The sequence below is a fragment of the Afifella aestuarii genome (assembly GCF_004023665.1).
Taxonomy (GTDB): Bacteria; Pseudomonadota; Alphaproteobacteria; order Rhizobiales; family Afifellaceae; genus Afifella; species Afifella aestuarii.
Genome location: NZ_SAUF01000002.1, coordinates 510,450 through 567,104, shown reverse-complemented (window position 1 = coordinate 567,104; position 56,655 = coordinate 510,450). Strand labels below are relative to the sequence as shown.

Annotated in this window: 53 protein-coding genes and 1 tRNA gene (2 of these 54 running past the window's edge); 27 read left to right on the top strand and 27 right to left on the bottom strand. The window is 64.5% G+C overall.

Annotated elements, in window-relative coordinates; translation table 11 throughout:
- A protein-coding gene (locus EO094_RS11010; protein ID WP_128292346.1) for a 3'(2'),5'-bisphosphate nucleotidase CysQ crosses the window boundary here: on the bottom strand, positions 1–13 show its 5' end (the start). The gene continues 839 nt to the left of window position 1, outside the view; only the first 13 of its 852 coding nucleotides appear in the window; it begins with the start codon at positions 11–13; the stop codon falls past the left edge of the window.
- 179 nt (positions 14–192) lie between these two features.
- On the opposite strand from EO094_RS11010, the gene EO094_RS11005 reads away from it, so the two are divergent.
- Positions 193–720 (top strand): hypothetical protein, encoded by a 528-nt coding sequence (locus EO094_RS11005; RefSeq protein WP_128292345.1) that lies wholly within the window; start codon positions 193–195, stop codon positions 718–720.
- Positions 721–781: 61 nt separating this feature from the next.
- On the opposite strand, the gene ubiA is transcribed toward EO094_RS11005, so the two are convergent.
- Positions 782–1,732: a 4-hydroxybenzoate octaprenyltransferase gene (ubiA, locus tag EO094_RS11000; RefSeq protein WP_128292344.1), complete on the bottom strand. Its 951-nt coding sequence runs from the start codon at positions 1,730–1,732 to the stop codon at positions 782–784.
- 117 nt (positions 1,733–1,849) lie between these two features.
- Between ubiA and purD the strand changes: the two genes are divergently transcribed.
- Both purD and EO094_RS10990 read left to right on the top strand, forming a co-directional pair.
- Positions 1,850–3,109 carry a phosphoribosylamine--glycine ligase gene (purD, locus tag EO094_RS10995; protein ID WP_128292343.1) on the top strand — a complete coding sequence of 420 codons (1,260 nt, stop codon included), beginning with the start codon at positions 1,850–1,852 and terminating at the stop codon, positions 3,107–3,109.
- A gap of 240 nt (positions 3,110–3,349) precedes the next feature.
- Positions 3,350–4,246 carry a patatin-like phospholipase family protein gene (locus EO094_RS10990; protein WP_128292342.1) on the top strand — a complete coding sequence of 299 codons (897 nt, stop codon included), beginning with the start codon at positions 3,350–3,352 and terminating at the stop codon, positions 4,244–4,246.
- A gap of 4 nt (positions 4,247–4,250) precedes the next feature.
- Here the strand turns inward: EO094_RS10990 and EO094_RS10985 are convergent, their stop codons facing one another.
- Entirely contained in the window at positions 4,251–4,703 is a 453-nt protein-coding gene (locus tag EO094_RS10985) for a nucleoside deaminase (protein ID WP_128292341.1), read from the bottom strand.
- A gap of 37 nt (positions 4,704–4,740) precedes the next feature.
- Between EO094_RS10985 and EO094_RS18930 the strand changes: the two genes are divergently transcribed.
- Positions 4,741–6,003: a pseudouridine synthase gene (locus EO094_RS18930; protein ID WP_342772736.1), complete on the top strand. Its 1,263-nt coding sequence runs from the start codon at positions 4,741–4,743 to the stop codon at positions 6,001–6,003.
- The gene (gene rsmD, locus EO094_RS10975; RefSeq protein WP_128292339.1) at positions 5,978–6,562 is read left to right on the top strand and encodes a 16S rRNA (guanine(966)-N(2))-methyltransferase RsmD; all 585 of its coding nucleotides are present in this window, start codon (positions 5,978–5,980) and stop codon (positions 6,560–6,562) included. The genes EO094_RS18930 and rsmD overlap by 26 nt, the downstream gene beginning before the upstream one ends.
- Before the next feature lie 9 nt (positions 6,563–6,571).
- Here rsmD and mutL read toward each other — a convergent pair whose 3' ends face one another.
- From mutL to EO094_RS10940, 7 genes are all read right to left on the bottom strand, one after another.
- On the bottom strand, positions 6,572–8,446 hold the full coding sequence (mutL, locus tag EO094_RS10970) for a DNA mismatch repair endonuclease MutL (protein ID WP_128292338.1): 1,875 nt from the start codon (positions 8,444–8,446) through the stop codon (positions 6,572–6,574).
- A gap of 80 nt (positions 8,447–8,526) precedes the next feature.
- Positions 8,527–9,180 (bottom strand): hypothetical protein, encoded by a 654-nt coding sequence (locus tag EO094_RS10965; protein WP_128292337.1) that lies wholly within the window; start codon positions 9,178–9,180, stop codon positions 8,527–8,529.
- 101 nt (positions 9,181–9,281) lie between these two features.
- Positions 9,282–9,767, bottom strand: coding sequence for a signal peptidase II (gene lspA / locus EO094_RS10960; protein ID WP_164879631.1), 486 nt, complete (start codon positions 9,765–9,767; stop codon positions 9,282–9,284).
- Between the two features lie 100 nt (positions 9,768–9,867).
- Complete coding sequence (gene ileS, locus EO094_RS10955; RefSeq protein WP_128292335.1) at positions 9,868–12,786, bottom strand: isoleucine--tRNA ligase; 2,919 nt, start codon at positions 12,784–12,786, stop codon at positions 9,868–9,870.
- A gap of 241 nt (positions 12,787–13,027) precedes the next feature.
- A complete protein-coding gene (locus tag EO094_RS10950; protein ID WP_164879630.1) occupies positions 13,028–13,888 on the bottom strand; it encodes a DUF2066 domain-containing protein in 861 nt (286 codons plus the stop codon).
- Between the two features lie 116 nt (positions 13,889–14,004).
- Positions 14,005–15,024, bottom strand: a complete 1,020-nt coding sequence (locus EO094_RS10945; protein ID WP_128292333.1) for a bifunctional riboflavin kinase/FAD synthetase — start codon at positions 15,022–15,024, stop codon at positions 14,005–14,007.
- A gap of 11 nt (positions 15,025–15,035) precedes the next feature.
- Entirely contained in the window at positions 15,036–15,926 is an 891-nt protein-coding gene (locus EO094_RS10940) for a TIGR01459 family HAD-type hydrolase (protein WP_128292332.1), read from the bottom strand.
- A 249-nt stretch (positions 15,927–16,175) separates the two neighbouring features.
- Here EO094_RS10940 and EO094_RS10935 point away from each other — a divergent pair, with 249 nt between their 5' ends.
- The 4 genes from EO094_RS10935 (at position 16,176) to EO094_RS10920 (ending at position 20,399) form a co-directional block, all read left to right on the top strand.
- A complete protein-coding gene (locus tag EO094_RS10935; protein ID WP_128292331.1) occupies positions 16,176–17,636 on the top strand; it encodes a M16 family metallopeptidase in 1,461 nt (486 codons plus the stop codon).
- A gap of 41 nt (positions 17,637–17,677) precedes the next feature.
- Positions 17,678–18,949 (top strand): M16 family metallopeptidase, encoded by a 1,272-nt coding sequence (locus tag EO094_RS10930; protein WP_246008467.1) that lies wholly within the window; start codon positions 17,678–17,680, stop codon positions 18,947–18,949.
- 176 nt (positions 18,950–19,125) lie between these two features.
- Entirely contained in the window at positions 19,126–19,710 is a 585-nt protein-coding gene (locus tag EO094_RS10925; RefSeq protein WP_128292329.1) for a hypothetical protein, read from the top strand.
- The gene (locus tag EO094_RS10920) at positions 19,707–20,399 is read left to right on the top strand and encodes an SDR family oxidoreductase (protein ID WP_128292328.1); all 693 of its coding nucleotides are present in this window, start codon (positions 19,707–19,709) and stop codon (positions 20,397–20,399) included. The genes EO094_RS10925 and EO094_RS10920 overlap by 4 nt, the downstream gene beginning before the upstream one ends.
- On the opposite strand, the gene EO094_RS10915 is transcribed toward EO094_RS10920, so the two are convergent.
- Together EO094_RS10915 and wrbA are read right to left on the bottom strand one after the other, a co-directional pair.
- The gene (locus tag EO094_RS10915; RefSeq protein WP_128292327.1) at positions 20,373–20,771 is read right to left on the bottom strand and encodes a DUF427 domain-containing protein; all 399 of its coding nucleotides are present in this window, start codon (positions 20,769–20,771) and stop codon (positions 20,373–20,375) included. The genes EO094_RS10920 and EO094_RS10915 overlap by 27 nt on opposite strands.
- A 161-nt stretch (positions 20,772–20,932) precedes the next feature.
- A complete protein-coding gene (wrbA, locus tag EO094_RS10910; RefSeq protein WP_128292326.1) occupies positions 20,933–21,532 on the bottom strand; it encodes an NAD(P)H:quinone oxidoreductase in 600 nt (199 codons plus the stop codon).
- A gap of 306 nt (positions 21,533–21,838) precedes the next feature.
- Between wrbA and groES the strand changes: the two genes are divergently transcribed.
- Together groES and groL are read left to right on the top strand one after the other, a co-directional pair.
- Positions 21,839–22,150, top strand: a complete 312-nt coding sequence (gene groES / locus EO094_RS10905; RefSeq protein WP_092809112.1) for a co-chaperone GroES — start codon at positions 21,839–21,841, stop codon at positions 22,148–22,150.
- A 53-nt stretch (positions 22,151–22,203) separates the two neighbouring features.
- Positions 22,204–23,850 carry a chaperonin GroEL gene (groL, locus tag EO094_RS10900; RefSeq protein WP_128292325.1) on the top strand — a complete coding sequence of 549 codons (1,647 nt, stop codon included), beginning with the start codon at positions 22,204–22,206 and terminating at the stop codon, positions 23,848–23,850.
- 120 nt (positions 23,851–23,970) lie between these two features.
- Here the strand turns inward: groL and EO094_RS10895 are convergent, their stop codons facing one another.
- The 5 genes from EO094_RS10895 to EO094_RS10875 all read right to left on the bottom strand — a co-directional run bounded on the left by EO094_RS10895 (position 23,971) and on the right by EO094_RS10875 (position 28,706).
- Complete coding sequence (locus EO094_RS10895) at positions 23,971–24,345, bottom strand: hypothetical protein (RefSeq protein ID WP_128292324.1); 375 nt, start codon at positions 24,343–24,345, stop codon at positions 23,971–23,973.
- A 69-nt stretch (positions 24,346–24,414) separates the two neighbouring features.
- Positions 24,415–25,164 (bottom strand): ATP phosphoribosyltransferase, encoded by a 750-nt coding sequence (gene hisG / locus EO094_RS10890; protein WP_128292323.1) that lies wholly within the window; start codon positions 25,162–25,164, stop codon positions 24,415–24,417.
- Positions 25,161–26,264: an ATP phosphoribosyltransferase regulatory subunit gene (locus EO094_RS10885; protein ID WP_128292322.1), complete on the bottom strand. Its 1,104-nt coding sequence runs from the start codon at positions 26,262–26,264 to the stop codon at positions 25,161–25,163. Before EO094_RS10885 ends, hisG begins: the two co-directional genes overlap by 4 nt.
- Before the next feature lie 73 nt (positions 26,265–26,337).
- A complete protein-coding gene (gene hisS, locus EO094_RS10880) occupies positions 26,338–27,915 on the bottom strand; it encodes a histidine--tRNA ligase (protein ID WP_425455874.1) in 1,578 nt (525 codons plus the stop codon).
- A gap of 125 nt (positions 27,916–28,040) precedes the next feature.
- Positions 28,041–28,706, bottom strand: a complete 666-nt coding sequence (locus EO094_RS10875) for a DNA-3-methyladenine glycosylase I (protein ID WP_128292321.1) — start codon at positions 28,704–28,706, stop codon at positions 28,041–28,043.
- Positions 28,707–29,112: 406 nt separating this feature from the next.
- On the opposite strand from EO094_RS10875, the gene EO094_RS18715 reads away from it, so the two are divergent.
- The 3 genes from EO094_RS18715 (at position 29,113) to EO094_RS10860 (ending at position 31,567) form a co-directional block, all read left to right on the top strand.
- A complete protein-coding gene (locus EO094_RS18715; protein WP_425455894.1) occupies positions 29,113–29,967 on the top strand; it encodes a L,D-transpeptidase in 855 nt (284 codons plus the stop codon).
- Positions 29,968–30,175: 208 nt separating this feature from the next.
- Positions 30,176–30,793 carry a L,D-transpeptidase gene (locus EO094_RS10865; protein WP_128292320.1) on the top strand — a complete coding sequence of 206 codons (618 nt, stop codon included), beginning with the start codon at positions 30,176–30,178 and terminating at the stop codon, positions 30,791–30,793.
- A gap of 144 nt (positions 30,794–30,937) precedes the next feature.
- Positions 30,938–31,567, top strand: coding sequence for a L,D-transpeptidase (locus tag EO094_RS10860; protein WP_128292319.1), 630 nt, complete (start codon positions 30,938–30,940; stop codon positions 31,565–31,567).
- 127 nt (positions 31,568–31,694) lie between these two features.
- Here the strand turns inward: EO094_RS10860 and EO094_RS10855 are convergent, their stop codons facing one another.
- Positions 31,695–32,759 (bottom strand): AI-2E family transporter, encoded by a 1,065-nt coding sequence (locus EO094_RS10855; RefSeq protein WP_164879629.1) that lies wholly within the window; start codon positions 32,757–32,759, stop codon positions 31,695–31,697.
- A gap of 160 nt (positions 32,760–32,919) precedes the next feature.
- On the opposite strand from EO094_RS10855, the gene EO094_RS10850 reads away from it, so the two are divergent.
- Positions 32,920–33,327 (top strand): helix-turn-helix domain-containing protein, encoded by a 408-nt coding sequence (locus tag EO094_RS10850; protein ID WP_128292317.1) that lies wholly within the window; start codon positions 32,920–32,922, stop codon positions 33,325–33,327.
- Positions 33,328–33,334: 7 nt separating this feature from the next.
- Here EO094_RS10850 and EO094_RS10845 read toward each other — a convergent pair whose 3' ends face one another.
- The 5 genes from EO094_RS10845 to EO094_RS10825 all read right to left on the bottom strand — a co-directional run bounded on the left by EO094_RS10845 (position 33,335) and on the right by EO094_RS10825 (position 38,901).
- Positions 33,335–34,132 (bottom strand): SDR family NAD(P)-dependent oxidoreductase, encoded by a 798-nt coding sequence (locus EO094_RS10845; RefSeq protein WP_128292316.1) that lies wholly within the window; start codon positions 34,130–34,132, stop codon positions 33,335–33,337.
- A 129-nt stretch (positions 34,133–34,261) separates the two neighbouring features.
- On the bottom strand, positions 34,262–34,789 hold the full coding sequence (locus tag EO094_RS10840; protein ID WP_128292315.1) for a hypothetical protein: 528 nt from the start codon (positions 34,787–34,789) through the stop codon (positions 34,262–34,264).
- A gap of 22 nt (positions 34,790–34,811) precedes the next feature.
- Positions 34,812–36,185: a heterodisulfide reductase-related iron-sulfur binding cluster gene (locus EO094_RS10835; protein ID WP_128292314.1), complete on the bottom strand. Its 1,374-nt coding sequence runs from the start codon at positions 36,183–36,185 to the stop codon at positions 34,812–34,814.
- A 2-nt stretch (positions 36,186–36,187) separates the two neighbouring features.
- On the bottom strand, positions 36,188–37,393 hold the full coding sequence (gene glcE, locus EO094_RS10830; RefSeq protein WP_128292313.1) for a glycolate oxidase subunit GlcE: 1,206 nt from the start codon (positions 37,391–37,393) through the stop codon (positions 36,188–36,190).
- Between the two features lie 14 nt (positions 37,394–37,407).
- On the bottom strand, positions 37,408–38,901 hold the full coding sequence (locus EO094_RS10825; protein ID WP_128292312.1) for an FAD-linked oxidase C-terminal domain-containing protein: 1,494 nt from the start codon (positions 38,899–38,901) through the stop codon (positions 37,408–37,410).
- A 195-nt stretch (positions 38,902–39,096) separates the two neighbouring features.
- Here EO094_RS10825 and EO094_RS10820 point away from each other — a divergent pair, with 195 nt between their 5' ends.
- The 4 genes from EO094_RS10820 (at position 39,097) to EO094_RS10805 (ending at position 42,774) form a co-directional block, all read left to right on the top strand.
- On the top strand, positions 39,097–39,534 hold the full coding sequence (locus EO094_RS10820; protein WP_128292311.1) for a c-type cytochrome: 438 nt from the start codon (positions 39,097–39,099) through the stop codon (positions 39,532–39,534).
- A 342-nt stretch (positions 39,535–39,876) separates the two neighbouring features.
- The gene (locus EO094_RS10815; protein WP_246008465.1) at positions 39,877–40,662 is read left to right on the top strand and encodes a (Fe-S)-binding protein; all 786 of its coding nucleotides are present in this window, start codon (positions 39,877–39,879) and stop codon (positions 40,660–40,662) included.
- Positions 40,659–42,077: a LutB/LldF family L-lactate oxidation iron-sulfur protein gene (locus EO094_RS10810; protein ID WP_128292309.1), complete on the top strand. Its 1,419-nt coding sequence runs from the start codon at positions 40,659–40,661 to the stop codon at positions 42,075–42,077. The genes EO094_RS10815 and EO094_RS10810 overlap by 4 nt, the downstream gene beginning before the upstream one ends.
- 19 nt (positions 42,078–42,096) lie before the next feature.
- The gene (locus EO094_RS10805; protein ID WP_128292308.1) at positions 42,097–42,774 is read left to right on the top strand and encodes a LutC/YkgG family protein; all 678 of its coding nucleotides are present in this window, start codon (positions 42,097–42,099) and stop codon (positions 42,772–42,774) included.
- 11 nt (positions 42,775–42,785) lie between these two features.
- Here the strand turns inward: EO094_RS10805 and EO094_RS10800 are convergent, their stop codons facing one another.
- On the bottom strand, positions 42,786–43,355 hold the full coding sequence (locus EO094_RS10800; protein ID WP_128292307.1) for a hypothetical protein: 570 nt from the start codon (positions 43,353–43,355) through the stop codon (positions 42,786–42,788).
- Between the two features lie 107 nt (positions 43,356–43,462).
- Positions 43,463–45,070 carry an exodeoxyribonuclease VII large subunit gene (gene xseA, locus EO094_RS10795; RefSeq protein ID WP_128292306.1) on the bottom strand — a complete coding sequence of 536 codons (1,608 nt, stop codon included), beginning with the start codon at positions 45,068–45,070 and terminating at the stop codon, positions 43,463–43,465.
- A 68-nt stretch (positions 45,071–45,138) separates the two neighbouring features.
- On the opposite strand from xseA, the gene EO094_RS10790 reads away from it, so the two are divergent.
- Entirely contained in the window at positions 45,139–45,891 is a 753-nt protein-coding gene (locus EO094_RS10790; protein WP_128292305.1) for a 16S rRNA (uracil(1498)-N(3))-methyltransferase, read from the top strand.
- A gap of 37 nt (positions 45,892–45,928) precedes the next feature.
- Here EO094_RS10790 and EO094_RS10785 read toward each other — a convergent pair whose 3' ends face one another.
- Complete coding sequence (locus tag EO094_RS10785; protein WP_128292304.1) at positions 45,929–46,483, bottom strand: hypothetical protein; 555 nt, start codon at positions 46,481–46,483, stop codon at positions 45,929–45,931.
- A 147-nt stretch (positions 46,484–46,630) separates the two neighbouring features.
- Between EO094_RS10785 and EO094_RS10780 the strand changes: the two genes are divergently transcribed.
- Both EO094_RS10780 and EO094_RS10775 read left to right on the top strand, forming a co-directional pair.
- Positions 46,631–48,004: a glutamate--cysteine ligase gene (locus EO094_RS10780; protein ID WP_128292303.1), complete on the top strand. Its 1,374-nt coding sequence runs from the start codon at positions 46,631–46,633 to the stop codon at positions 48,002–48,004.
- A gap of 298 nt (positions 48,005–48,302) precedes the next feature.
- On the top strand, positions 48,303–49,478 hold the full coding sequence (locus EO094_RS10775; RefSeq protein WP_128292302.1) for a GGDEF domain-containing protein: 1,176 nt from the start codon (positions 48,303–48,305) through the stop codon (positions 49,476–49,478).
- Positions 49,479–49,517: 39 nt separating this feature from the next.
- On the opposite strand, the gene EO094_RS10770 is transcribed toward EO094_RS10775, so the two are convergent.
- Complete coding sequence (locus tag EO094_RS10770) at positions 49,518–52,859, bottom strand: histidine kinase dimerization/phospho-acceptor domain-containing protein (RefSeq protein ID WP_164879628.1); 3,342 nt, start codon at positions 52,857–52,859, stop codon at positions 49,518–49,520.
- Positions 52,860–53,108: 249 nt separating this feature from the next.
- On the opposite strand from EO094_RS10770, the gene EO094_RS10760 reads away from it, so the two are divergent.
- The 5 genes from EO094_RS10760 to EO094_RS10740 all read left to right on the top strand — a co-directional run.
- Positions 53,109–53,651: a phasin family protein gene (locus EO094_RS10760; protein WP_128292299.1), complete on the top strand. Its 543-nt coding sequence runs from the start codon at positions 53,109–53,111 to the stop codon at positions 53,649–53,651.
- A gap of 484 nt (positions 53,652–54,135) precedes the next feature.
- Positions 54,136–54,212, top strand: a tRNA-His gene (locus EO094_RS10755).
- Between the two features lie 898 nt (positions 54,213–55,110).
- A complete protein-coding gene (locus tag EO094_RS10750) occupies positions 55,111–56,178 on the top strand; it encodes a GIY-YIG nuclease family protein (RefSeq protein ID WP_128292298.1) in 1,068 nt (355 codons plus the stop codon).
- Positions 56,179–56,281: 103 nt separating this feature from the next.
- Positions 56,282–56,614, top strand: coding sequence for a DUF6634 family protein (locus EO094_RS10745; protein ID WP_128292297.1), 333 nt, complete (start codon positions 56,282–56,284; stop codon positions 56,612–56,614).
- Positions 56,611–56,655 carry the start of an AAA family ATPase gene (locus tag EO094_RS10740; RefSeq protein ID WP_128292296.1) on the top strand. The gene runs 1,635 nt beyond the window's last position, so only the first 45 of its 1,680 coding nucleotides appear in the window; it begins with the start codon at positions 56,611–56,613; its stop codon lies off the right edge, out of view. The genes EO094_RS10745 and EO094_RS10740 overlap by 4 nt, the downstream gene beginning before the upstream one ends.

Here is a 56,655-nt window from a genome sequence, read left to right as displayed (position 1 = left end):
CAGATTGATCCATCGCACTGCCATATCGTGCGCCGTCGCAAAAGCGCAATGTTCAGAGTTCGCTTACCCTCACAGACAGAGACACAGTCTTAACCAAGCCCTTTAAGCAATCCGCAGATGCGAGGCGCGATCCTCTCGGCTATCAAATCGGCAAAAGCCGAGGAAAGAGCCAAACAGGCCGGGCAAAAAAACATGCGTCAAACAGAACAGAAACTGGTCGAAGACAAGACAACGGGTTGCCAAACGCGGCGGCCCGCCGTCTTCGAGACCTTTGGATGGTATGCGGCGACGACGGCTGAAGGCGGACGGGCGGTGGCGCTTTTCGCCAGCGAACGCGTCGTGGTCGAGCGCACCGTCGCTGGCATGCGCTGCCTCCTCGATGTCGCCCACAGCGCCTTCAACGGCGTCCGCCTCGTGCGCGAGATCGGGGGCTATTGCATCGTCGTCGAGCATGACGACCCTGGGCTGACGCTCACCCTCGCTCAGACCTTGCCACTGGAGGAGGCCAAGACCTTCCGTGACGCCCTGAGCGCGCATTTGAAGAGCAGCTTTGCCGGCGACGTTCACGTCTCGAAGCGTCTCGACGGAGGCCGCTCGAAGCTGCGCACCCGGCGCCCCCTGCGCAACACGAAACGCCCACGCTTTCTGGCGCGTCGCCGGATCGGCGGGTTGGACGAGCAGGAGCCGATCAACGGCGACGAGTTGATCGCGCGCACCTGATCCCACCCCCGGCAGATTTTTGCAAGAACCCGTGCCCGGCCTTGGCCGGGCGATCTGGATGTCAGCCGAAAAGAGCCTTGAACAGCGCGTCCAGGCAGAGGCCCGCAAAGATGATGGCCCCGGCATCCCGGTTTGAGCGGAAGCGCAGCAGGCAATTGTCGGCATCCTCGGTGTCGAGCGTCGCCACCTGCCAGGCAAAATGCGCAGCAACGCCCAAGAGCCCGAGATAGGCAAAGTAGCCGCCGCCGGCGAGCATCACCGCGCCTAAAAGCAGCGCCACAGCGAGACCGAAGAAGCCGACGAGAGCCCGGCGCGTATGGGCGCCGAAGAACTGAGCCGTCGAGCCGATGCCGATCAAGGCGTCGTCTTCCTTGTCCTGATGCGCGTAGATCGTGTCGTAGGCGACGGTCCAGGAAATCGCGGCGGCATAAAGCAGCACCGGCGCCCAGCCGAGCGAGCCGAAGATTGCCGCCCAGCCGACGAGCGCGCCCCAGGAAAACGAGATGCCGAGCACGACCTGCGGCCAGTTCGTGACCCGCTTCATGAACGGATAGACCGCCACAAAGACGAGCGAGGCGAAGCCAAGGCCGATGGTGAAGGCGTTGAACTGAATGAGGACGAGAAGCCCAACCAGGCATTGCAGGAAGAGAAACAGAAGTGCCCGCTTGAGGCTGACGGCCCCCGACGGGATCGGCCGGGCGCGCGTGCGCGCTACCTTGGCATCGATATCCTGGTCGACGAGATCGTTGTAGGTGCAGCCTGCCCCGCGCATCGCGACGGCGCCGATGAGGAACAGGATGAGCTGCCAGATCGGGGGGAACGCGCGGCCATCGGCAATCGATGCGAGCGCGGACGACCACCAGCACGGCCACAGAAGCAGCCACCAGCCGATCGGCCGGTCCCAGCGGGCCAGCCGTCCGTAGGGCTTCAACCAGTCCGGAGCGAGCCGATCGAGCCAATGGCGGGAGACGGAATCCGGGAGCGCTCCGCCCTGTGCGGCATTGTCTGTCATGACGTTTGCTCACCGAAAGTGGGAGAGAAGGTCAAGCCCCTTTAAGAATGGGCTGCTGCGGCTTATCACCCCGACCTATAAGGCGCGAGGGGTTTAGCGCTTCAGGAGGCTTGAAACGTGCGGGTTTTGTTGATCGGAGGAGGCGGCCGCGAGCATGCGCTCGCCGGAGCGCTGGCGGCTTCGCCGCGCTTGAGCAAATTGTTTGCCGCGCCGGGGAATGCCGGCATCGCGAATGTGGCGGACTGCGTCCCACTTGATTCTTCAGACAACCGCGCCGTCGTCGATTTCTGCCGCAAGGAAGCGATCGACCTCGTCGTGGTCGGTCCGGAAGGCCCGCTCGTGGCAGGCCTCGTCGATCGGCTCAAGGAGGCGAAGATCCGCGCCTTCGGGCCGAGTGCAGCGGCAGCACAGCTCGAGGGCTCGAAGGTCTTCACCAAGGCCTTGTGTGCACAGGAGAATATCCCGACCGCCGGCTACGAGGCCTTCAGCGACCGCAAGAGCGCGCTCGCCTATGTCGAAAAACACGTCATGCCCGTCGTAGTGAAGGCCGATGGCCTCGCCGCCGGCAAGGGCGTCACCATCGCCACGACGCCGGAAGACGCGCGCAAGGCGGTGGAAGCGGTCTTTCTGGAGGACGGCGCCCAGGTCGTCATCGAAGAGCATCTCGTCGGGGAAGAGGCGAGCTTCTTCGTCTTGTGCGACGGCAAGACGGCACGTCCGCTGACGACGGCACAGGATTTCAAGCGCGCCTATGACGGCGACGAGGGCCCCAATACCGGCGGCATGGGCGCCTATTCGCCCGCCCCCGTCATGGATGTCGCCACCCAGGCGCGGACGATGCGGGAGATCATCGAGCCGACACTTGCCGCGATGGCGAAGCGAGACATGCCGTTCTGCGGCGTTCTCTATGCCGGGCTGATGATCACAGCCGACGGCCCGAAACTCATCGAATACAATGTCCGCTTCGGAGATCCGGAATGCCAGGTTCTGATGATGCGGCTTGAAAGCGATCTCCTGGCGCTTCTCGATGCGGCAGTCGCCGGCACGCTCGACCGCACCTCCATCGCCTGGCGCAAAGAGCCGGCACTCACTGTCGTCATGGCCGCCAAGGGTTATCCCGGCCCTTACGAGAAGGGCAGCATCATCAAGGGGCTGGAGGACGCCGCGGCGATCGAAGGAGCAACCGTCTTTCACGCCGGCACACGTCGCGTCGATGACGACATTCTTGCCGCCGGCGGGCGCGTCCTCAATGTCGGCGCAATTGGGGCCGATCTCACTGAGGCGCGCAAGAGGGCCTATGAAGCCGTCGGCCGCATCGACTGGCCCGAAGGCTTCTGCCGTTCCGACATCGGAGAGGCAGCGAGCCGCCGGGGCTGAACGCGCTTTCAGGTGCTCTTCAGGCGCACCAAATAACAAGACGTCATGATGGCTTTGCAGGCCGCAGGACCAAAAGCGGCACCAAAACAGCTGTCGCGCGTTGGTTGTAAAACCTTCATGCAGCGCCTCTACGGTTCACGAAGACGATAACTTCCTCACGAACCGTTGGAGCGAAAAAGAGACCGGGGAGGAGAGGCAGGCGGGAGGCCGATGCGGGCGAGAAGGCCCGGGAGCTAAAGGATGAGCTTGAATCACGATATCGGTCTGGCGCTCGGCGGGGGCGGCGCCCGCGGAATGGCGCATATTCTCGTCTGCGAAGTCTTCGACGAGCTCGGGCTGAAGCCCGCTTTGATCGCAGGCACCTCGATCGGCGCCATCATCGGCGCGGGTTATGCGAGCGGCCTGTCCGGTCGGGAGATGCGCGAGCGGGCGATCGAATTCTTCGGCCAGAGACGAGAGCTCTATTCCCGCCTGTGGCAGACGCGTCCGATCGGCTTCGGCGACATCCTCCGCGGCCGTCTGTTGCAGGCGCAGTTCGATACGCTGCGGGTGCTGGAGAACTTCGTGCCCGGCATCGAAGTGGTGCCGGAAACCTTCGAAGAGCTGAAGATCCCGCTCAAGGTCGTCTCCTGCGACTTCTACGGCTGGTGCGAGACGGTGATGGAGACGGGCGAACTCCGGCCGGCAATCGCCGCCTCGATCGCCATTCCCTCCGTCTTCAAGCCCGTGTCGATCAACGGGCGCATCCAGATCGACGGCGGCGCCGTCAATCCGCTGCCCATAGATCTCTGTCTCGACAAATCCCTGATCGTGGCCTCCGACGTGGCCGGCGGGCCGAACGGCGACCCGGACAAGGTTCCGGGGCTGCTGGAGACGATCATCGGCGCCGCCCAGATCTCCATGCAGTCGGTGCAGGCGGAAAAGCTGAAGCGGCGGCGGCCGGACATCCTGTTCAGGCCGGAAATCAATGGCTTCTTCATCCTCGACTTCCTGAAGAGCGAGCAGATCATCTCGCTCAACGAGCCGCTCAAGGACGATTTGAAGCGGCGCCTCGAACACATCATCGATTCGCCCTTCGAGCGCAGCGATGCTCCCGCCGCTTCCAAGCTCAAGGCGGAGATCGGCCTGGCGCATTAACGCACTAAGACCCGCGCCGGTCTTTGAAAAAGCTCCGCAAAAGCTCGGAGGCCGCGCCCTCCGCGATGCCGGAATAGACCTCGGGCGCATGATGGCAGGTCGGCGCAGAGAAGAAGCGCACACCGTTGTCGACCGCGCCGCCCTTCACATCCTCCGCGGCATAATAGAGCCGTCGAATGCGCGCGAAGCTGATCGCCGCCGCACACATGGTGCAGGGCTCAAGCGTCACATAGAGGTCGCAGCCCGTCAGCCTTTCGGAGTTCAGCGTCGCGGCACCGGCGCGAAGAACCAGCATTTCCGCGTGCGCACTCGGATCCCGGTCGGCGAGCGTGCGGTTGCCGGCGCGCGCGATGATCTCGCCGTTTCGCACCAGCACCGCACCAACGGGCACCTCACCACGTGCGGCGGCCGCTTCCGCCTCTGCGAGCGCTTCTGTCATAAAGGGGCTTCGTCTCATCTCGCCTGGTCGCGACGCCTCTGCTAGAGCTTGCCGCATGAGTGGGCAGAAAACCTCAGAAGCGCAAGACGGGCCGGACAAGGGCGAGCGCATCGCGAAAGTGATGGCGCGCGCCGGGCTATGCTCGCGCCGCGAAGCAGAAAGCTGGATTGCGGCAGGCCGCGTCAGCCTCAACGGCCGGGTCTTGACGACACCAGCCATCACAGTCACCGAGCGCGACAAGATCGTCGTCGACGGCCAGCCGCTGCAGGCGCGCGAAAGAAGCCGTCTTTTTCTCTATCACAAGCCGAAAGGCCTCGTGTGCACGCAGCGCGATCCGGAAGGGCGGCCGACGGTCTTCGCCGCCCTGCCGCCCGATCTGCCGCGGGTGATGAGCGTCGGCCGGCTCGACATCAACACCGAAGGTCTTCTCCTTCTCACCAACGATGGCGGGCTGGCGCGTGTGCTGGAGCTCCCGTCGACCGGCTGGCTGAGACGCTACCGGGTGCGGGCGCATGGCCGCATCGACCAGGAGACGCTCGATCGGCTGAAGCGCGGCATCGCCGTCGGCGGCATGCTCTACGGGCCGATCGATGCCGTCCTGGAACGACAGCAGGGCGACAATGTCTGGCTTCTCCTCGGACTTCGCGAGGGCAAGAACCGCGAGGTGAAGCGGGTGCTCGAACATCTCGGCCTCGTCGTGAACCGCCTCATCCGCGTCTCCTACGGTCCGTTCCAGCTCGGCGATCTGCCGGTCGGCACCGTCAAGGAAGTGCCAGGGCGGACGTTGCGCGACCAGCTCGGCGAGCGTCTGGCTGAGGCCTCCGGGGCGGATTTCACCGCCCCTCCCCGCCCGACAAACCCAGCGGGCGACAAGTCGCAGGCGGGCGGCAAGGACGGCGCGCCCGCGGGCCGCAAAGGCGGCCGACGCGGCGCCGGGCCTTCAGCGGGCCCTGATCAGGCCCCGCGTCGAGGCGCGGCCAAGTCCGGCAGAGGCGCGAGCGAGAGCGAAGCGCGGTCACCGCGCTCCTCCGGCGCCAAAACTCCATATCCCGAGCGGCAGGCCACGTCCGGCGAGCGCGCCGTCACCGGCCGCAGCGACAAGAAAAGCCGGGACCGGAAAGGCGACGACAAGAGAGCGCCAGAGAAAACCTTCGGCAAGGGCCGGCCCAACACCGCCAAGTCTGGCAACGCAAGGCCCGGAAACATGGGGGCCGGAAACGGGGGGGCCGGAAACGGGGGGGCCGGACGCGCCGGGCCTGCCGACGCGAAGACCGGCGACAGGAAGGGCGGCCATGCGCATCGTCGGCGGAAGCCTTAAGGGGCGGCCGCTCGCGGCGCCGAAAACCCAGGCTGTGCGGCCGACGACGGATCGCCTGCGCGAGAGCCTGTTCTCCATCCTGGAGCATCGCCACGGACTGCCGGCGAAGGGCAGCCGCGTCCTCGACCTTTTTGCCGGCACGGGCGCACTCGGGCTCGAGGCGATTTCCCGCGGCGCCGGCTACGCGCTTTTCGTCGAACAGGGCGTGGAAGGCCGCAGCCTCATTCGCAAGAATATCGAGACCTTGGCGCTGACCGGTGCGACCCGCATCTTCCGCCGCGATGCGACGAGGCTCGGCGTCGTCGGCACGATGGCGCCCTTCGACCTCGTCTTCTGCGATCCACCCTACGGCAAGGGGCTCGGCGAACAGGCGCTTGAAGCAGCCCTTGCGGGCGGCTGGCTGAAGCCCGATGCGCTCATCGTGCTCGAAGAAAGCGACCGGGCGGAGATTTCCCTGCCGGAGGGTTTTGCGCTCGTCGACAAGCGCGAGAGCAGCGACACGCAGCTCATTTTCCTGCAGGCGGCAGACGCACCCGAGAGCGTTCCGACCTCCAGCTGAACGGCGCTCTCAGCGCCGGCCGAACAGCCGCTCGATATCGGAGAGCTTCAGAGCCACATAAGTCGGCCGGCCATGGTTGCACTGGCCGGAATTGGGCGTCTTTTCCATCTGGCGCAGAAGCGCGTTCATCTCGTCGGGCTTCATCCGCCGGCCAGATCTGACCGAGCCGTGACACGCCATGGTGGCGGCGACATGGTCGAGCTTTTCGCGCAGGCGCGTCGACGCATCGAATTCGGCCAGATCGTCGGCGATATCGCGCACGAGCGATGCCGCATCGACCTCGCCCAGGAGCGCCGGCGTTTCGGTGACGGAGATCGCGCCCGGCCCGAACGGCTCCACCACCAGGCCGAGCTCGGCAAGCTCATCGGCACGGGCGGCGAGCCGCTCCACATCCTCATGCGGCAGATCGACGATTTCAGGGATGAGCAGCATCTGCCGCGGGACCTGGCGCCCGCCGAGTGCCTCTTTCAAACGCTCATAGACGATGCGCTCGTGGGCGGCGTGCTGGTCGACGATGACGAGACCGTCTTCCGTCTGGGTAACAATGTAATTCTCGTGGATCTGCGCCCGCGCGGCTCCGAGCGGATAGGACACGGCCTCGCCCGTCTCGACCTGCCGGAATTCCGCGCTCGGACGGTCATCGACGAAGGCGGCTTGTGTCCCTTCGCCAAAGCCCGAGGTGAAGGTCGCGGGCTGCTCGGCCTCGCCCATCGCGAAAGTCGGCGAAGCGGCCTCAGCCTCGCCCCTCGGATCCGGCGCGGCCCAGCCCTGCCAGCCGGCGGGAGCACTCGGCGCATAGCCGAACGGACGCTGTGCGCCGCCCGACCAGCCTTGCGGCCGCGCCGACGAGCGGCGCAGCGCTTCAAGCGTCTCCACCCCGCCGGTCGAAGCGGCACGGAAGCCGTGCTCGGCCAGAGCCTCGCGCACGGCGCGGATGATGAGACCCCGGACGAGACCTGAATCGCGGAAGCGCACCTCAGCCTTCGCGGGATGCACGTTGACGTCGAGATCTTCCGGAGACAGCTCCAGGAAGAGCGCCAGAACCGCATGCCGGTCGCGCGCGAGAACGTCGGCATAAGCGGCACGGATTGCACCGGCGAGCAGCCGGTCGCGCAGAGAGCGGCCGTTGACGACGACGAATTGCGACAGGGAATTGGCGCGGTTGTAGGTCGGCAGGGCGATGAAGCCCGACAGGCGCACACCCTCCTTTTCGGCCGCGACCGGGACGGCGTTGTCGGCGAATTCCTCGCCCAGAATATCGCCGAGCCGCGGCAGCAGCGATTTGCGCGGCGCCCAGTCGAGCGTCTTGCGGTCCCCGCCCGCGAGCGTGAAACGAATGTCGGGATGGGCGAGCGCGATACGGCGCAGCTGATCTGTGACGGCCGAGGTCTCCGCGCGGTCGGAGCGCAGGAATTTCAGCCGCGCGGGTGTCGCGAAAAAGAGCTCGCGCACCTCAACCTGCGTCCCCGCCGCACGGGCCGCCGGCACCGGCTCGGCCTTGCGGCCACCGTCGACGAGGATCGACCAGCCATGCTCCTCGCTCTTGTGCCGGCTTTCGAGCGAGAGCCTTGCAACAGAGCCGATCGAGGCGAGCGCTTCGCCGCGGAAACCGAGCGAGGTGATGTGGGCGAGGTCGTCGTCCGGCAGCTTCGAGGTGCAATGGCGGTCGACTGCGGCGACGAGATCGTCGCGGCACATCCCCTCGCCGTCGTCGGTGACGCGGATGAGGCTCTTGCCGCCGGCGCTCGTCACAACCTCGACGGCCCGCGCACCGGCGTCGATGGCGTTCTCTACGAGCTCTTTGACGACGCTCGCAGGACGCTCGATCACCTCGCCGGCGGCGATGCGGTTGACGATATGCTCAGGAAGAGCGCGAACGGCCAAGATCTGTTTCCGCTTTCGAATCCAAAGCGAGTCTGACGAAGGCCGTCCGGTTTGAAAAGGCGGCTGAGGCCGGAATGGCGCTACTTGAACATCCGGGTGAAGAAGTTGCCCTTCTTCTTTCCGCCCGTCGCCTCCGGATCGACCGGGGCGGTCTCGGCGGGCTCGCGATAGGCCTCGGGCGGATCCGTCAGATAGCGCCGCTCGGTGATGCCGACGCCTTTGGCCTCGGCCATCTTTTCCTTGACGTCCTTGGCGGCCTGCCGGTTGCGAACGAGATCGTATTTGACGCCGATCTCGGCATCGTCTTCGCGCTCACCCGGCTGACGCTTGCGGGCCATCCCGCTCAACGGCTTCAGGCTCGACACATATTCCGGAGACATGTCGTCCCGGGCGATATTGTTGTCGGGATCGGCCGGGTTGAGGGCAACCGCGGAGGCATTGGGCTGCGGGCCCGTCGGCCAATTCGCTGTACGCACCCCGGCCTCGGGCTCGGGTGGCCGCAACTCGGCGCTCGGCGGCATGACGAGCGGCGAGCGCGGCCGATAATCGATCGGCTTCTTGTCCTTGCCGCCAAGGTTGCCGACGGCAGCCACTTCGGAAAAGATCGCCATTTCGGGCGCCTCGCCGGTGCCGTAGGTCCTGCCCGGACAGCCGCCCAGCAGCATCGCGCCCATTGCCAGGGCGATGGATGCCGGCACGAGCCGCTTTGCGGTTTCCGCCGCTGAATTCGCCATCAACTCTACCCCTTGCCCCATCGCTCGACAGGAATCTTTGCCGGCCAAGATGGACGCGGCTTATAGCATAAGGCCCCTATCCGTCGACAGGAGCCCGCCTTTCACGTTTGTTTGGCATTTTCAGGGCGCTCGGTCGCCCATGCGAGAAGCATGCCGATCACCCCCGCGACGATCCACACATCGGCGAGGTTGAAGACGTACCATTGAAAACTGCCGATATGGAACAGGAAGAAATCGGCCACCGCACCGAAGCGCAGGCGGTCGATGACGTTGCCGATCGCCCCACCGATGATGAGGCCCACGGAAATCGCGGACAGAAACCGATCGAGTTTCGTCAGCCAGTAGAAAAACACCGCCGCCCCGATCAATCCGACACCGACGAGCAGCCAGCGTCCGATGTCGCTTTCCTGCGTGAAGAGGCCGTAGCTGACGCCGCGGTTCCAGACGAGGATGAGATCGAGGAACGGCGTCAGCGCCACGCGCCCCTTCTCGGCAATCGCATAGGGCCCGAGCATGAAAGCCTTGTGCGCCTGATCGAGAATGGCCGCGAGCACGGCAACAAGAACGCCGAAGCGGAAGGGCGTCATGCGGCCTTCCTTCCAGCAACCGGGCCTTCGGCAACCGGGTTTTCGGCGGCGACCGGAACCCCAAGTCCCGTCGCCGCCAAAGTGATCGGCTGTGCCAGCGTCACGCGGCCTGTGCCTTTTCCCATTCGCGCATCGCGGCCGCATCGCGCGGCGTGATGTCGGGATATTCGGGATCGGCGCCGACCTCCGGCGTGATCTTCCAGGAGCGGGCGCATTTGCGCCCTTCCGCCTTCGCCGGGACGACGGCGACACCCGGGATATCGGCGAGCCGGAAGGCTTCCGCCGGCCCGTCTCCGAGTTCCAGGACGGCTCCCGAGGTGATGGCGATCTCGGCGAGATCGATCTCCTTCAAGATCGCAAGCAGCTCTTCGTCGGCGACATGGACGATCGGCGCCGCCTCCAGAGACGAGCCGATACGCTTCTCGCGCCGCTCCACTTCGAGCGCGCCCATGACGACGCGACGCACCGTCCAGATCCGCTCCCAGCGCTCTTCGAGCGCCTCGTTGCGCCATTGGGCCGGGATCTGCGGGAAGAGTTCGAGATGGACACAGGCATCCTCGCCGAAGCGGGCCATCCAGGCCTCCTCCGCCGTGAACGGCAGCAGCGGCGCCAGCCATTTGACGAGCGCATCGAAGAGCCGGTCGATGACCGTCAGCGCCGCGCGGCGGCGGAGTGACGACGCCGGATCGCAATAGAGCGCATCCTTGCGGATATCGAAATATTCCGACGACAGGTCGATGGTCATGAAGTTGAAGATGGCGAAGAAGGCGCGCTTGAAGTCGAAGACCTCGTAGGCGCTCGTCACCGTCTTCTCCAGACGCACGAGCTCCGACAGGATGAGCCGCTCCAGCTCCGGCATGTCGGCGGGTTCAACCCGCTCCTCCGGGCGGAAATGGGCGAGCGAGCCCAGCATCCAGCGGATGGTGTTGCGCAGCTTGCGGTAGGAATCGGCGTTCGTCTTCAGGATTTCCGGACCGATCCTCAAATCCTCCGAATAATCCGAGGAGACGACCCACAGGCGCAGAATGTCGGCGCCCGATTGCTCGATCACCTGCTGCGGCGTCACCTGATTGCCGAGAGACTTCGACATTTTGCGGCCGTCCTCGGCCATGACGAAGCCATGCGTCACCACGGCGTCGTAGGGCGCACGGCCATTGGTGCCGCAGCTCTCCAGGAGCGAGGAATGGAACCAGCCGCGATGCTGGTCGGAGCCTTCGAGATAGACATCTGCCGGCCATTTGAGATCCGCCCGCTTGCGCAGGACGAACGCATGGGTGGAGCCGGAATCGAACCACACGTCGAGGATGTCGTCGACCTTCTCCCAGGCCTCCGCATCCTCCACCAGGCCGTCGAGGAAGCGTGCTTTTGCGCCTTCCTTGAACCAGGCGTCGGCCCCTTCCTCGCGGAAGACGGAGACGATGCGGGCATCGACCTCGTCGTTGCGCAACAGGGCACCCGTCTCCTTGTTCACGAAGACGGCGATCGGCACGCCCCAGGCGCGCTGACGCGACAGGACCCAGTCCGGGCGATGCTCGATCATGCCCTTGAGGCGGTTCTTGCCGGCGGCCGGATAGAAGCGCGTCGCCTCGATCGCCTCGAGAGCGCGCGCACGCAACGTTTCGCTGCCTTCGATCGGCTCGTCCATATAGACGAACCATTGCGGCGTGTTGCGGAAGATGACCGGCTTCTTGGAGCGCCAGGAATGCGGATATTGGTGCTTCAGTCGGCCGCGGGCGAGAAGCCGCCCCGCCTTCACGAGTGCCTCGATGACAACCTTGTTGGCGTCGCCCTTCTTGCCCTTGTCGTCGATGACGCGCACGCCTTCGAAACCCGGCGCATCGGGTGTGAAGGCGCCGTTCTCGTCGACCGTATAGGGGATCGTGGTGTCGATGCCCTCGCGGCGGAGCTCGCTCGCCTTTTCCATCCACACGTCGAAGTCTTCGCGGCCGTGACCGGGGGCGGTGTGGACGAAGCCCGTACCCGTATCCTCCGTCACATGCTCGCCGGCCATCATCGGCACGTCGAACTGATAGCCGCCGAGGCCGGAATCGCGGAACGGATGGGCGCAGCGCGCGATCGACGCCGGGTCGACATCGCCGCGGCGCTCATAGGCCTCGACGCGCGCATTCTTGAAGACGTCGGCCGCCAGAACGTCGGCCAGCACCAGGCGGTCGCCGACCTTCGCCCAGTTCTCTTCCGGCGCCTGCGTCACCTCATAGAGGCCGTAAGAGATGCGCGGCGAATAGGCGACGGCACGGTTGCCGGGCATCGTCCAGGGCGTCGTCGTCCAGATGACGACGGAAGCGCCGGCAAGCGGCCCGTCCCCAAGCACTGGGAACTTCACCCAGATCGTGTCGGATTCGTAATCGTGATACTCGACCTCGGCCTCGGCGAGCGCCGTCTTCTCCACAACCGACCACATCACCGGCTTGGAGCCACGGTAAAGCTGACCGGAGCCGGCGAACTTCAGCAATTCCTCGGCGATGACCGCCTCGGCATCGAAGCTCATCGTCAGATACGGATCCTTGAAGTCGCCGATGACGCCGAGCCGCTGAAACTCCTCGGACTGGACGCCGACCCAGTGGGTGGCGAAGTCGCGGCACATCCGGCGCAATTCGACTTTGTCGACGGAATCCTTCGACTGGCCCTTGGCGCGCAGGTTTTCCTCGACCTTCCACTCGATCGGCAGGCCGTGGCAGTCCCAGCCGGGCACGTAATTGGCGTCGAAGCCCATCATCTGGCGCGAGCGCACGATGACGTCCTTCAGGATCTTGTTGAGACCCGTGCCGATATGGATGTTGCCGTTGGCGTAGGGAGGGCCGTCATGCAGGACGTATTTCTCCCGCCCCGAGGCCTCCTCGCGCTGGCGCTTATAGAGATCCATCTTCTCCCAGCGCGCGAGGATTTCCGGCTCCTTCTTGGGGAGGCCGGCGCGCATGGGGAAGTCGGTCTTCGGCAGAAACAGGGTCTTCGAATAATCTCGCTCCGCCTCGTTCGCGGCGGCTTTTTGGTCGCTCATCGTCATATCCTGAGCTCAGAATTCTATGAAAAAGCGCGTCGATCGAATGCGATCGCGGCCCGGCAATGCGCTTCCCGACCTCTCAGACAGAGGCCGGGCGGCTAATTCGCAGAAGGGCTATGATCTCGGCTCGCATGGGGCGGCTTGTAACCGAGAGCCGCGGCGATGAAAAGCCGCTGGCGCAGCCCGTGCGCGACAGTGGAAGAACGAGAGGCGGAGACGCTTGCGCCGGAGCGGGAGTTCACTTCCTTTCCAGGCCCGCCGCTTCATCGGCATGGCCGGACAGCATCGCGGCGGCTCCCGCCATGGCATTGCGAAACGCATCGTCGAAGCTCACGCCAGCGACCTGCCAGTCGGCCGTCGCGCCCTCGGCAGTTTGGAGATGCCACTTGGCCTTCCAGCCGAGCGCCGTCGCGTCCCAGGCGATCGACCCGCCAAGGGCGACCTCCGTCTCGAGCGCGCTCGCAAACGGGCGGAGATCTTCCATCTCGCCCTCCCCCGAAGGCACGGAGACAGCGTCCTTTTCCTCCAGGATGGATTGCGCGGGCAGAACGATCGCAAGCCCGTATTGGTGCGCCGCAGCTTCCAGCGCGTCCTTCTGATCGATGCCTCGCTTGCCGTCGCGCGTCAGAAGATACCGCCGGCCTTCGGTAAGAACCGCGACCAGAACAGCAAGCGTCGGCCGGTCAAGCCAGGCTTCATAGCCAAGGCCGTTGAGCGCGGCGTCGATCTTCGCCGCATCGAAGCTGACCGTGAGATCATAGGGGCGGTCGCGCGAGCCCTGCTCGTCGTGATGCGGGATTCCTTCCATGCGGTCGTGATAGCGGTAGGCACGGACGAAGGAGGGCGCTGTGGCGAGGAGTTCTGGAACGCGAGGATCGCCGCGCGCGATGGGCGCGCCGGAGACTTTGACGAGAACCTTCAGAAGGCACTCCTCGAACGCCGGAAGCCGCGTCTCCTCGCGCTCCCCGGTGACGATCGTTTGCGCCTCGTAGAGATCCGGATCGCTCGAGGGACCGGCGTCCGCGGGACCGGCGCCGACGGCCAGCGGAGCCAGAAGGAGCGAAGCGGTCACGAGGACCAAATGCCAGAAACGCATCATCAAACCTCCGCAGCGGCAGACATATGAGCGGTTCACCATAAGGACCGCCCAGCCGATTGCGAGGATTATGACGCGTCGAAGATACGCTGAAGGGAAACGTGCTCAGCGAATAGGGGTCAGGCGAGCCCGAGAGCTTCAGCTTCCCCCTCGATGCGCGGCCAGTCCGCGGCGATGCGGCGATCGAAATCAGCGAGGGGGTGGTTTGCCAAAATCCTGCGCGCGGTCGACGCGTCCTCGTTCATCTGCGCCACCAGAGCCTCGATGGAATCGAAGCGCTCCTCGGCGCGGATCCAATCGACGAGCGAGACGAGGCCCATCTCGCCATAGAGATCGCCTTCGAAATCGAACAGGAACGTCTCGAGCTTGGGGGCGCCGTCGTCGAAGGTCGGGCGGCGGCCGAAACTCGCGACGCCATCATGCACCCGACCGTCCGGCCGGGTGTAGCGCACCGCATAGATGCCCTGACGCAGATCGCAGGAGGTCGGCAGGACCATATTGGCTGTCGGAAAGCCCAGATCGCGGCCACGCCGGTCGCCGTGGACGACTTTCGCCGCCACCGACCAGGTCCAGCCCAGAAGCTGACGCGCCTCCTCGACCCGACCTTCCTCGAGAGCTGCGCGGATTCGGCTCGATGAGACGGCCCCTTCTTCATCGCCGTGCTTGTCGACGACGGTCACGCCGAAAGAGGAAAGCACACCCTGACGCTGCAGGAATTCCGGCGTGCCCTGGCGACGATGGCCGAAATGGAAATCATAGCCGGTGACGGCATGGCGCAGCTGAAGCTTCTCGATGAGGAAGCGACGCACGAAATCTTCCGCCGAGGTTTCGGCGAAGGCCGCATCGAAATGCGCGACGACGACACCGTTGAGGCCGAGGGCGGAGGCGACACTTGCCCGCATCACAGGCTCCGTCAGACGGAAGAGCGGCTTGTCGGGCGCGAAGAAGGAGCGCGGATGCGGCTCGAAGGTGAGAAGGATGCAGGGCGCGCCGAGATGCTCCGCTTCCGCCTGGGCGGCTGCGAGCACGGCCTGGTGACCGCGATGCATGCCGTCGAAATTGCCGATCGCGACGACGGCATTTCGCCATTCGTCTGGCAGGCAATCGAAGGTCGCAATGGAAACGGGCGAAGACGGCATCGGACGAGAGATCAGCGGAGAGGATCGGACGAAGTCGCGCCTGCACCGCCGGCGGACCAGACGAGGCGCGGCAGGAACGCCACGACATGGCGCTCTTCCTCGATGAGGCGGCTGCGCACCTTGTCGAGATCCGGCTTTTCGGGATGGCCGAATTCATGGGCATGAATGCCGGCCGTCACCATCAGGCAGTCGATGCCCGCCTGGTTGGCTCCGCGGATATCGGTGTTGAAGGCGTCGCCGATCGCCAGAACTTTTTCGCGGGACGGATGGCCGAGGGTCGCCAAGGCCGCATCGTACATCGGCGCAAAGGGCTTGCCGACGAGGATCACCTCGCAGCCGAGTTCTTCATAAAGCTCGGCGAGCGCACCGGCGCACCAGACGAGGGTGCCGCCGCGTTCAACAACGACGTCGGGATTGGCGCAGACCATCGGAATGCCACGCCCGGCAAGTCTTTCCAGGAGCGGGCGATAATCGTCGGGCGTTTCGACGTCGTCTTCCGACAGGCCCGTGCAGCTGATGGCGACCGCCTCGTCGGGGCCCACCAAGGTCACGTCGAGCCCGTCATAGAGCGACAGATCCCGGTCGGGACCGATATGGCAGATGCCGCCCTTCTTGGCGTATCCGGAGATCGCCTGGCGGGTCACGTCGCCGGAGGTGACGATCGCGTCATAGGCGTCATCGGGGCAGCCGAGCGCCAGAAGCTGCTCGCGGACCGGACCGTTCGGACGCGGCGCATTGGTGATGAGCGCCACGCGTCCGCCCTTCTCGCGGAAACGGCACAGCGCCTCCACGGCGCCGGGATGTGCGGCGACACCGTTATGGATGACGCCCCAGACGTCGCACAAGATCGCCTCGTAATCGCCGGCGATCTCAGCCAGACCTGATATCTCTTCCGCTTGCATGAGCCCATTTATGCTGGGACCGGAAAACCGGCACGAGCCGCGGGTAAAGGCTTGCGCGCAGAACGTCAATTGGCCGGTCCGCCAACATGTGGCCAACATGAAGAGATGTTCATTGGGCATCATCTCTGCCGCCCTATATGTGCGGCTATGTCCAGCACCTAAACCGCAGCCGGTTGCGAGAGACTCCAAATCGGAGACTTCACCTTGAAGCATTTCCCGTTCAAAGTGCCGACCCTAGTCGGAGCGTTCATGGTCAGCCTTATCCTTTCCCCAGCCCTCGATCGGGCCCCTGCTTATGCAGAAGATGCGACACCCGACGAGGTGCAGAGCACCCCACAAGTCGCACGCATCGCCCCCAATGCCGAACATTTCACGCTCAAGAACGGCATGGACGTGGTGGTCATTCCCGACAAGCGCGCCCCCGTCGTCACGCATATGGTCTGGTACCGCGTCGGTTCCGCCGACGAGCGGCCCGGTCAGTCGGGCAACGCGCATTTCCTCGAACACCTCATGTTCAAAGGAACGAAGAAGCACCCGGAGGGTGAGTTCTCCACCTATGTGTCGAAGATCGGCGGTGAGGAGAACGCCTTCACCAGCAACGATTACACCGCCTATTACCAGCGCGTCTCGAAGGACCACCTCAAGGACGTGATGGAGCTCGAAGCGGACCGGATGAGCAATCTCGTCCTCACCGACGAGGTCGTCGCACCGGAACGCGACGTCATCCTGGAAGAGCGGCGCATGCGGGTCGACAACGATCCTGGCTCTCTCATGAACGAAGCGCTCAACCGGATCTTCTATCTCAATCATCCCTATGGTCGGCCGACGATCGGCTGGGAGAACGAGATCAAGGCGCTCAACGCTAAGACCGCGCTCGATTTCTACCATGAGTTCTATACGCCTTCGAATGCGATCCTGGTCGTCGCCGGCGACGTCACGCCGGACGAGGTGAAGGAGCTCGCCGAGGAAACCTACGGTCAGATTGAATCAAAGCCCGACAGCGCGCGGCCCGCGCGTCCGGCCGAGCCGCCCTCGCCCGGTCCGCGCACCATCACCGTGCGCGACGAGAAGGTGCGCGAGCCCAATCTGATGCAGTTTTATGCCGTTCCCTCGGCTGTCACCGCCAAGCCCGGCGAGGCCGAAGCGCTTTCGGTTCTCGCCGACATTCTCGGCACCGGTGCGACGAGCCGTTTTTATGACGAGCTCGTGCGCGACAACGGACCCGCGACCTATGCCGGGGCCTATTACAGCCCCACGGCGGTCGACGATTCCCGCCTGATCGTCGTCGGCATCCCGCGCGACGGTGTCGATCTGGAGACGCTGCAGGCCGATATGGAGGCCTCCATCCGCAAGCTCGCCGAAGAAGGCGTCAGCGATGAGGAATTGACACGGGCGAAGAACTCCGTCGTCGCCGATGCCGTCTATTCGCAGGACAGCCAGCAATCGCTCGCCCGCATCGTCGGTTCGGCACTCGCGGTCGGTCGCACGCTTGAAGACGTTCAGACCTGGCCGGCGCGCATCCAGAAAGTGACGGCAAAGGACGTGCAGGAGGTGGCGCAGCGCTATCTCGATCCCGAGAAAGCCGCGACCGGCTATCTCAAACCGGCCCTCGACCATCAGGCCGACATGTCTGAGGCTCCCGGCAACATGCCCGCCGCCTCACCCGCGCCGGAGACCGCCGATCCGGCCGCAGCGATGGAGCAGAACTGATGCTGCGCACCCTCTCGCTTGCCTTATCCTTCGGAGCCATAATGAGCCTTGCCGTTGCCATGCCGAGCCGCGCCCGCGCGATCGAAATCCAGGAAGTGACCTCGCCCAAGGGGATCACGGCCTGGCTCGTCGAAGATGACACGGTGCCGATCGTGAACATGCAATTCGCCTTCCGCGGCGGCTCGGTGCAGGACCCGGAGAACAAATCCGGTCTCGCCAATCTCGCCTCGGGGCTTCTCGACGAAGGCGCGGGCGACCTCGATTCCAAGGCGTTCCAGACGCGCCTCGACAATCTCAACATCAAGCTCTCCTTCGACACCGGCCGCGACGCTTTTTACGGGAGTATGAAGACGCTTGCCGCCAATGCCGACGAGGCTTTCAATCTGACGAAACTCGCCTTGACCGAGCCGCGCTTCGACGACGAGCCGGTCGCCCGCATCAAAGCGCAGATCCTGTCGAAGCTCAGAAGCGACGAGACCGATCCGAATGAGCTCGCCCGTCGCGCCTGGGCGAAGACCTTGTTCGGCGACCATCCCTATGCCCGCACCGGCGATGGGACGGAGGAAAGCGTGGAAGAGCTGACTGGGGCCGACCTCAAGGGCTTCGCCGACAGAAACCTCGCGCGTGATAACCTCGTCGTCGCCGTCGTGGGCGCGATCGATGCGGAAACGCTGAAAGGCCGGCTCGACGAAGTCTTCGGCGATCTGCCGGAGAAAGCCGACCTCAAGCCGATCGCCGACGTCACTGCGGCCGCAGGCAAGACGGCGCATGTCGATCTTCCCGTGCCGCAGACCTCCATCCGCCTCGGCGGCCCCGGCATCAAGCGCGACGATCCGGATTTCATCCCGGCCTATATCGCCGACCACATCCTCGGCGGCGGGACCTTCTCCTCCAGGTTTTACCGCGAAATCCGCGAGGAGCGCGGACTGGCCTATTCGGTCGGAACGAGCCTCGTGCCCTTCGATCATGCGGGCGTCTGGGTGGGAGCTGCCGCGACCCGCGCCGATGCCGCCCAGGAGGCCGTCGATTTGATGGTGAAGGAAGTCAAAGACATGGCGGAGAACGGGCCGACGGACGAGGAGCTCGCCGATGCGAAGTCCTACCTCACCGGCAATTACGCCCTGCGCTTTGATTCCTCCGGCAAGATCGCCAAGCAGCTTCTCGCCATCCAGCTCGACCATCTCGGCATCGATTACGTCGACAAGCGCAACGAGCTCATCAATGCCGTGACGCGCGAGGACGTGCAGCGCGCAGCCAAGCGGGTCTATGGCGAGCCTCCTTCGGTGATCACCGTCGGACCGGCAGCGAGCTGATACTCCTTTCATAACCTCCGCCGGGGCGATCTGGCTTCGCCCCGGCCTCTCCTCCTCCGCCTTTCACCCGCGCCACTCCCCTCCCTTGCCCTGCAAGAGCCCCTCTGCGAATTTCAGCCTCGCAGAGAAAAGGGGGCGTCATGTCTTGGAGAGAGCTCCGTCACAGGGCGGGCTTGATGCTGCTGGCCGCAGCCGTATTTGTGGGAGCGGCCCAGAATGCGGCGCTGGCGCAGGACCCGCGTCTCACCGCTCTCGGCGAGAAAGCCGCCGCAGCGCTTGAAAAGGGCGAGACAGTTGCCGCGCTCGATCTGCTCGAGGAGGCCTCAGACATCGTCTGGCGCGAGGGGCCGCTCGCCTTCCGCAAGGCGCTTGCGGTGAGCTCTGCCGAAGGCTTCGGCGATTATATTCCCCGTCCCGACGACCGCTACCGGCCCGGCGAGACGATGCGCGTCTATGCCGAACCGGTTGCCTTCAGCTACGTGCCGCAGGACGGCGCGTATCGGGTGGCGCTCGATGTCGATCTCACGATCAGCAATCTGACGGGACAGGTGATCGCCGAAGGCTCGAAGGTGTTTGCGGTCAAAACTACCGTGAAGGCGCCGAAGCGCGACTTCAACGTCGTTCTGTCCTGCCCCGTCCCTGCGCTACAGCCCGGCAACTATCGGGCCGAGTTCACGTTTCACGACACGGAGAAGGCCAAGACGGCGGGGTTTTCTATCCCGCTCGAAATCATCGAAACCGACCAGGAGACCCCGCAATGACACCGAAAACAGCGCTCATCGTCGGTGCAGGCCCTGGATTGTCGGCGGCGGTCGCGCGCCGTCTTGCCGAACGCGGCACCAGGATCGCCCTCGCCTCGCGCTCGATGGCGAGCCATGAGGATCTCGCGAAGGAGCTCGACGCACGCGCCTATCGCTGCGACGTCGCCGAGGAAGACCAGGTGGCGGACCTCTTTCAGGCGGTCGAGCGGGATCTCGCGGCGCCCGATTTCGTGCTCTTCAATCCGAGCTATCGCAGCAAGGGGCCGCTCGTCGAGCTCAGGCCTCAGGACGTCGAGACCTCGCTCAAGGTAACGGCTTATGGCGGCTTCCTCGTCGCGCAGCAGGCGGCGAAGCGGATGATCGAGGCCGGCGGCGGCGCCATTTTCTTCACGGGCGCTTCGGCCAGCGTCAAGGGCTTCGCCCAATCGGCGCCCTTCGCCATGGGCAAATTTGCCCTCCGAGGCCTTGCGCAATCCATCGCCCGCGAATTGCAGCCGCAGAACATTCATGTGGCGCATTTCATCATCGACGGCGCCATCCGCACGCCGGGCCGCAGCGAACCCGCAGACAAGCCGCAATCGCTCCTCGATCCGGATGCGATCGCCCGCGCCTATCTCGGCGTCCTCGACCAGGAACGCTCCGCATGGAGCTTCGAGGTGGAGCTACGGCCCTGGCTTGAGAGCTTCTGAATCCGGCTCTCCCGCAGAGGATTCGCTCAGCTCGATTTCGACCTTCTTGGGATCGAAAGCGAGATAATGCGCAATGCGTGAGATGGCGGGATAGGCATTCTCGTAAGACCAGGCGATATCCGGCACGACCATTTTTTCCGTCATGAGCGAGTAATAGCTCGCAGCACCCTTATACGGACAAGTCGTGAGTCTTTCCGAACGCTGCATATGGGTCATGCGGACATTGTGGCGTGGAATATAGATGACGTCCGGGCGGCCCGCCTCAGACGCGACAACTGCCCGGGACGAGCGCGCCAGCAGCAGATCACCGAGGCGAACCCTCACGAGGCCAGAATAGATCGTGAAGACGATCGGATGCTCTTTTTGCGGCATCGGTGTTCCCCCGAGCCGGCTCGTAATCCGTTCAACCGCACAAATTCAAGTAGAATCTTATTCAATTCTGTTTTGATCGAGAAAAATGGCGGGCGATGCACCATTCACCGCCCGCCAAGAGTCGTAAGTTTAGAGTTAGTCCAGAAGCTGAACTCAGGACATTACGCGGAAAGCTTGGTTGCGATCTCGGCCACGTGACGGCCCTGGAAGCGCGCACCTTCCAGCTCGTTGGCGCTCGGCTGACGCGAACCGTCCGCATCGGACAAGGTCGAGGCGCCATAGGGCGAACCGCCGGTGATCTCGTCCATCTTCGTCAGGCCCTGGAACGAATAAGGCAGGCCGACGATGACGAAGCCCTGGTGCAGCAGCATCACCTGCGTGGAGGTGATGGTCGTCTCCTGGCCGCCATGCTGGGTGCCCGTAGACGTAAAGACGGCGCCGACCTTGCCGACGAGCGCACCCGACGCCCACAAGGCGCCGGTCTGGTCCCAGAAATTTTTCATCTGCGAACACATGACACCGTAACGCGTCGGCGTACCGACGATGACCGCGTCGTAGTCTGTGAGTTCGCCGGGTTCGGCGATCGGGTATGGCTGATCCAGAAGATAACCGGACTTTTCCGCGATCTCCTGCGGCACGAGCTCGGGCACACGCTTGACGGTCACGTTGGCGCCGGCGCTCGTGGCGCCCTCGGCAACCGCCTCGGCCATCTGCATCACGTGGCCCCAGCTCGAATAATAAAGCACGAGAATCTTCGCCATATCTCAATCTCCGTTTGGCAATTGCACGGTAGGCCCCTAACTAGGGGGCGACGCTCCTTTCGCCAGACACGATTTCTGGCCCGCATAGCGCCTCTGCGTCGCGCGCGATCTGGCCCACATCCGCACCGGATGTGCGCCGGATTTGAGGCAAAAGGCTTTCGCACTTCGATGCGTTCTCGCCAGTTGACAAGCCCGAGGCCAGCACCTATCTCCCGCTCGCTTAGCACTCACTCGTAGAGAGTGCTAACAACAGCAAATCCCCTCATTGGGCGCAGCGCGCCCGCATAAAGGACGCGAGGAAGAAACATGAAGTTCCGCCCTCTGCATGACCGTGTTGTGGTCCGCCGGCTTGAGTCTGAAGAAAAGACCAAGGGTGGCATCATCATTCCGGACACCGCCAAGGAAAAGCCGCAGGAAGGCGAAGTCATCGCCGTCGGCCCTGGCGCGCGTGACGATAACGGCCAGGTGCAGGCCCTCGACGTGAAGGTCGGCGACCGGATCCTGTTCGGTAAGTGGTCCGGCACGGAAGTCAAAATCGATGGCGAAGATCTCCTCATCATGAAGGAGTCCGACATTATGGGCGTCATCGACAGCGAGAGTGTGGCGCAGGCGGCCTAATCGCCGATCGCGCTTTCTAATTTCCCGCAATTCAAAAAACAGAGGTTCGCAATATGGCAGCCAAGGACGTGAAATTCTCCGCTGATGCGCGTGAGAAAATGCTGCGTGGCGTCGATATTCTCGCCAACGCCGTGCGCGTAACGCTCGGCCCGAAGGGCCGCAATGTGGTGATCGAGAAGTCGTTCGGCGCTCCGCGCATCACCAAGGACGGCGTTACCGTCGCCAAGGAAATCGAGCTTGACGACAAGTTCGAGAACATGGGCGCGCAGATGGTGCGCGAAGTCGCTTCGAAGACGAACGACATCGCCGGTGACGGCACCACGACCGCGACCGTTCTCGCCCAGTCCATCGTCAAGGAAGGCGCCAAGTCGGTTGCCGCCGGCATGAACCCGATGGACCTGAAGCGCGGCATCGACATGGCCGTCGCCGCGGTCATCAAGGATCTCGAGAGCCGCTCCAAGACGATCGACACGTCTGCGGAAGTCGCTCAGGTCGGCACGATCTCGGCCAATGGCGACAAGGAAGTCGGCCAGATGATCGCCGAGGCGATGCAGAAGGTCGGCAACGAGGGTGTCATCACGGTCGAAGAGGCGAAGAGCCTCGAGACCGAGCTCGAAGTCGTCGAAGGCATGCAGTTCGACCGCGGCTATCTCTCGCCGTACTTCATCACCAACCCCGAGAAGATGGTCACCGAGCTTGAGGATCCGTACATCCTCCTGCACGAGAAGAAGCTCTCGAACCTGCAGGCAATGCTGCCGGTCCTCGAGGCCGTGGTTCAGTCTTCCCGTCCGCTCCTGATCATCGCTGAAGACGTCGAAGGCGAGGCTCTTGCCACGCTCGTCGTCAACAAGCTGCGCGGCGGCCTCAAGGTCGCGGCCGTCAAGGCGCCTGGCTTCGGCGATCGCCGCAAGGCCATGCTGCAGGACATCGCGACGCTCACGGGCGGCACGGTCATCTCTGAAGATCTCGGCATCAAGCTTGAGAACATCACCCTCAACGAGCTCGGCACCGCCAAGAAGGTGACGATCACGAAGGAAGAGACCACGATCGTCGACGGTGCTGGCGACAAGGCCGACATCGAAGCTCGCGTTTCCCAGATCAAGGCGCAGGTCGAGGAGACCACCTCCGATTACGACCGTGAGAAGCTGCAGGAACGCCTGGCGAAGCTCGCCGGCGGTGTTGCGGTCATTCGCGTCGGCGGTGCGACCGAGACCGAGGTGAAGGAGAAGAAGGACCGCGTCGACGACGCCCTCAACGCCACCCGTGCGGCGGTTGAAGAAGGCATCGTTCCGGGCGGCGGCGTCGCTCTCCTGCACGCCAAGCAGGCCGTCACCGGCCTCAGCTCCGACAATCCGGACGTCCAGGCCGGCATCAAGATCATCCTCAAGGCTCTTGAGGCTCCGATCCGCCAGATCGCCTCGAACGCCGGTGTCGATGCTTCCGTGGTCGTTGGCCGCATTCTCGACAAGGGTGAGGCCGATTGGGGCTTCGATGCCCAGATGGAAGAGTACAAGAACCTCGTCCAGGCCGGCATCATCGACCCGACCAAGGTCGTTCGCACCGCTCTCCAGGACGCGGCGTCGATCGGCGGCCTTCTGGTCACCACCGAGGCCATGATCGCCGAGCTTCCGAAGAAGGAAGGCGCTGCTCCGGCCATGCCGGGCGGCGGTATGGGCGGCATGGGCGGCATGGACTTCTAAGGTCCACGACCCTCGCTTTTCGGAAAGGGCGGCTTCGGCCGCCCTTTCTTTTTGCCTGAAAGAAAGCCATCGTTTCGCACTCGGCCTTTCAGCGGAAGGCCGCTCGCCAAAAACATCGGCTCAAAGCCCCGGGCGCAAGCTCACGTCTGAGGGAAGCGGATTGCCCGCCGGCTCCGGCATCCGCTCGCGCGGCGCGACCTCTGGCGCAACCCGGCGTGCCTCCGCATCACCCGAGCGGAAAGGCCTGGAGACGACTGCGCGAGGCACGGAGACAGAGATGTCGCCATTCGGCCGGGGCCTCTCGGACGCCCCTGGAAAGCTCGCGGTCGCCGCATCGATCTTGCGAAACGTTTCCATGGCGTCGGATTTGAACAGGACGTAGAGGCCGGAGATCAGACCGAGGGAACAGGCGATGGCAATCGCGCCCATCACCTTGCCTTGCAGCGCGACCGCGCGTGTGCGCCGGTCGTCGGCGTCTTCGGCCTTGGCAGCCATGATCGCGGGCCCGCCCGATCTTCGAGAGTGAAACCGGATGAACTCTAAAGAAGACGCGTTCCCAAAGGGTTACCGGCTTCCGGCGGCCTCACCGACCTCGGCGGCAGGATTGCGCTCAAGCTCTTGCGCAACGGCATCGACCAGTTTCTCGGCCACATGGCGTGTCGCATCCGACCAGGGCGCCCGGCGCGACATGACGAGGCACGCCTCCGAGCGCAGGATGACGCCGTCGTCCAAGATCTTCAGGTGGTTCGCCTTCAAGGTCGATCCGGTCGAGGTGATGTCGACGATGACATCCGCCATGCCGCCGGCGGGCGCGCCTTCGGTGGCCCCGAGGCTTTCAACGATCCGGTAGAGCGCAATGCCGTGGCTTTCCAGAAAGCGCTGAGTCAGGTTCCAGTATTTGGTGGCGATACGCAGACGCCTTCCATGGCGCTGTAGAAAGCCCGCCGCCACATCGTCGAGATCTTCCATCGTGGCGACGTCGATCCACAATTCCGGCACGGCGATGACGACATCCGCATGGCCGAAGCCGAGCGGCAGAATGCGGCCGATCTTCTCCTGCCAGGCCGGCACCGTCTCCTGAATGAGATCGAGCCCGGTGACGCCGACATGGACGCGGCCGAGCCCGAGCTCGCGCGAAATCTCCGATGCCGACAGAAAGGCGATCTCGATTTCCGGACAGCCTTCGACCTCGCCACGGTAACGCCGCGCCCCGCCGATGCGCGCGACCTTGTAGCCGGCCGCCGCCAGACGTCGCTCCGTCTCCTCCATCAGCCGGCCCTTGGAGGGGATCGCCAGAGTGATGGTCTCGCTCACGACACTTCTCCGAGTGCGCCAGCGAAGGTTCTCGCCTCGCCGAGATCGATGGTGAATCCGGCGGCCGGGATCGGCCGGTCGGCGCCGAGCATTTCCAGAAGCCGGTCGTAGCGTCCACCGCCGGCGGCCGTGCGTCCCGTCGCGGCATCGCGGATCTCGAAGACGAGGCCGGTGTAATAATCGAGCGCGCGGCCGAAGCCTGCTTCGAAGACGACTTCGAGGCCCGAGCTGCGGCGCTCGAGCTTCTGCATGCGCCGTTCGAGACGTGCCCCCGGCTCTTTAAGATCGATGCCGAAACGTAGGCCGAATTCGGCGAGACGCTCGGGCAAATCCTGCGGCGTGGCCTCGATCGCCAGGAACGCCTTCAGGACCGCCACTTTTTCTGGCGCGATCTCGGTCTCGTAGAGGGCGCGCTGTTCAAGAAAGCGCGCGGCGATCTCTTCCGGCGCCCGGCTCGCATAAGCCTGATAGCCCTGCGCCTCGAAACGCTCGGCAAGAAGCGTCGTCAACGCCTCCTCGTCCTGATCGCCGGCAGCCTTCTCCAGGTCCGGTTCGAGCCTTGAAGGCACACTCGCCGAAGCTGTCTCTTCGAAACGCGCAATCAGCGCCTCGATACGGCGATCGGCACCGAAGGCGCGCCGGAAACGCTGGCGCCAGGCCTGCGGCAATTCAAGGGCGGCGAGAAGTGCCGTGAAGAGGCCGATATCGCCGATCCTGAGGCGCATCCCGGCAAGACCCGTGCGCCTGACCCCTTCGACGGCAAGCGCCAGAAGCTCGGCATCGACATTGGCGCGCTCCGCCTCGCCGATCACCTCAAACCCCGTCTCGGCGCGTTCCGCCGAACCGCGGTCGTGGCGGCGGAAGACGACACCTTCATAGAAATAGCGCCCCGCCTCAACGCCGGAGCGCAGATGATGCAGGCAGACGGGGATGGTGAAATCCGGACGCAGAGCCAGGCGCTCGCCGCTCGGCCCTTCCGTCACGAACATGCGCCGGCGAATGTCCTCGCCCGCCGTCTCCAGAAACGGATCGGCGGCATGCAGCACCGGCAGGTCGAGCAGGCGTCCGCCCGCCCCTTCGAAAAGCGGCCGCAAGCTCATAGGGAGGCACTCATAAGGAGAGGCTCATCGGCTTAAACTCCCCGCGCCTTTCCCTGCCGGCGTCACCCCCATCTCAGGCCTCGCCGCGCTGCCGCTTCAGGAGCGCCTTCACCTCTTCGACGAGGTTGGTGCGCGCCACGTCGAACTGGCCCGGCCGCTCTTCCTTGTATTCCTCGTGGCTTGCGATCGCCGAAGCCTGCCGCTTGCCCTCCAGAAGATCCTTCACCTGCAGGCGGCCGCTGTCGAATTCGTCGGAGCCGGCGATGATGGCGCAGGGCGCGTTGCGGCGATCGGCGTATTTGAGCTGCGCCTTCATGCCGGAGCCGCCGAGATACATCTCAACCGGGACCGGGCGCTCGGCAGGGCCGAGATCGGCGTTGAGGCCGGCGCGAAGCTCCGCGGTGATCGCCTGATAATCGGCGAGACGCGACTTATCCATGACCGTGACGACGACCGGTCCGGTCTCGTCCTCGGAGCCGAGCTTCCCAAGATTCTTCAAGGCCGCGGCGAGGCGCGACACACCGATCGAAAAGCCGGTCGAGGGCACGTCCTCGCCGCGGAAGCGGCCGACGAGCCCGTCATAGCGCCCGCCACCGCCGACGGAGCCGAAGACGACCTTTTCGCCCTTTTCGTTCGGCACCTCGAAGGTGAGCTGCGCCTCGAAGACCGGGCCAGTGTAATACTCCAGGCCTCGGACGATCGAAGGATCGATTTCGATCCGGTCGGTCGGATAGCCTGCGGCTTCGACCAGATCGGCAATTTCGGCGAGTTCTCCGACGCCTTCCGCATAGACGGGCGTTTCGGAAAATGTCGATGTTCTCAGCTTCTCGATCACCGGCGCGTTGCTCGTTCCTGAGCGCTCGTTCGAGCCGATAAGATTAAACAGCGACAGGACCGCTTCGGCCCCCTCCTTCGAGAGACCAGCGCCCTTCGTAAAATCGCCGCTCTCGTCCTCGCGGCCTTCGCCGAGCAACTCGCGCACACCATCGATGCCGAGGCGGTCGAGCTTGTCGATCGCGCGCAACACCGTCAGGCGGCGTCCGGCATTCTCCTCGCCGCCGATGCCGATCGCCTCCATGACGCCGTCGAGAACTTTGCGGTTGTTGACCTTGATGACGTAGTCGCCGCGCGCAACGCCGAGCGCTTCCATCACATCGGCGGCCATCATGCAGATTTCCGCATCCGCCGCGACGGAGGGCGCGCCGACCGTATCGGCGTCGAACTGCATGAACTGCCGGAACCGGCCCGGGCCCGGCTTTTCGTTGCGGAACACCCAGCCGGCGCGATAGCTGCGATAGGGCTTGGGAAGCCGCTCGTAATTCTCCGCCACGTAGCGCGCCAAGGGCGCCGTCAGGTCGTAGCGCAGCGACAGCCAGGCCTCGTCGTCGTCCTGCAGCGAGAACACACCTTCGTTCGGCCGGTCCTGATCGGGCAGGAATTTGCCGAGCGCTTCGGTGTATTCAAAGAAGGGTGTCTCGACCGGCTCGAAGCCATAGCGTTCATAGACGCGCTTGATCGCGGCGAGCATCTCTTCGGTCGCGCGGATATCGCCGGCCTCGCGGTCGATAAAGCCGCGCGGCAGGCGCGCGGGGAGCCTGTTCTTCTTGTCCTTGGAGGCCATTTCAGATCGTTTCGCTTGGGTTTTCGGCATCAGAGCCGGGCTTCTCCTAGCCGAAGCAGGATGGAGCGGCAACCGGGCGGGCAGCGTCGGCTCGACACGGGGCGCCTAGGCTTTTCGGCTAAATGGGAAGACACCGTCCCTTTCGATTGGATGTCCTACGCCCCTTTCGGGAGCGGCCGCGTGAAAGCCCGGCGCGCCTCTTCCACCTCGTCGCGGCAGAAACAGCCTTCGATGTGATCGTTGACGAGGCCCATCGCCTGCATGAACGCATAAACGGTCGTCGGCCCGACAAACGACCAGCCGCGCTTCTTCAGCGTTTTGGAGAGGGCGGCCGATTCCTCCGTGTGGGCGAGTTTCACGAGCGTTGCATGGTCGAGGCGTTCGGGCCTTGCGTGCTCATGAGGTTCGAAACTCCAGAAGAACGACGCGAGAGAGCCCGTCTCTTCCACGATCTCGATCGCCCGTTTGGCATTGTTGATCGTGGAAACGATCTTGCCGCGATGGCGGATGATGCCGGCATCCTTGAGAAGACGCTCGACCTCCGGCTCGCCGAAGCGCGCGACTTCGCGAAAATCGAAGCCGGCGAAGGCGGCGCGGAAATTCTCCCGCTTCCGCAAGATCGTCAGCCACGAGAGGCCGGCCTGAAAGCCTTCCAGACAGATCTTTTCGAAAAGCCGGATATCGTCCTCGACAGGCCGGCCCCATTCGCGGTCGTGATAGGCGCGGTAGAGAGGATCGCCCGCGCACCAGAAACAGCGGCTCTGGCCGTCATCCTCGCGCACCAGGCCCTTCGTCTCGCCTGTCTCGTCACTTTCGCTCACAGGCCTTCGCCTCCTCGTCTCGCATGAGTTATCATCGCTCTGCCGCCATTTCCGCGCCCCGCCGACCCCATTCACCCTTCCTTAAGCCTCTTCGGCAACCCGAAATTCACTGCATTTTCGGGTTTCGGGGCGGCGTTTACCCGCATTTGTCAGCCTCGCACTAGCGTCGTCTGCATCTCTTAAAAACTGCCGCAATCTCAACCGACTGCGACGCTGGGTGACGAGGGTTTCTATGAAGCAGGTTCTTCTCACGCTTGCAGTGCTGAGCCTTGGCGCGCTCACACCTCAGGCGACGATGGCCGGGTCGGGCGGCAAACCGTCCGTGCCGCTCAAAGCCGAATTGCAGCAGGAATGGCTGTCGCAATTGGCGGCCGGACCGGCCCAGGGAGCCGCTGCGCGCCCGATCATGCTGGCCGATTCCCGCCGCCCTCAGGTCGTCGTCGAAAAGCGCGGTCTTCTCCAGGTTCTCTTCGATCCGCAGCCGCGGGCGCAGTATTACGCGCAGCCGCAGCGCCAGCTTTATGCGCAGCCGCAGCGCCGCCTCTATGCCGGGCCACAGGCGCCGCAGCCTCAGCCGCGCGCGGTTTATCGTTCCCGCAATCAACCGGCCCGCTTTATCGCGCCGCCCCCGACGCAACGGCAGATGCCGTCGCGCGCCAATCCCGCAGGCTATCCGACGCCCGTCTATCTGCGCCAGGAGCCGCGCGCCGTCGCGCGCCCCGCGCCGCGTCAGATGCGCCCCGTCACCCCGGTGAATGCACCACGTGCCGCCCCTGCAGCGCCGCAGGTTGCGGCCCGTCCGGCCGCGCGTTCGATCGACCCCGCCTATCTTCCGACGATCGTCGATTACGACACGAGCCAGGCACCCGGCACGATCGTCATCGATACCAACAATCGCTACCTCTATCTCGTCCAGGCGGGCGGCAAGGCGAAACGCTATGGCGTCGGCGTCGGCCGGCCGGGCTTTCAATGGGCCGGCAAGCATAAGGTGACGCGCAAGGCGGAATGGCCCTCCTGGTATCCGCCTGAAGAGATGAAAGCGCGCCAGCCGGGTCTTCCCGACCATATGGAAGGCGGGCCGGACAATCCGCTCGGCGCCCGTGCGCTTTATCTCGGCTCGACGCTTTACCGCATCCACGGGTCCAACCAGCCCTGGACGATCGGCCATGCCGTCTCCTCCGGCTGCATCCGCATGCGCAATGAGGACGTGATCGAGCTCTACAATCAGGTCGGCGTCGGCACCGAAGTCGTCGTGCTTTAACCGAGCGCACCCGGCCACTCGTCTCAAATCCCACAAGAGAGCTGTCTGCCGTGGTGCTCCGAGCCCGTCTCGGAGCACGCGGCAAGTGGCGTGCGACAATGGCAGATGCGCCACACCTCTGACCGCATGTGCGTTGCACCGTCATGCGCGACTTGTGGGCGCGTGACCGGCTTTCTAGAAAGTTTGCAAGGAGTAAGAGGTTGATCGCATGTTTCATCGCAGACTGATCCGCGCGGGCCTGCCGGCCATCGCCATTCTCGTCTTGGGACTTTTCGGCAGCGCCCAGGCGCTCACATTCTTCGATCCCGTGAGCGGCGGCTTCGTGGAAGTCGATCAGCGCTACTCGAAGAACCGCAAGCCGCCGGCAAAATATCACCGGCAGACGGTGCGCTTCTCCACGAGGGAGGCACCCGGCACGATCATCATCGATACCAACAAGCACTTCCTCTATTATGTCCTGTCGCACAATCGGGCCGTGCGCTACGGCATCGGCGTCGGACGAGAGGGCTTCGGCTGGGACGGCGAAGTGCATGTCGCGCGCAAGAGCGAGTGGCCGCGCTGGTTTCCGCCGCAGGAAATGATCGCCCGCGAGCCGCGCCTGAAGAAATACGCCAACGGCATGCCTGGCGGTCCGAGCAATCCGCTCGGCGCCCGCGCGCTTTATCTCTTCGACGGCGGCCGCGACACGCTCTACCGCATCCACGGCACCAACGAGCCCTGGACGATCGGCCTCAACGTCTCGTCAGGCTGCATTCGTCTCGTCAACGACGACATCATCGACCTCTACAATCGCGTAAAGCCGGGGGCGAAAGTCATCGTCCTTTGACGTGTCCATCGGCGCAAAAGTGACGCATTCGCGTCACTTTTCGTCCGCATGGAACGATTCGAATGTGTCGCGCATTTATGTGCCGAAATGACGCAGCGGTGGGGAGCGCCCCACCTTCCCCGCGCTGCGAAATCGGAGGCACTCATGCGCAACGTTCTTGCCCGAACCCTTGCTTCATCGGCCGCTCTGGCGGTGGTCCTTGCCACTCTCGCGCCAGTCACGGCTCAGGCGCAGACGCTGCGCTACTTCGATCCCGTGCAGCGGCAGCTCGTCACGATTCAGCCGCATCAAAGCCATCAGCGTGGGCCGGCGCCTGAGTATCGCCGCCACATTGTGGCCTATGACGGACCGGAAGCGCCGGGCACGATCATCATCGATTCCCAGAGCAAGTTTCTCTACTACACGCTGCCCAACGGCGAGGCGATCCGCTACGGCGTCGGCGTCGGGCGCGAAGGCTTCGGCTGGACCGGCGAGGTGCATGTCGGCGCCAAGGCCGACTGGCCGACCTGGACACCTCCCAAGGAGATGATCGAGCGCGAGCCGCGGCTCGTCGAATATTCCAGCGGCATGCCAGGCGGCCCGGACAACCCGCTCGGCGCCCGCGCCCTCTACCTCTACGACGGCAACAAGGACACGATGTACCGCATCCATGGCACCAACGAGCCGTGGACGATCGGGCACAACGTCTCCTCCGGCTGCATCCGCATGATGAACCATGACGTGATCGAGCTGCACTATCTCGCCAAGGTCGGCACCAAGGTTATCGTTCGCTAAGCGTTTACCCTCGAACGCTGCACCGAAACGCCCCGGCCCGCTTCTTGCGGACCGGGGCGTTTTTTTTGCCACCGTCAGACACGCTTTGGAACGCCAAACCGCGCAGGCAGGCGCCGCTCGATCGCCACTAAACGGGATCCCGGTCATCATCTGCGAGCAGTTCTCCGCCTTCGAGCTCGTCCTTCACGTAAAGCTCGCGCACGAAGACGATGGAGACGGCCAGGAGAGGCACGGCGAGCGCCATCCCCAGCCCGCCCAGAACGGCGGCAAAGACGAGCTGCGTGGAAAGGGTCAGCGCCGGCGGCAGCGACGTTGTGCGCTGCTGCACCAGCGGCTGCGTGATATTGCTCTCGAGCCCCTGGATCAGGACGTAGGCGCCCACCCCCCAAAGAGCCATCGTCCCCGAAACCGACAGACCGGCCAGGATGATCACCACACCTGCGATCGCGGGACCGAGCGTCGGAATGAAGGCAAGAAGCCCCGCCTGCAACGCCAGCAGGAACGCATAGGGCATGTCGATCAGCCAGAGCACGATCCAGCTCGCCGAAAAGATGATCGTCATGCTGATCGCCTGGCCAGCCATCCACCAGCCGAGATTTTCCGCGGCCGCCTCGATCACCTCGCGAAAACGTTCGCGCCGCTTGACGGGGACGAGATGCAAAACCCCGTCGCGATAGGTCGTCGGCGACCAGGACAGAAAAATGCCGAGGAACACGACGATCAGCGCATTGGCGAGACTGCCGAACATAAGGCTGACGACGCGTCCCACATCGCCCATCATTGCCTTCAGGTTCGGCGTCATCTCAGAGAGCTGAACGTCGCCGTTCGGCTTGATGAAGCTGAAACCGAGCTGCGAGAGCTGGTCGCCCCAATTGCGCATCAAACTGTCGGTCCGCGCCAGGAGATCGCTCGCCTGTGCCGCGAGCGTCGCTCCGCCCCAGCCGATCACCGCAAAGATCGCCCCGAAAGCCGCCAGATAGATGAAAATCTTCGCAAGGCGCGTCGGCAACCGCGTCAGCCGGTGCAGGCCGTCGGAGGCAAAGCTCAAAGCCGCCGCCAGCACGAGACCGGCGAAGACCAGAAGAAGAGCCGACGTCGCCTTCCACAAAACGAAGAGAACCACGACACCAGCAAGGAAAATCGCGGTGCGGGAGACGATGCGGCCGGTGGATTCTTTGCCGTCTTCGTGCAATATGTTTTCTCCAAACGATGAGAGTGCGGGGCAAAACGCGAGCGCTGCCGCGCGACTACGCACCCGTTGCGATCGCAGGCCCCGTGTGATCGTTCGATCAGATGATCAATAGTGTGCCGCCCGGCATGCTCTACCGCGCCAGTCCCTGGGGGAATTAAGCATGGAAGCCGCCACGACAAGCAGCCCGACCGATTTTGATGCCGATGACGGCGACACACTCGGCGGCCGCATCGTCCGCGCCCGTGACGCCATCGGCCTCTCCACCGCGCAGCTCGCCCGCCGTCTCGGCGTCAAAACCTCGACGCTGTCGCAGTGGGAAAACGATCGTGCCGAGCCGCGGGCGAACCGCCTCAACATGCTCGCCGGCATCCTCGGCGTCAGCCCGATGTGGCTTCTGATCGGCCGCGGCGTGGCGCCCGCCGACGAGGATCCGATGGCTCAGGAAGCGGCGATGCTGCGCACGGAGATTGCGCATCTCTCAAGCGAAGCTCTCCTTCTGTCGCGCCGCCTGTCGGAGGCCGCAGAGCGTCTTGGCCGGCTGCACGACAGCGCCAGCCGCAGCGAATAGCGCCCCCTTACGTCTGCACGGATTGCACCGAACCGCCGTCGACGCGCAGGTTTGAGCCGTTGATGAAGGAGCCGCGCTCGGAGGCAAGAAGCGCGATCGCCGCGGCAACCTCCGAAGCCTGCCCGCGCCGTTTCAAGGCGATCCCTGGCCGTTCCTCATCGAGGAAGCTCTGGATCGCCTCTTCGAAAGAGACGCCGAGCTTCTCGGCGCGCTGCTTCATCATCTCATCCGTCATCGGCGTCTCGATGAAGGCGGGCGCTACGGTGTTGCAGAGGATGCCGTTCTTCGCCTCCCGATAGGAGATGTTCTTGACGAATGCGGAGAGCGCAGCCTTCGCGGCATTGTACGTGGCTTCTTCCCAATAGGGCTGCACGGCGTTTTCCGAGGTCACACAGATGAAGCGCCCCCATTTCGCGTCGCGCATGCCGGGCAAAGTCGCCCGCGCCACACGCACCGCCGACATGAAATCGATGTCCCAGGCCTCCCGGTAATCCTCATCGCTCATGTCGATGGGATCACCCTTGGCCCCCGTCACGCCTGCGGCATGCACGACGATATCGATCCTGCCGAAGCGCTCGCGCCCGGCGGCGGCGACAGCATCGACGGCTTCCTGGTCGGTGACGTCGGCTGCCATGCACAGGGCGTCGGTCGGCAGGCGCTTCGCCTCCTCTTCGAGCTCGTCGATGCGAAGGTCGGAAAGAACGAGCTTCGCGCCCTCCTCCGCCAGGAGCCGCGCCGTTTCGAAGCCGATGCCGCCACTTGCGCCAGTGATCAGCGCGACACGATCTGAGATTTGAAGATCCATCAGGATGCTTGCTCCCTTCCGTCGAGTGTTCATGGAATTCACTCGGGGAACGGACCCGGGCTTCCTTTGGTTTCGCGGCACATATCAGCCGGCAGAGGGATGCAGGGCTCACACGCGGCGACGCGGCGGCTAGGCCTCGTCGAGACAACGGAAAAAGCGTGCCGTCTCACCGTCGGGACGCGTCAGGGTCAGCGCTCCCGTCTCATCGAGCTCCAGCCCGAATTCCTCGGAACTCTCCGCCCCCTCAGCTTCGCCGCAGGCCGCCGTCGCGTCGAGACGATCCTCGGAAGGACTTCTGAGATCGAGGAACCGGCAGGAGCGGCCTCCATCCGTCAGGCCGCCCCGCTCGATGCGCAAAGGCACGTCGGCGCCGTCCTGCGCCTGACAGCTTTCGTCGGTCGGCGCCCAACGGCCGGTCAGCCGCATGAGCAGGCTCATCGCCCGCTCGGGATCGTTCGTCTCACTTTGCGGGGAAGGCTGCGCATCGGGAACGATGTCTTCGGGCGGCGTCGGCGCGGGCATGTCCTCCCCCGGCGTGCTCGGCTCAGCTTCAGTCGGCGCGCTCTGCCCATGGGCTAGCCCTGTCGGCAGAAGCGGCATAGCGAGCACGAGACCGAGAGCAAGAGTGGCGCCCGCGGCTTTTCGGTGGAACGTCATTGCGTCCTCCTTGCGACCGCCGTCAGGAGACGGCAAGCGGCCTTTCAGAAGACGAAGCGGCTTTGCTCCGCGTTGGTTCCAGCGCGTGCCCGGCAAAGGCTTCCGGCGGCGGGCCACCATGCGCCCAGTCGAGGAGCTCGACGGTATGGAGGACCGGGATCTCCATCGCGGAGCCGATCTGCGTGATGCAGCCGATATTGCCGGTCGCCACCACCTCCGGCGCCACGCTTTCGATATTCGCCGCCTTGCGGTCGCGCAGCCTCGCCGCGATCTCCGGCTCCAGAATGTTGTAGGTGCCGGCCGAGCCGCAGCACAGATGGCCTTCGGGGATGCCCAGAACCTCAAATCCCGCCTCCGCCAGGAGCGTGCGCGGCTCCTTCACCACCTTCTGGCCATGCTGAAGCGAGCAGGCGGCGTGGTAGGCGACCTTGAGGCCGGTTCGGCGGCGGGGTGCGGGCAGATCGAGACGAGCGAGATATTCGCTGATGTCGAGGGCAAGCGACGATGCGCGCTCCGCCTTCTCGCGATAGGCGGGCTCCCCCTTCAACAGATGCGCATAATCCTTGATCGTCGTGCCGCAGCCCGAGGTCGTCACGAGGATGGCATCGAGCCCCTCGCCGTCGATCTCTTTCAGCCAGGCGTCGATATTGGCGCGCGCCATCGGCAGGGCCTTTTCGTCCTGCCCCATATGGTGGACGAGGCCGCCGCAGCAGCCCTCGCCCTTCGGCAGCACGACTTCGATGCCGAGGCGGGTGAGAAGCCGGATCGTGGCGGCGTTGATACCCGGATCGAGCACCGATTGCGCGCAGCCCGTCAAAAGCGCCACACGGCCCTTTCTGGCACCATTGGCCGGAAAGGCGTGACCCGTCTCCGATGCCTGGATTTTCGCGGGCAGCCGCTTGGGCGCCAGGCGCAGCATCATGGCAAGCCGGTCGAATGGCCGCCCCATGCGGGCGAGCAACGGCGCCAGGGGCCGGCCGTATCGGGCGGTGACGAGGGCAGCCCGCATCCTCGCCGGATAAGGCATGACATGCGCCAGAACGGCCCGCAGCGCCCGGTCGTGCCAGGGCCTGCGATAGGTCTCTTCGATATGCCGCCGCCCCTGATCGAGGAGGTGCATGTAATCGACCCCGGACGGACAGGTCGTCATGCAGGAGAAGCAGGAGAGACAGCGATCGATATGGAGCGCGACCTCCGCCGTCGCCGGCTTCTCTGCTTCCAGCATATCCTTGATGAGATAGATGCGCCCGCGCGGACTATCGAGCTCGTTGCCGAGTTCGACATAGGTCGGGCAGGTGGCGAGGCAGAAGCCGCAATGCACGCATTTGCGCAGAATGGCATCGGCTTCCTCGATGCGCGGATCGGCGAGCTGCTGAAGGGTGAAGGATGTTTGCAAGATCAGCTCCCCATCCGGCCGGGATTCAATATCCCCTGCGGATCGAAATTCTCTTTCAATCGCCGCGACAAAGCGGCGAGCGGGGCCGGCTGCGGTTCGAAGGGCGAGATGCCGGTGCGCAAGGCCGCAGAGCCTCGGATCAGCGTCGCGTGGCCGCCGCCAACCGCCCTGATCGCCCGCCGGATGGCGCCTTCGGCGGCATCTTCCGCGCCGCTCGCAACCTCGATCCAGACGCGGCCGCCGGCCCAATCGAAAAAGAAATTGAGCGGCTCGTTCGCGAGCCTCGCCATCAGCGCCGCACCGGCGCGCGGCGCAATGCTGACGCGCCAGAGCGGATCGCTGCGGCCGGCAAAAGGCAGGCAGTCGCGGACGGCGCGCCAGAAGTTTTCCGATTGCGGCACGTCGAGGATCTCCACCGCGCCGCGGTCGTGCATCATGCCGTTGAGCGCCTCGCTGCGATAAGAGACGGATGAGGGAAAGCCTTCCAGCCTGAGCGCGGTCACGGAGCTTTCGACGCTAAGACCACAGGCCTGCGCCATCCCTTTCGGCAGATGCGCCGCGCCCGAGACTTCGTGCGAAGAGCCCATGGCTTCGGCCATCGCCGCGCAGGCCGCCTCATCTGAGAGGCCGAGGACGAGCACGGTGGCGATGCGCTCCGGCCGCGGCAGCACTTTGAAAGTGAGATCGGTGACGAGCGCGAGCGTCCCCCAGGAGCCGGCAAGCCCCTTGGAAAGATCATAGCCCGTCACGTTCTTGACCACGCGCCCGCCAGCCTTGAAGGCCTCACCGCGGCCCGAGACGGCCGACAGCCCGAGAATATGGTCGCGCGCGGCGCCCGCCTTGATGCGGCGCGGACCGGCGAGATTGGCCGCGAGCACACCGCCCAGCGTTCCCGTCCCAGGCTCCTGCCCGAAAATCGGGCCGTAATCCATCGGCTCGAAGGCGAGTTCCTGATTGGCATCCGCCAGGAGCTTTTCGATCTCGGCAAGCGGCGTGCCGGCTTTGGCGGAGAAGACGAGCTCGTCCGGCTCGTACAGGGTGACGCCGGACAAAGCGGAGAGATTGAGCGTGTATTCCGCCTGAACCGGGCGGCCGATGCCGCGCTTCGACCCGTGTCCCAGGATTTCGAGCGGCACCTGTTCGGCGGCCGCCCAGCGGACGACATCGAGCACGGATTCGGCAGTCTCGGGGCGAAGCGTTTCGGCCATGGGGCGAGAAAATCTCAGAAGCGGGGAATGTCGGGGAAAGGAAGCTGGCCCTTATGCACATGCATGCGGCTGAGCTCGGCGCATTGGTGCAGCTCCGGAAACACCTTGCCGGGATTGAGGAGCTGGCGGGCATCGAAGGCGCATTTCACCCGTTCCTGCTGGGCGAGATCGTCCTCGCTGAACATCTCGCCCATGAGGTCGCGCTTTTCCACGCCGACGCCGTGCTCGCCGGTCAGAACGCCGCCCACCTCCACGCAGAGCTTCAGGATCGCCGAGCCGAACGCCTCGGCCCGTTCCAGCTGATCGGTATCGTTGGCGTCATAGAGAATGAGCGGATGGAGATTGCCGTCGCCGGCATGGAAGACATTGGCGACCCGCAGGCCGAATTCTGTCTCCATCTCCTTCATGCGGTGCAGAACCTTCGGCAGGGCTTTGCGCGGGATCGTGCCGTCCATGCAGTAATAATCCGGCGAGATGCGGCCGACGGCGGGAAAGGCCGCCTTGCGTCCCGCCCAGAAATTGGCGCGCTCCTCTTCCGACTGCGAGACGCGGATATTGGCGGCATTGTTGTCGCGCGCGATCGCCTCGACCCGTTCGATCAACTCGTGCACCTCCTCGCCCGGGCCGTCGAGCTCGACGATCAGGAGCGCCTCGACATCGAGGGGATAGCCGGCATGGACGAAATCTTCCGCAGCCTGGATCGCCAGGCTATCCATCATCTCCATGCCGCCCGGAATGATCCCGGCGCCGATGATGTCGCCGACGCAGCGGCCCGCATCCTCGTTCGTCGGAAAGCCGAGGAGAAGCGCCCGCGCCGTCTCCGGCAAGCGCAGAATTCGAACCGTCACCTCCGTGACGACACCGAGAAGCCCTTCCGAGCCCGTCATCAGGCCGAGGAAATCGTAGCCTTCGCTGTCGAGATGCTTGCCGCCGAGCCGAATGACCTCGCCGGTTATCAGCACCATCTCCAGCCCGAGCACGTTGTTCGTGGTGAGCCCGTATTTCAAGCAATGCACGCCGCCGGAATTTTCCGCGACATTGCCCCCGATGGAACAGGCGATCTGCGAGGAAGGATCGGGGGCATAATAAAACCCGCGATGTTCCACGGCCCGGGTGACGGCGAGATTGGTGACGCCCGGCTGCACGATCGCCGCGCGGTTATCGAAATCGACGTCGAGAACCTTGTTGAACTTCGACATGACAAGAAGGACGCCGTCTGCCAGCGGCAGGGCGCCGCCGGAGAGCGAGGTGCCCGAGCCGCGCGGCACGACGCGGATCTCATTGTCGTAACAATAGCGCAGCACGCGCTGCACCTGTTCCACCGTCTCCGGCAGGACGACAATCATCGGCAGCTGACGATAGGCGGTGAGACCATCTGTCTCAAACGGCCGCATGCCATCAGGATCCGTGATGACCCCCTCACCCGGAACGATGGCCGAAAGCGCCTTGGCGATTTCCTCACGGCGCGCCAGAATTTCGGCCTTCGGGCCGGGCATCGCCACACTCATTGAGCCTCCCTGCTCTTTTGTCTTTGGCCTTCTTCCGAGGCCCGCCGATTATCGTTCAGCGTTTCATCTCAGGCAACCATAGCGCGATGTCGCATTGCCAAACCAGAAAATCCTCCCCCTTGTGTGGCGCGAAGCCCTGTGCTCCATTCCGCCACCTTGGAATGAGTCAAGCTTTGACATAACAAGGAGTGTCCAATGATTAGGATTTCGGCTGCTGCCCTTGGCATTGCTGCCATCCTTGCCGCGGGCAGTGCGTATGCTCAGGACGACCTCGTCGCGGCCGGTGAGAAGGTCTACAAGCAGTGCCACGCCTGCCACTCGGTTGGTGAAGGCGCCAAAAACCGCGTCGGTCCCGAGCAGAACAACCTGTTCGGACGTGTCGCTGGCTCGTTGCCTGACTTCCGTTATTCCGACGCTATGAAGAGCGCCGGCGAGAACGGCCTCGTCTGGACCGAAAAGTCCCTGCACGAGTACCTGAAGAACCCGCGCGCTTATGTGCCGAAGACAAAGATGATCTTCGCCGGCCTCAAGAAGCCCGAAGACATCGACGCGGTGGTTGCCTATCTGAAGACGTTCGATACGGATGGTATGCCGGATCCGGACGCCAGCACGTACACGCCGCCCAACGGCTAATCGGGCGCAAGCGCCTGTTTCATGACGACCCGCCGCTCGAAAGGGCGGCGGGATTTTTTTCGAGGTCCGTTTTTCGCTCGCGGAGATTTCCGTGCCGCGGCCATTCTTCGTGGCGGTTTGAGCGGCTGGCGCGCAGGAACTTCGGCAAAGCCCGTTGCCTCGGCATGAGCTCGTAATGCTGACACCAGAAGCCTGCGCCACAAGGTTGTTGATCTCGCCGCAGCAGCGGACCTAAGTTGCGTGTTCGGGCTCCCGACTGACCGGCCCTTGCCGCCAGACCTGGAGCCATCGGAGCCAGCCGAGGGCATGACGCATAACGCTCGGCCGCAGAGGATTGAGCGCTTGTCGCCAGAAAACACCGAAAATACGACAGCTTCGAAGCCGCGCGTCGGTCTATTCGCCACCTGCCTCGTCGATCTCTTCCGCCCGCAAGTCGGCTTTGCCGCGATCAAGCTGATCGAGGCATCCGGCTGCCGCGTTGAAGTCCCGGAGAACCAGACCTGCTGCGGCCAGCCCGCCTACAATTCCGGCGACCGCGGCGATGCCGCAGCCATCGCCCAACAGGTCATCGCGACCTTCGAGGATTACGATTACGTCGTCGTTCCGTCCGGCTCCTGCGCCGCGATGATCGCCCGCCACTATCCCGAGCTCTTCGACGACGCCGATTGGGCGCGGCGCGCGACCGCGCTTTCTGCCAAGACTTTTGAGCTCACCGCCTTCCTCTATGACGTCATGGGATTGCGCGACGTCGAGGCGGCATTCGCAGGCAACGTCACCTATCACGACGCCTGCTCGGGCCTGCGCGAACTCAATGTGCGCGACCAGCCGCGTGAGCTGTTGAAATCCGTCGACGGCCTCGCCTTCACCGAACTCAAGGACGCCGATGTGTGCTGCGGCTTCGGCGGCACCTTCTGCGTCAAATATCCCGAGATCTCCAACGCCATCGTGACGAAAAAGACGGCCGCGATCGCGGGGTCCGAGGCCGATACGCTGGTGGCCGGCGATCTCGGCTGTCTCATGAACATGGCCGGCAAGCTGCAGCGCGAGGGCAAGCATGTGCATGCGCGCCATGTGGCCGAAGTGCTCGCCGGCATGGCCGACGGCCCGGCGATCGGCGAGGCGGAATGAGCGCACCTTTTCTTTCCCAGGCGTTCAAGGAAAACGCCGTCGACGCGCTCGCCAATGTCGAGCTGCAGCGCGCGCTCGGGCATGTGGAACGCGGCTTCATCCAGAAGCGCCAGAAGGCGGTCGACGCCCTGCCGGAATTCGATGCGCTGCGCCATGAAGCGCGCGCCATCAAGGACCACACGCTTGCGCATCTCGACCTCTATCTGGAGGCGTTTGAGGGCAAAGCGCGCCAGGCCGGGGCGGAGGTGCATTGGGCGGAGACCGCGGCAGACGCCCGCGAGGCGGTGCTTTCCATCTGCCGCAGGGTCGGCGCCAAGACCGTCACCAAGGGCAAGTCGATGATCTCCGAGGAGATCGGCCTCAACGCCTTCCTGGAGAAGAGCGAGATCAAGCCGATCGAGACCGATCTCGGCGAATACATCATTCAGCTGCGCGGCGAGCCGCCTTCCCACATCATCGCCCCCGCCGTGCATGTGAACCGCGACCAGGTGGAAGCGGATTTCCGCCGCGTGCACACGCATCTCGATCCGAAGCGCGATCTCGCCGATCCGGTGTCGCTGCTCTCGGAGGCGCGCGCCACCTTGCGCGACATGTTCCTCGCGGCCGATGTCGGCATCACCGGGGCCAATTTCCTGGTGGCGGAAACGGGCAGCTCCATCATCGTCACCAATGAGGGCAATGGCGACCTCACTCAGATCCTGCCGCGGGTGCATATCGTGCTCGCCTCGATCGAGAAGGTGGTGCCGACGCTCGAAGACGTCTCGACGCTGCTGCGCGTTCTGGCGCGCTCCGCCACGGGTCAGGAACTCTCCGTCTACACGACGTTCTCCACCGGCCGGAAGCGGCCGGGCGACGAGGACGGCCCGGAGGAGACGCATGTCATCCTCCTCGACAATGGCCGCTCCGAAATGCTCGCCAACGAGTTCCGCGAGATGCTGCGCTGCATCCGCTGCGGCGCCTGCATGAACCATTGCCCGATCTATCATGCGATCGGCGGCCACGCTTATGGCGCTACCTATGTCGGCCCGATGGGCGCGGTGCTGGCGCCCGGCCTCTTCGGGCTCGAAAACACGGCGAATCTGCCCAATGCCTCGACCTTCTGCGGGCGCTGCGAGAGCGTCTGCCCGGTCCAGATTCCCTTGCCGAAACTGATGCGGCATTGGCGCGAGCGCGAATATGAGCGGCATCTGAAGCCGGCGACGGAACGAAACGGCCTGCGCATCTGGGCCTTTATCGCCAAACGCCCGAAACTCTACCGGCTCGCCACCCGCATCGGGCTCAAGGCGCTTCACCCCTTCGGGCGCCGCCGCGGGCGCTTCTCGTCGCTGCCGCTCGCCGGCGGCTGGACAAGCCATCGCGACATGCCGGCACCGGCGAAAAAAAGCTTCATCGATCAGTGGAAGGCCCGCTCTTGACGGCGGCGGGAGAGACATCATGAGCCAGCGCGAAACCGTGCTCGGCAAGATCCGGCGCGGCCTTGCCTCCGGCAAGTCGGCGGAAGCGCGCCGCGAGATCGTCGCCCAGCGCCTCGGCCAGCACCCTGCGAACACCGTGCCGGCCCGTGGCCATGTCGACCAGCAGGCGCGCCTCGATCTCTTTGCGAAGATGGCGGAAAAAGTCTCCGCCACGGTGGAGCGGGTCGCTTCGGCCTCCGATCTTCCAGAGACGGTTGCGGAATATCTGCGCGCCCGCAACCTGCCCTCGGATCTCAGGATGGGTGCCGACCGGCGTCTTGCCGATCTTCCCTGGGACAAGGTCCCGCAGCTTGAAGTGAAACACGGGCCCTCCGACGGGCGCGATCATGTCGGTCTCAGCCACGCTTTCGGCGGGGCGGCGGAGACCGGGACGCTCTTCCTGCTCTCGGGGCCCGACAATCCGACGACGCTCAACTTCCTGCCGGATCACCATCTCGTCGTGGTGCGCGCCTCCGACATCGTCGGCGACTACGAAACCTTGTGGAACCGCCTGCGGGAACACTCTGGCGACGGCGTTCTGCCGCGCACGGTCAACCTCATCACCGGACCGTCACGCTCGGCCGATATCGAACAGACCCTGCTTCTCGGCGCCCACGGGCCGCGCGCCCTCCACATCCTCATCGTCGAAGACGCCTGAGCGCCTCCGTCTTACCGGGATACGTCGGGATTGATGATTTCGGCGGGCTCCGGCTCGCCAGGATTCCGGTCGGACTCCGAGCTTTCGGGTTCGCCCTGGCGGTCGCGGGGTCCGCGCGCATCGGGGCTCGTGTCGAGATCACCCGGAACCGGCAGCGGCTCGACCGAACCGTTCGCAGGATTCTCCGGCGCGGTCTCAGACGGAGCCGGCACGGGAGGCGCGGTCTCCGGCTCGGTCGAGGACGGCGCGTTCATCTGCGGGGACGTCTCCGGAGCAGAGGTTGCAGGAGATTGTGCGGGCGCTTCCTCCTCGCCCTGTGGCTCCGAGGCCGGCTCAGAATCCGGCTCTGAGGCCGGCATGCTCCCCTTCTCTTCCGGAGAGCGGAAACGAATGGTCGGATAAGAGAACGTCGCCTGTTTCCAGACGAGTTCGAAACCGCCGAGATTGAACTCGTACTTTGGCGCCTGGCCTTCTTCGACCTGCACGGAAGGCAGCCGGCCTTCCTGTGTCTGGCGGATGTCGACCATGAAATAGGCGGCGACGGCGAGAAGGATGACGACAAGAACGAGAAAGAAGCGCATGGGTCTCGGGAGGTTCGCCGCGGGACGTTGCGGCTCGTTTCACGGCTAAAATGGCGCCGCGGCCGATCGGTTCCGGCGACGCGGCCTGTCTCCCCCCATATCGCGGCCTAAAAGAGGCTGCCCTGCGCCTTGGGAGCGGGCTTCGCCTTCGCCGGTTTCTTCGCTGCCGCCGGCTTCTCACTCGGCGGACTCTCGGATGGGCTCCCCGTCGCAGGCGTCGGCGTGCCACCTTCGCCGGCGACGACCGGACGGCGTCCATCCTGGAACTCCACCTCGTAGGACATGCCGGTCCGCATCGCGTCGGCCCGCGTCACCGTCTGACCGGAAGCCTCATGGATGACGGCATAGCCGCGTCCGAGAACGGATTTATAGGAGAGCGTCTCGAGCAGCCGGCAGGCATTGTCGTAGCGCTCCTGACGCGCCGTTGCGGCCCGGCGAAACACCTCCGCGTGGCGTGCGGTCGCCGCGAGGCGTTCACGCTCCACCCGCAGCATGCGCTGAAGCGTTTCGGGTCTGAGGCGCGCGGCACGCACGAGATCGCGCCGCGCCGAAGCGCGCACGGCGCTCGCCGAGCGCTCCATACGGCCCGCGAGATCGGCAAGCCGTTCGCGCCGGCGGCGCAGATCGGCGCGCAGGCTGTCGCCGGTCAGGCGCGCACCGACACGCAGATAAGCCTGCTCCTTGAAGCGGCGATGCTGGGCGAGCCCGCGCAGCAGACGCCCGCCTGTCTCGTCGAGCCGGTGGCGCGGCAGAGCGAGGAGCTCGTTGAGCGACGGCATGGCACGGGCAGCGCCCGTCAGATCGCGCCTGAGGGAAGCTGCGAGGCGCTGCCAGGCTCCTTCCTGGCGGGCTGTGAAATCGGCGACGCAGGCGACGAGTTCGGCACGCACGGGCACGGCAATCTCGGCGGCACCCGTCGGCGTCGGCGCGCGCCGGTCGGAAGCGAGATCGATGAGCGTCCAGTCTGTCTCATGGCCGACTGCGGAAATCACCGGAATGCCGCTCTCGGCGACCGCCCGCACGGCAATTTCCTCGTTGAAGGCCCACAGATCCTCGATCGAGCCGCCACCGCGGGCGACGATCAACAGATCCGGCCGCGGAACCGCACCTCCGTCTTCGATGCGGTTGAAGCCGCGCACGGCCGCCGCCACTTCCTCGGCCGCGCCCTCGCCCTGAACGCGCACCGGCCAGACCAGAACGTGGCGCGGAAAGCGCTCGCGCAGACGGTGCAGAATATCGCGGATCACGGCGCCCGTCGGCGAGGTGACGACGCCGATCACCTTCGGCAGATATGGGAGCGCCCGCTTCTTCGCCTCGTCGAACAGCCCCTCGGCGGCGAGCGCCTTCCTGCGCTCCTCCAGAAGCGCCATCAGCGCGCCGGCGCCGGCGGGCTCCAGGCTCTCCACCACGAGCTGGTAATTGGAGCGGCGCGGATAGGTGGTGATCTTGCCGGTCGCCACCATCTCCAAGCCTTCCTCCGGCTTGAACTTCAGCCGCTGGAAGGTCGTGCGCCAGACGACGACGTCGAGAGAGGCGCTTTGATCCTTGAGGGTGAAATAGCAATGGCCCGAGCCGTGCGGGCCACGGTAACCGGAAACCTCGCCGCGCACGCGCACATGCTCGTAATTTTCCTCAAGCGTGCGCTTCAGGGCGAAAGCGAGATCGGCGACCGTATATTCGGCGACGTTGGAGACTTCGACGGGGGATGCGGGCATAACCCAGTCTTGACGGAGCGAGAGCCGCGCTTCAAGCGCGTTTTCGAAAGAACGCCGGGAGAGCGACGATGGCCTACGATTTCATCACGAAGCGACTTTTCGTGGAAGAGCCGCTTCAAGCCGGCGGATCGATCTCTCTTTCCCCCGAGCAGGCCAATTACCTCCTCAACGTCCTGCGCCTCGACAACGGAGCGCCCGTGCTCCTCTTCAACGGCCAGGACGGCGAATGGCGTTCGAAGGTCGTCAAGGACGGCAAGAAAAAGGGCCATCTAACGGTGGAGGAGCAGACACGGCCGCAAACGCCCAAAAGCGACCTCACCTATCTCTTCGCGCCGCTGAAACAGGCGCGGCTCGATTACCTGGCGCAGAAGGCCGTGGAGATGGGCGTCGGCCGGCTCGTGCCTGTGATCACGCAGTTCACGCAGGTGCGGCAGGTCAAGACCGCGCGGGTTGCCGCCAATGCGCTGGAAGCCGCCGAACAATGCGGCATCCTCAATCTGCCGGAGGTGGAGGAGGCGAAAGGCCTGGCGGAGGCCATCGAAGCGCTGGAACCCGACCGTCGGCTGATCTTCTGCGACGAGCGCCACGAGGGCGATCCGCTTGCAGCGCTTTCCGCACTCAAAGGCGAGAGGCTTGCGCTTCTCATTGGGCCGGAAGGCGGGTTTTCGGACGCGGAGCGGAGTGCGATTTCGGCGCGGCCGCAGACGCTCACGATCTCGCTCGGACCGCGCATTCTGCGCGCCGACACCGCGGCGGTTGCAGCCCTTGCGCTCGTTCAGGCCGCGGCCGGCGACTGGCGCCAGGCCTCACCAGATCGATAAGCGGCCGCCCTCATCCCCGAATTGTCGACGAGAAAGCTCAATTGGCGATGAGCGCGAGATCCGTCACCGGCTGCACCGGACCGCCGGCGCCGACCTTGTCGTTGACGAGCACGCGCAATTCGCCCGCGCCATTGTTGGTGATGGTCATCGCGGCCTCGGTGTCGCCCATCACGTCCTTCGGCCAGACGAGCGCGAACTTGATCGTGTCGCCGCTGCGCTTGCCGCTCATGACCGCGGTGCCGACCTTCGAGCCCTGATAGGTGCCGCGATAAAGCCCGCTTTCGGGGTCGTAGGCGACATTGACGCGCACATCGCGGGTGAAGATCGCATAGGCGCGGCATTTGCCGGCGATGCTGATCTTGTTGGCCGCGCCTTGTCCGGCCAGCGAGCAGTTGATGTTGGTGGGCCCCGAGCGTTCGTTGCGGATGACCATGCCGCCACCTTTCCAGGTGCCGTCGAAACGCTCGATGAAATCGGATTCGGCGGCCCCGGCCGCGGGGGCGGCAAGCATCGCGCTGAGCAATGCGGCCCCGAGAATGAAGCGAGACGTCATCTGGATCATGATCGAACTCCCGACTGGCATGGCAGTCATGCGCCCCTTCGTCTCAATTTAGAACGCTTTGGGTATTGGCAAGAGCAGGCTCTCGTCCGACATGCGGAAAAGGCTTTGAAAGGCGCCTTTGGCCTTACTATGGTCGCGCCGCCGACAGCCTGACGGCCGCATTCAAAGAAAGATCCGATGGCCCGCGACACAGCGAACGACAACCCGATTGAAAACCGCGACCAGCTGGTCTCCTCGATCGAAAAGGGCGTCAAGCCGCGCCAGCAATGGAAGATCGGCACCGAACACGAGAAGGTGCCGTTCTACCGCGACGGCAACCGGCCGGTGCCCTATCACGGCGAGAAGGGCATCGAGGCGGTCCTCAAGGGGATGGAAACCCTGCTCGGCTGGGAGCCCATCTACGATGGCGAGAACATCATCGGGCTTGGCGATCCGACCGGCGGCGGAGCGATCTCGCTGGAGCCGGGTGGCCAGTTCGAACTCTCCGGCGCCCCGCTTCCCAACATCCATCGCACCTGCCGGGAAACGCACGCACATCTCGCCCAGGTGCGCGAAGTGGCAGAGCCCCTCGGCATCGGCTTTCTCGGCATCGGCATGGCCCCGAAACGGTCGCGCGACGCAACCCCGATCATGCCCAAGCAGCGCTACCGGATCATGGCCAATTACATGCCGAAGGTGGGCGGCAAGGGCCTCGACATGATGCTGAGAACGACCACCATCCAGGTCAATCTCGACTTCTCGTCGGAAGCCGACATGGTGCGCAAGATGCGCGTCGGCCTCGCGCTGCAGCCCATCGCCACCGCGCTCTTCGCCAATTCGCCGTTCACCGAGGGCCGGCCCAACGGCTTTCTCTCCTACCGCGCCGAAATCTGGCGCGACACGGACCGCAACCGCACGGGTCTCCTGCCTTTCGCATTCGAAAAAGGCTTCGGCTTCGAGCGCTATGTCGATTGGGCGCTCGACGTGCCGATGTATTTCATCATCCGCGGCGGCCGTTACATCGACATGACCCACACGACCTTCCGGCAGTTCCTGAAGGAACCGAAAGTCGACGACATCGGTGAGGTTACCCCCTCGATGGGCGATTGGTTCAATCATCTGTCGACGCTTTTCCCCGATGTCCGGCTTAAGACGTTTCTTGAAATGCGCGGCGCCGACGGCGGCCCGACACGGCGCATCTGCGCCCTGCCGGCCTTCTGGACGGGCATCCTCTACGATGACGACGCGCTCGCAGCCGCCGAATCTCTCACTTACGACTGGAGCGAGGCGGAACGAGAAGCGCTGCGCAACCATGTGCCGAAGACCGGCCTTGCGACGCCCTTCCGTCGCGAGACCGTCCTCGACATCGCCAAACGCGCCGTCGCCATCTCCCGAACAGGCCTGAAACACCGCAATCAAATGAGCGCCGGCGGCTTCAACGAGGCGGAATATCTGGCGCCGCTTGAAGAAACGCTCGCCCTGAAGCGGACGCCGGCCGAGGAACTTCTCGCGCAATATCGCACGCGCTGGGGCAATTCGGTCGAGCCGCTCTTCTCCGAATACGCCTATTGAGGCGGGCGGGCGCCGCTCGTGCGATGGGCGGCTCGCGCGCTTTGCACCTCGTCTCGGCGTTGAGAAGCTAAGGCATAGGCCTTCTGCCGCCCTGCCACCAGGCAAGGCAGGGGCAAGGTTTGTCTGGAATCATTCAATACAAGAAGGGCGAAATCGCACCTCGTCGGGGGCCATCCCGCGCGGGCCCTCGGGCTTGCTGCATGGGCTATCTCAGAAGCTTATCCCATATCGGCAGGCAACAGCATCCAGGACGCAGGCACCTGCCCCAAAGAAAGGCATAGAGGCGAAAGCCACTGTCATGCAGCTCGATCTCACCACGATCTCCGTTGTCTCGGCTTTCTGCGCGGCGATCTGTGGCATTCTTTTGGTTCTCGCGCGCTGCCGTTATCCCGAGACGAAGTACATCTGGTGGTGGGTTGCCGCGAACGTCGCTTTCGTCATGGCCTCGCTGCTTCTCGCGCGCTGCTACGACCATGGCCTGCTCCACCCGATCTCCTTTGTAATGATGACGCTTCATCCTGCGTTGATCTGGGCTTCGACGCGGATGAACGGCGGGTATCTCGTGACTTCGCTTGTCATTTTCGCTGGGCCGGCGTTCGTCGCTCTTGCGGCCTTCGCCGCCCCCGAGACCCGCATGCATATGAGCGGCACCGCCCATGCCTTCGTCAGCAGCGCCTATCTTCTCGCAACCGCATATTGCATGGTCTTTCATCCGGCCCAGCCAACGGTACCGGCCCGCTGGCCGCTTGCCGGATTGTGCATCCTGCATGCCTTGGCGCTGGTGTTTTCGTTGCCGGTTCTGTCGTTTCTCTCCGACGCCCCATCGACCGTTCACGCGGCCGCCGAGACGCTGCAATTCGAGGCGCTGCTCTTCATTCTCGGCAGTACGATCTTCGTGACCGCTGCGATGCGGGAAAGGCGCGAGGTGTGTCAGAGGGTGAGGGCGGAGACGGACGAGCTCACCGGCATTCTCAACCGCCGAGGTTTTCTGGAGCGGGCCGAGCGCACCCTGAAGCGTTGCCGGAAAGACGGCACGCCCTGTGCCGTCGCCCTCTTCGATCTCGACTACTTCAAAGAGATCAACGACACCTACGGCCACGCTATGGGCGACAACGCACTCAAGGCTTTCATCACGACAGCGCAGCGCTCCATGCGCGCCAACGATCTCTTCGGCCGAGTGGGCGGCGAGGAATTCGCGGCTCTCTTTCCTGGGGCCGATGCGCCCGCGGCCCTCTCGCTCGCCGAGCGGGTCCGGCAAAGCTGGGTGCGCGTCGGACGCAAGATCGACGGCTGCGACGTCAACAGCACGATGAGCGGGGGCGTCGTGGCGCTCCGTGATGGCCAGTCCCTGGAAGAGCTTCTGGCTCTCGCCGATCAGGGGCTTTATCTGGCGAAGAAAGCCGGGCGCAATCGCATCGAGCTCGCCGCAAACGACAAGCCCGAGCCGCCGACCTCACAGACCTGTCTCGCCTGAGCTTGAGCCGATCCTCTCACCCTCTTCGGGAGAGAGGCATTACTCGAAGAGAACGCGGGTCGCCGGGAACGCCACTTCCGCGATCGTACCCTCGCCGCGCGCGCTCTTCAAAACGAACTGCGCGCGGTTCGCCTCCACCAGCGCCTTCGTCAGCGGCAGACCGAGACCGGAGCCAGTGCCCGTGCCGATCGCCGAGGTGATGATCTGGCGGAACGGCTCCATCGCCCGCGCCAGCTCGCTCTCGCTCATGCCGCCGCCATTGTCGCGCATGCGCAAGACCACCTCGCCGTTCTCCTCCAGCCGGGTGGAGAGGATCACCTGCCCGCCCGCATCCGTGTATTTCACCGAATTCGACAGAAGGTTCAAAAGGATCTGGCGCAGCGTGCGGGCATCGGCGACGACGGACGGCAGGTCGGGCGCCAGGCTCGTGCGGATGATTACCCGATGGCGGCCGGCCTGCGGCTGCATCAGCGACACGGTCTCACGCGCCAGCGTGTTGAGATCGACGGCGGAAAAATCGAGATCGAGCTTGCCCGCCTCGACCCGCGCGATGTCGAGGAGATCGTTGACGAGGCTGACGACATGCTCCGACGAGGAGCGAATATCGCGCAGATATTCCCGGTAGCGCTGGTTCTCGATCGGGCCAAAACGCTCCTCCACCATCAATTCGGCAAAGCCGATGATGGCGTTGAGCGGCGTGCGGATCTCATGGCTGATGCGGGCGAGGAAATCGGATTTCTGGCTCGAGGCCCGCTCCGCTTCGGCGCGCGCCTCCTGAAGCCGCGTCTCCGTCTCCTTCCACTGCGTGATGTCGCGCAGAACCGCGCAGAAGCGGGGGCGCTCGCCGCTCCCCACCTGGCCAAACGTCATGAAGAGTGGGATCGGCCCGCCCTTGGTGCGGCCCAGAACCTCGCGACCCTCGTTGAGGAGGCTCTTGATGCCCGCCATCCTCAGGCTCTCCAGATAGGCTTCGGCCTCTACCCGGCTTTCTTCCTCCAAAAGCTCGGTGAAGGAATTGCCGACCACCGCATCCGCTTCGATGCCGAAAAGCGCCTCGGCGCTGCGGTTGAGGCTTTCGACGCGGCCCTCCGCATCGAGCACGATGACGCCATCGAGCGCGGTGTCGAGGATCGCCTGAAGCTCCCCGACCTTGGAGGACAGAACCGCATTGGAAAGCGTGACGGGAGCCTCGATGGGCCCGGTGTATTCGGCCGCCCCGTCTTCGGGCGCAGTGTCTTCGGCCCCCGTGTCTTCGGCCGCGCCCCCACGAACCGTCCCGGGCGCTTCGTTCGACAGGTTTTCCGGATCCTGCCTCGCCTCCGGCGATGCGAGATCGTCGTCCTGCCCTTCGCCGCCGTCCTCGGCGGGCCCCTCGGTCGCCCCCTCAGCCGGTGCGGCCTCTTCGGACGTCTCGATTTCCGAAGCCCTTCCTTCAGCCTCGTCAGGGGCCTCTCGCTGCTGCTCCTTGAGGCCGTCGCGGCGCTCTTCGATCGGCGAGCCGCTCGAAGGCTGCAGATCCGTCACACGGGCGCCGAGCGCGGAGGCGATCGTCTCGAAGGCACGCTTTTCCTGCGTCGACAGGCGCGACCATTCCGGCAGGCGTTCGACGTCTGAGCGGATCGGCACGACATTGTCGTTGGGCGGAGCCTCGCCTTCGCGCTCATGCTTGCCCGTTGGCGCCTCATCCATTTCGGCTCCCTCCGGAAAACGCAAGTCGAAGGCTTCCGCCTTCAAGGCCTCGGCCGGGCGCAAGACGCCAAAACCGCGGAAACCCTGAAACGCCCGGTCGGCATCGAAGACCGGAAGAGCGGTGAGCTCGGCCGGAATGCGAATGTCGCCCGCCTCCGACGGCCACCAGGCGGTGAGCCCGCTCCAGGTGTCGCGCGCGTGAAAGGCTTTGCCCACCCGCCCGGTCGGATCCAGCCGCAGGCGTGCGGCCACATCGTCCCAGGTTTCGCCCACGACCTCCGAATTGCGGCCGACGAGCTGGGTCAGGCCCTGCGAGACGAAAAGAATGCGGTGCGAGGCATCGCTCTGCCACAGAAACCGCACCGAGACCGGCCGGGTGAGCGTGGCAACGGGCGCCGGCTCGGGTTCCGGTTCGGGCACCTCGCCCTCATCCTTGACCGCGGTCTCCTCGCTCGCCTCGTCCCGGGCGGCCTCTTCGCCGCCGGGTTCTTGCTCAGACAGTCCGTCTGCAGCGGCTTCGGCAGCTTCACCCGACCCGTCAGTTTCCTGGTCGGGAGCGACAACCGCCCGCGGGTCGTCCGCGTCCGCTTCAGACGAAACGTCGGACGCAGGGGGTTCTCCGGCGGCCTTCTCCCCGTCCTCATCAGAGGCGGAGGTTTTCCGGTGTGCCTCGCCGGCACCATGCTTCTCGGGATCATAGGTGGTGAGACGATCAGCGATCCAGGCCGGTAGCGCGCGCCGCACTGCTTCCGTCAGATCCGTCTCTTCGTCATGAGCATGGGCAGGCGCGCCGTCATCGGGCGCATCATCGTCGGAAACAGGCCCCTCGCGGTCGCTCATCTCCGCGATCTCGTCGTGATCGTCGTCGTTCGCCGGAATATCCGGCGCCGGAATATCGGGCGCCTGAACATCAGAAGCCTGAGTGTCGGGAGCTGGGAGCTCGGTGGCTTGAACGCGCGTCTCCGACTTCTCGAGGCGTTTGGCGTCGCTTTCTCCCCCTGAGAGCTCGTCCTTTGAGAGCTCGTCCTTTGAGAGCTCGCCCCTTGAGAGCTCGTCGGAGCTCTGCGGCAGCGGGGCCGCGGAATCTTCGCCCCGGACAGGTCCGAAATCGCTTTCGACATCGATGATCGCAAGACAAGTCTCGCTTGCGATCGGGACGAGGCTCGCCCGGCGGAGCCGCGCCTCATGGGGCCAGTCGGCGACAAGCTGCGGCTTGCCGGAGAGCGCCCGGCCCCGCAGGTGTGACGGCATCTCCGAAGCTTCAAGGAGGCGCGCCGCAACCTCGTTGCAGGAGAAGAAAGCCGGCATCCGCGCGGGATTGGGCGCATGCTCTGCTGCGATCGCGACCGCCAGGAGGCCGCGTTCGCCGCCGATCACCACGCGCCGGCACTGGCAGACGACCGGAACGGCGCCGAAGCCGCGCCCGAGACGCAGCCGCCCGAGGGAGCCCGTTTCGCCCGCGGTCTTCGCCAGCATGCGAATGTCGCGCTTCAAGGGCTCGGCCGATCCGAGGCCAAGGGTGAGCGCGTCTTTGGCGGAGCCACAGCCGAGACGCTCGGCCGCGGCCGGATTGAGCCAGCCGAGCCGGTTGTCGTCGAGGCGGAAGAACATGGCAGGACGCGCGTCGCTCACGAGCACCGCCAGGCGCTCGTCCGCCATCGCCTCCACCAGGCCCCTGCCCTCCGATTGCATGATTTCCGTAATCTCCGCGACTCGCCTTGGTTAAAAATAGGTAACCGGAGTTGAAAAAGAATCGCAGGCCTGGAGCGCGTCGCAAAGTCCGTTTTTCTCAAGGATGGTTAACGGTTGAAAACTTCAACCGCCGGCAGGACCTCGCATGCTGCAGCGCAATAATTTGTTGCGTCGCACAAAACTTTCCCTATATACTCTTCAGAAGCCTGAGGGGGGAGCAACCCAGGCAAAAGCGGAAGGAGATCTTAGATGTCCAGTGAGCACGAATTCAATCAGGCTGGTGAAAAGGCTTTTGATGAGGCGGCGGCGACCGCGCAGGATGCGGCCAATACTGCCGATCGCGCGTTTCAGGACGCCACCGAGAAGCTCTCGGAAATGTTCGGCATGACGCAGATGCAGATGCCCGAAGCTTTCCGGGCGATGACGGAGCGTTCTTTGGCGAGCGCGCGTGAGAATTACGCCCGCCTCAAAGCCGCTGCAGAAGAGTCCACGGACGTGATGGAAGATACTGTGGAAAACGCCCGCGAGGGTCTCCTGCAGGTGCAGTTCAAGGCGCTCGACAACGCCAAGGCCAACACCGATGCGGCGTTCGACCACGCCCGTCAGATGCTCGGCGTCACCTCGTTCGCCGACGCGATCCAGCTTCAGAGCGCCTTCATGCGGTCACGCTTCGAAGCGCTGATGGATCAAGGCAACGGCATGCGCGACCTTCTCACCAAGGTCACCGAGGACACGTCTCGCCCGGCCCGCACCGCGGCGAAGAAGAACCTCGACAAGGTCACAAGCCACTAAACCTCTGTGACACGATCTGCGACGCCACCCGAAGAGGCGGCGCGCACCATGAACGAGCCCGGCGGTTTGCCGGGCTTTTTTTTTCACGCCGAATTTTTCGCTCCGAATAGGATCACCCGGCGCCCGCCCGAGCCCGGCCCCACGACAAAGCCCGCACCATAACGCCTCGGCACAAAAATCGGCCGAAGGTCACGCCCATCAGGCTCCGGGAGGCTGCCGAGGCGAGGCCTCCAACGGAGGCATTCATGCCATTGCAGGAAGCCGCGAGAGAGCGGCAGCGACACCTCGCGACGAGGCCATCCGAGCCCGCATGCGACGCTGCCGCGGCGGAGTTTCTTCTCCGCCCCCTTCCCTTGGCGCCGCTCCTCGGCTAAGCGGTGCCGCAGAGGCGAGGAATCGCAAGCCCAGCCGCCAGGATATGGCCCACCGGCGCTTGAAATCTCCGGCGCGGAACACTAGGGTCCGCACCGCCTCAGCAGGACATGCGAACGTAGCTCAGTTGGTTAGAGCGTCGGATTGTGGCTCCGAAGGTCGGTGGTTCGAATCCACCCGTTCGTACCAGTTTTCTCTTCAAAATCAGCGATTTAGGTGAGCGCCGAACGCGGCGCGACGGGGCCGTTTCGCCCGAAATGGCAAATCCTACCAATCTCTAAAAAGTTGACGAGGCCAGATTCTACGGACACTTGGTAGGACGGCGGTAGGAATCTCTGCCGGTGGCAGGTGCTGAAAGCGAACCCAAGCGGCTCGTGGCGAGGTGCAACGAAGAGCCGCCCCAGCGATCGAGTGGCGTGGGCAGACAACGCCCATCGAGATACGCGCCAATCCTTTCGGAGCGTGACCGCGCCCCCACGACTCGCGAGTGCCTCGTTCTCGCAAGAAAGACAGCCTCCGATCATCATCGTTCGGCAACCGTTAACCATGTTTGAGGTTTTGAGCTCACAACCTGGGCGGGTCCTGGCAGGCTGATCGTGTTCCCGATGACGGGAGCGTGAAGCGGCCACCGGCGCTGTTGGCGCAGCACCGATGGCCTGACCACACCAAGCAATGAAGGTGCTTGCCATGGCTATTGGCCGTCTTAGCCCGAACTGGGCTCTATCCAAAATCCCCTTGTCGCTTGTCCGCCCGCACGGGATGTCCTCGGCGTCGCCGGGCCGCACGCACCGGCGCGCCTGACGTCGCTTTCCCTTTGATCTGACGATCGGGAGAGCGCCCAGTCGACGGCTGGCGCCTTCAGCGGATTCATTCGGACATTGCAGATGCCTTTCACTCGGCGTGTTCTCCGCGTCCGGGAACGACGGCGGCTGCCCGTCCTCTGAGCGATCCTCGCTGCGGACATCATCCCCTGTCCGGCTGCAGGCTCTTGTCCAATCCCCCAGGAGCCTCCGGTGGCACCAGCCGTCTGTTGGCCGCTCTCTCCGATCGTCTTCCGAACATCCTCTTGAACTCAAGGAAGACATTCATGTCCGACACCATTTCTGCTGCCACTTCTGATCTTTCGTCCCGCGCCCCCGGCTCCGAAGAGATGCCTCACTCCAAAGAACGAGACGGCGAGACCGCGCACGCTGCGAAGAGCCTCCATCTCAGCCTTGAAGATCTTGCACCGACATCCTTCTGCTCCACAGATCTCGGCAGCGTCACGCTGATCCGGCGCCTCGATGCGATGTCGGGTCCGCTCGCGGCGCGTTCTGCCGAGAACGTCGTCGGCACCGCCTGCGCCTTCTCCGCCCCGTTCCGGCACTCTGACGCGCTGCGGGCGCTCGGTCTCAAATCCGGTGAGGCTGCGACCTACATTCTCGTCGGGCGCAACGGGTCTGAGACGCTCGCCTATGTCGGCGAGACCGTCGATGTCATGAAGCGCCTGAGCTCCCACCGGCGCGACAAGGACAAGGCCTTTGCCGAGATGGTCTTCGTCGTCACCAGCCGGAGCGGCCTGAACTCAAAAGATCTGGCGCGGCACCGGCAGGCAAAATATGCGGCGCTCATTGCCGCCTCCGGCCGGGCAAAGCTGGTCGGTGCACCGCCGGAAGCGGCCGAGCTGCCGCCCGTCTTTGTCGCCATTGCCGACCCGCTGGCAGATCAGGAGCGGCAGCTTCTCTGGGATCTCGGCTGCCCGCTGCTGGAGCCGTCTCTCCGCCATCCGGCACTCGGCATTGTCGATGCGGAGGCTGGTGGAGCCGATGTCCTCTCGCCGGACCAGGCGAAGAAGCCAATGATGGAGATGACCTATGCAGGCCTCTTCGGACGTGGGCTTGAATGCGACAACCTTTTCATCGTGCTGCCCGGCTCTGAAGTCCGCGTTCTCGGCGACAACGGCAACGAAGAGAGCTCTGTCCGAACCCGCCGGGCCATCCTGGAGAAGCGCGGCGTGCTGACCCCGATCCCCGGCGTGGAAGATCGGCAGAGGCTCAATTCCGCGGTGGCGTTCTGGTCGAAGTCGATCGCGGCACGGGTTCTGGCGGGCTCGCATGTGCCGAGCAATGTGTGGCGCCCCATCCATCCGTGGCGGTCGCTCGAAGTCGTCGAGTAGTCGAGGCTCCGCCCCCACCACACTCCACAAGGAAAGAACAAAACCGGGTCGGCGACGTCGGTCCGGCAGGATCAACACGTCTTATTTTTGAAGGACAGAGCAGATGCTCATTCTCGACCACGATGGTCTCGGGCCACATGCGGCGCGCGATGTCGCGCGCATGGAAGCGCTCGCGGCCGACCTCCGCGCGCTTCACGAAGGCCGGATCCCCACCCCCCAGGATCTCTCTGATGCACCGGTGATCAACCACTGGGCCTTCGTCACCATCAGCACCTCAGCCCTCATGGGCCATGTCGTCGGCCATCCGCTTCTCGGCACGCGCGAGGTCCTAACCTCCGCTGTGTGGGTGGCGGCTCCCGACTTCGGCTTCGTGCGAACCCTCTCCCGCTATTACCGGCTTGGTCGTGCGGCCGATGCGACGGAGATCGGCTCATGAGCGACGATCAGAAGAAAAGCGCACTTGCGGACTATCTGCGG

Coding starts and splice junctions, on each gene's coding strand:
- EO094_RS10965 (WP_128292337.1), bottom strand. CDS start 9,180: ATGGCGAATTCAGCGGCGGAAACCGCAAAGCGGCTCGTGCCGGCATCC.
- EO094_RS10750 (WP_128292298.1), top strand. CDS start 55,111: ATGTCCGACACCATTTCTGCTGCCACTTCTGATCTTTCGTCCCGCGCC.
- EO094_RS10850 (WP_128292317.1), top strand. CDS start 32,920: ATGGAAGCCGCCACGACAAGCAGCCCGACCGATTTTGATGCCGATGAC.
- rsmD (WP_128292339.1), top strand. CDS start 5,978: ATGCGCATCGTCGGCGGAAGCCTTAAGGGGCGGCCGCTCGCGGCGCCG.
- EO094_RS10825 (WP_128292312.1), bottom strand. CDS start 38,901: ATGAGTGTGGCGATGCCCGGCCCGAAGGCCGAAATTCTGGCGCGCCGT.
- EO094_RS10990 (WP_128292342.1), top strand. CDS start 3,350: ATGAGCTTGAATCACGATATCGGTCTGGCGCTCGGCGGGGGCGGCGCC.
- EO094_RS10845 (WP_128292316.1), bottom strand. CDS start 34,132: ATGGATCTTCAAATCTCAGATCGTGTCGCGCTGATCACTGGCGCAAGT.
- EO094_RS10945 (WP_128292333.1), bottom strand. CDS start 15,024: ATGCCGTCTTCGCCCGTTTCCATTGCGACCTTCGATTGCCTGCCAGAC.
- EO094_RS10985 (WP_128292341.1), bottom strand. CDS start 4,703: ATGAGACGAAGCCCCTTTATGACAGAAGCGCTCGCAGAGGCGGAAGCG.
- groES (WP_092809112.1), top strand. CDS start 21,839: ATGAAGTTCCGCCCTCTGCATGACCGTGTTGTGGTCCGCCGGCTTGAG.
- EO094_RS10950 (WP_164879630.1), bottom strand. CDS start 13,888: ATGATGCGTTTCTGGCATTTGGTCCTCGTGACCGCTTCGCTCCTTCTG.
- EO094_RS10780 (WP_128292303.1), top strand. CDS start 46,631: ATGGCCCGCGACACAGCGAACGACAACCCGATTGAAAACCGCGACCAG.
- EO094_RS10920 (WP_128292328.1), top strand. CDS start 19,707: ATGACACCGAAAACAGCGCTCATCGTCGGTGCAGGCCCTGGATTGTCG.
- EO094_RS10860 (WP_128292319.1), top strand. CDS start 30,938: ATGCGCAACGTTCTTGCCCGAACCCTTGCTTCATCGGCCGCTCTGGCG.
- EO094_RS10940 (WP_128292332.1), bottom strand. CDS start 15,926: ATGCAAGCGGAAGAGATATCAGGTCTGGCTGAGATCGCCGGCGATTAC.
- EO094_RS10805 (WP_128292308.1), top strand. CDS start 42,097: ATGAGCCAGCGCGAAACCGTGCTCGGCAAGATCCGGCGCGGCCTTGCC.
- EO094_RS10810 (WP_128292309.1), top strand. CDS start 40,659: ATGAGCGCACCTTTTCTTTCCCAGGCGTTCAAGGAAAACGCCGTCGAC.
- EO094_RS10745 (WP_128292297.1), top strand. CDS start 56,282: ATGCTCATTCTCGACCACGATGGTCTCGGGCCACATGCGGCGCGCGAT.
- EO094_RS10790 (WP_128292305.1), top strand. CDS start 45,139: ATGGCCTACGATTTCATCACGAAGCGACTTTTCGTGGAAGAGCCGCTT.
- lspA (WP_164879631.1), bottom strand. CDS start 9,767: ATGACGCCCTTCCGCTTCGGCGTTCTTGTTGCCGTGCTCGCGGCCATT.
- EO094_RS10935 (WP_128292331.1), top strand. CDS start 16,176: ATGGTCAGCCTTATCCTTTCCCCAGCCCTCGATCGGGCCCCTGCTTAT.
- EO094_RS10785 (WP_128292304.1), bottom strand. CDS start 46,483: ATGACTGCCATGCCAGTCGGGAGTTCGATCATGATCCAGATGACGTCT.
- EO094_RS18715 (WP_425455894.1), top strand. CDS start 29,113: ATGCTGGCCGATTCCCGCCGCCCTCAGGTCGTCGTCGAAAAGCGCGGT.
- xseA (WP_128292306.1), bottom strand. CDS start 45,070: ATGCCCGCATCCCCCGTCGAAGTCTCCAACGTCGCCGAATATACGGTC.
- glcE (WP_128292313.1), bottom strand. CDS start 37,393: ATGGCCGAAACGCTTCGCCCCGAGACTGCCGAATCCGTGCTCGATGTC.
- wrbA (WP_128292326.1), bottom strand. CDS start 21,532: ATGGCGAAGATTCTCGTGCTTTATTATTCGAGCTGGGGCCACGTGATG.
- ileS (WP_128292335.1), bottom strand. CDS start 12,786: ATGAGCGACCAAAAAGCCGCCGCGAACGAGGCGGAGCGAGATTATTCG.
- EO094_RS10915 (WP_128292327.1), bottom strand. CDS start 20,771: ATGCCGCAAAAAGAGCATCCGATCGTCTTCACGATCTATTCTGGCCTC.
- EO094_RS10925 (WP_128292329.1), top strand. CDS start 19,126: ATGCTGCTGGCCGCAGCCGTATTTGTGGGAGCGGCCCAGAATGCGGCG.
- EO094_RS10800 (WP_128292307.1), bottom strand. CDS start 43,355: ATGCGCTTCTTTCTCGTTCTTGTCGTCATCCTTCTCGCCGTCGCCGCC.
- EO094_RS10865 (WP_128292320.1), top strand. CDS start 30,176: ATGTTTCATCGCAGACTGATCCGCGCGGGCCTGCCGGCCATCGCCATT.
- EO094_RS10760 (WP_128292299.1), top strand. CDS start 53,109: ATGTCCAGTGAGCACGAATTCAATCAGGCTGGTGAAAAGGCTTTTGAT.
- EO094_RS10930 (WP_246008467.1), top strand. CDS start 17,678: ATGAGCCTTGCCGTTGCCATGCCGAGCCGCGCCCGCGCGATCGAAATC.
- hisS (WP_425455874.1), bottom strand. CDS start 27,915: ATGCCGAAAACCCAAGCGAAACGATCTGAAATGGCCTCCAAGGACAAG.
- EO094_RS10895 (WP_128292324.1), bottom strand. CDS start 24,345: ATGGCTGCCAAGGCCGAAGACGCCGACGACCGGCGCACACGCGCGGTC.
- EO094_RS10770 (WP_164879628.1), bottom strand. CDS start 52,859: ATGCAATCGGAGGGCAGGGGCCTGGTGGAGGCGATGGCGGACGAGCGC.
- EO094_RS10840 (WP_128292315.1), bottom strand. CDS start 34,789: ATGACGTTCCACCGAAAAGCCGCGGGCGCCACTCTTGCTCTCGGTCTC.
- EO094_RS10775 (WP_128292302.1), top strand. CDS start 48,303: ATGCAGCTCGATCTCACCACGATCTCCGTTGTCTCGGCTTTCTGCGCG.
- EO094_RS10820 (WP_128292311.1), top strand. CDS start 39,097: ATGATTAGGATTTCGGCTGCTGCCCTTGGCATTGCTGCCATCCTTGCC.
- EO094_RS11005 (WP_128292345.1), top strand. CDS start 193: ATGCGTCAAACAGAACAGAAACTGGTCGAAGACAAGACAACGGGTTGC.
- groL (WP_128292325.1), top strand. CDS start 22,204: ATGGCAGCCAAGGACGTGAAATTCTCCGCTGATGCGCGTGAGAAAATG.
- EO094_RS10885 (WP_128292322.1), bottom strand. CDS start 26,264: ATGAGCTTGCGGCCGCTTTTCGAAGGGGCGGGCGGACGCCTGCTCGAC.
- ubiA (WP_128292344.1), bottom strand. CDS start 1,732: ATGACAGACAATGCCGCACAGGGCGGAGCGCTCCCGGATTCCGTCTCC.
- EO094_RS18930 (WP_342772736.1), top strand. CDS start 4,741: ATGAGTGGGCAGAAAACCTCAGAAGCGCAAGACGGGCCGGACAAGGGC.